The sequence below is a fragment of the Ensifer sp. Root1252 genome, from assembly GCF_001425885.1.
GTDB classification, from domain to species: Bacteria; Pseudomonadota; Alphaproteobacteria; order Rhizobiales; family Rhizobiaceae; genus Ensifer; species Ensifer canadensis.
The window spans coordinates 1-57,671 of sequence record NZ_LMDT01000011.1 but is presented as its reverse complement, the minus strand read 5'-3'; the positions used below and the strand labels follow the sequence as shown (position 1 = coordinate 57,671).

The 57,671-nt window shown below is 61.8% G+C and carries 51 protein-coding genes and 1 pseudogene (1 of these 52 running past the window's edge); 33 read left to right on the top strand and 19 right to left on the bottom strand.

The window, feature by feature from the left end; translation table 11 throughout:
* The 4 genes from ASD02_RS12285 to ASD02_RS12270 all read right to left on the bottom strand — a co-directional run.
* A protein-coding gene (locus ASD02_RS12285) for an amidohydrolase family protein (RefSeq protein WP_057213273.1) crosses the window boundary here: on the bottom strand, positions 1–280 show its start. The gene continues 602 nt to the left of window position 1, outside the view; only the first 280 of its 882 coding nucleotides appear in the window; it begins with the start codon at positions 278–280; its stop codon lies beyond the left edge, outside the window.
* A 1-nt stretch (position 281) separates the two neighbouring features.
* The gene (locus ASD02_RS12280; RefSeq protein ID WP_057213271.1) at positions 282–1,418 is read right to left on the bottom strand and encodes a mandelate racemase/muconate lactonizing enzyme family protein; all 1,137 of its coding nucleotides are present in this window, start codon (positions 1,416–1,418) and stop codon (positions 282–284) included.
* 1 nt (position 1,419) lies between these two features.
* Positions 1,420–2,325, bottom strand: a complete 906-nt coding sequence (gene kdgD, locus ASD02_RS12275; RefSeq protein ID WP_057213269.1) for a 5-dehydro-4-deoxyglucarate dehydratase — start codon at positions 2,323–2,325, stop codon at positions 1,420–1,422.
* Positions 2,326–2,394: 69 nt separating this feature from the next.
* Positions 2,395–3,147, bottom strand: coding sequence for a FadR/GntR family transcriptional regulator (locus tag ASD02_RS12270; protein WP_057213267.1), 753 nt, complete (start codon positions 3,145–3,147; stop codon positions 2,395–2,397).
* A 188-nt stretch (positions 3,148–3,335) separates the two neighbouring features.
* Here ASD02_RS12270 and ASD02_RS12265 point away from each other — a divergent pair, with 188 nt between their 5' ends.
* Positions 3,336–4,133 (top strand): NAD(P)-dependent oxidoreductase, encoded by a 798-nt coding sequence (locus ASD02_RS12265; protein ID WP_057213265.1) that lies wholly within the window; start codon positions 3,336–3,338, stop codon positions 4,131–4,133.
* Between the two features lie 175 nt (positions 4,134–4,308).
* Here ASD02_RS12265 and ASD02_RS12260 read toward each other — a convergent pair whose 3' ends face one another.
* From ASD02_RS12260 to ASD02_RS12250, 3 genes are all read right to left on the bottom strand, one after another.
* Positions 4,309–5,100: a LytTR family DNA-binding domain-containing protein gene (locus ASD02_RS12260; protein WP_051509268.1), complete on the bottom strand. Its 792-nt coding sequence runs from the start codon at positions 5,098–5,100 to the stop codon at positions 4,309–4,311.
* A complete protein-coding gene (locus ASD02_RS12255; RefSeq protein WP_057206062.1) occupies positions 5,097–6,191 on the bottom strand; it encodes a histidine kinase in 1,095 nt (364 codons plus the stop codon). The genes ASD02_RS12260 and ASD02_RS12255 overlap by 4 nt, the downstream gene beginning before the upstream one ends.
* 162 nt (positions 6,192–6,353) lie before the next feature.
* Positions 6,354–7,448, bottom strand: a complete 1,095-nt coding sequence (locus tag ASD02_RS12250; RefSeq protein WP_025429926.1) for a histidine kinase — start codon at positions 7,446–7,448, stop codon at positions 6,354–6,356.
* A 224-nt stretch (positions 7,449–7,672) separates the two neighbouring features.
* On the opposite strand from ASD02_RS12250, the gene ASD02_RS12245 reads away from it, so the two are divergent.
* Together ASD02_RS12245 and ASD02_RS12240 are read left to right on the top strand one after the other, a co-directional pair.
* Positions 7,673–10,804 (top strand): autotransporter domain-containing protein, encoded by a 3,132-nt coding sequence (locus ASD02_RS12245; protein WP_210178849.1) that lies wholly within the window; start codon positions 7,673–7,675, stop codon positions 10,802–10,804.
* Positions 10,804–11,340 carry an invasion associated locus B family protein gene (locus tag ASD02_RS12240; protein WP_057206068.1) on the top strand — a complete coding sequence of 179 codons (537 nt, stop codon included), beginning with the start codon at positions 10,804–10,806 and terminating at the stop codon, positions 11,338–11,340. Before ASD02_RS12245 ends, ASD02_RS12240 begins: the two co-directional genes overlap by 1 nt.
* 61 nt (positions 11,341–11,401) lie before the next feature.
* Here the strand turns inward: ASD02_RS12240 and ASD02_RS12235 are convergent, their stop codons facing one another.
* The 6 genes from ASD02_RS12235 to ytfQ all read right to left on the bottom strand — a co-directional run bounded on the left by ASD02_RS12235 (position 11,402) and on the right by ytfQ (position 18,251).
* Entirely contained in the window at positions 11,402–12,658 is a 1,257-nt protein-coding gene (locus tag ASD02_RS12235; protein WP_156408398.1) for a GGDEF domain-containing protein, read from the bottom strand.
* A 114-nt stretch (positions 12,659–12,772) separates the two neighbouring features.
* On the bottom strand, positions 12,773–13,516 hold the full coding sequence (locus tag ASD02_RS12230; protein ID WP_082555537.1) for a FadR/GntR family transcriptional regulator: 744 nt from the start codon (positions 13,514–13,516) through the stop codon (positions 12,773–12,775).
* A gap of 23 nt (positions 13,517–13,539) precedes the next feature.
* Positions 13,540–14,508, bottom strand: a complete 969-nt coding sequence (yjfF, locus tag ASD02_RS12225) for a galactofuranose ABC transporter, permease protein YjfF (protein ID WP_057220866.1) — start codon at positions 14,506–14,508, stop codon at positions 13,540–13,542.
* A complete protein-coding gene (locus tag ASD02_RS12220; protein ID WP_025429932.1) occupies positions 14,505–15,530 on the bottom strand; it encodes an ABC transporter permease in 1,026 nt (341 codons plus the stop codon). The genes yjfF and ASD02_RS12220 overlap by 4 nt, the downstream gene beginning before the upstream one ends.
* Positions 15,527–17,047 (bottom strand): galactofuranose ABC transporter, ATP-binding protein YtfR, encoded by a 1,521-nt coding sequence (ytfR, locus tag ASD02_RS12215; protein WP_025429933.1) that lies wholly within the window; start codon positions 17,045–17,047, stop codon positions 15,527–15,529. Before ytfR ends, ASD02_RS12220 begins: the two co-directional genes overlap by 4 nt.
* Positions 17,048–17,288: 241 nt before the next feature.
* A complete protein-coding gene (gene ytfQ, locus ASD02_RS12210; RefSeq protein ID WP_025429934.1) occupies positions 17,289–18,251 on the bottom strand; it encodes a galactofuranose ABC transporter, galactofuranose-binding protein YtfQ in 963 nt (320 codons plus the stop codon).
* Between the two features lie 349 nt (positions 18,252–18,600).
* Here ytfQ and ASD02_RS12200 point away from each other — a divergent pair, with 349 nt between their 5' ends.
* From ASD02_RS12200 to ASD02_RS12180, 5 genes are all read left to right on the top strand, one after another.
* Entirely contained in the window at positions 18,601–19,443 is an 843-nt protein-coding gene (locus ASD02_RS12200; protein ID WP_144239211.1) for an inositol monophosphatase, read from the top strand.
* An 80-nt stretch (positions 19,444–19,523) separates the two neighbouring features.
* Positions 19,524–20,135 carry a dual specificity protein phosphatase gene (locus ASD02_RS12195; protein ID WP_057206080.1) on the top strand — a complete coding sequence of 204 codons (612 nt, stop codon included), beginning with the start codon at positions 19,524–19,526 and terminating at the stop codon, positions 20,133–20,135.
* Positions 20,135–21,850, top strand: coding sequence for a metallophosphoesterase (locus ASD02_RS12190; RefSeq protein ID WP_057213250.1), 1,716 nt, complete (start codon positions 20,135–20,137; stop codon positions 21,848–21,850). Before ASD02_RS12195 ends, ASD02_RS12190 begins: the two co-directional genes overlap by 1 nt.
* Positions 21,851–21,852: 2 nt before the next feature.
* Entirely contained in the window at positions 21,853–22,149 is a 297-nt protein-coding gene (locus ASD02_RS12185; protein ID WP_057213248.1) for a MurR/RpiR family transcriptional regulator, read from the top strand.
* 53 nt (positions 22,150–22,202) lie between these two features.
* Entirely contained in the window at positions 22,203–23,846 is a 1,644-nt protein-coding gene (locus ASD02_RS12180; protein ID WP_057206084.1) for a Na/Pi cotransporter family protein, read from the top strand.
* Positions 23,847–23,873: 27 nt separating this feature from the next.
* Here the strand turns inward: ASD02_RS12180 and ASD02_RS12175 are convergent, their stop codons facing one another.
* Positions 23,874–24,860, bottom strand: a complete 987-nt coding sequence (locus ASD02_RS12175) for a LacI family DNA-binding transcriptional regulator (protein WP_057206086.1) — start codon at positions 24,858–24,860, stop codon at positions 23,874–23,876.
* A 622-nt stretch (positions 24,861–25,482) separates the two neighbouring features.
* On the opposite strand from ASD02_RS12175, the gene ASD02_RS12170 reads away from it, so the two are divergent.
* The 8 genes from ASD02_RS12170 to ASD02_RS12135 all read left to right on the top strand — a co-directional run bounded on the left by ASD02_RS12170 (position 25,483) and on the right by ASD02_RS12135 (position 34,330).
* On the top strand, positions 25,483–27,336 hold the full coding sequence (locus ASD02_RS12170; RefSeq protein ID WP_057213246.1) for an iron ABC transporter permease: 1,854 nt from the start codon (positions 25,483–25,485) through the stop codon (positions 27,334–27,336).
* Positions 27,336–28,469: an ABC transporter ATP-binding protein gene (locus tag ASD02_RS12165; protein ID WP_057213244.1), complete on the top strand. Its 1,134-nt coding sequence runs from the start codon at positions 27,336–27,338 to the stop codon at positions 28,467–28,469. The genes ASD02_RS12170 and ASD02_RS12165 overlap by 1 nt, the downstream gene beginning before the upstream one ends.
* A gap of 107 nt (positions 28,470–28,576) precedes the next feature.
* Positions 28,577–29,668, top strand: a complete 1,092-nt coding sequence (locus tag ASD02_RS12160) for an ABC transporter substrate-binding protein (RefSeq protein ID WP_244494210.1) — start codon at positions 28,577–28,579, stop codon at positions 29,666–29,668.
* Between the two features lie 96 nt (positions 29,669–29,764).
* Positions 29,765–30,835, top strand: a complete 1,071-nt coding sequence (locus tag ASD02_RS12155) for an ABC transporter substrate-binding protein (RefSeq protein WP_057213344.1) — start codon at positions 29,765–29,767, stop codon at positions 30,833–30,835.
* Positions 30,836–30,922: 87 nt separating this feature from the next.
* The gene (locus ASD02_RS12150; protein ID WP_057213341.1) at positions 30,923–32,017 is read left to right on the top strand and encodes an ABC transporter substrate-binding protein; all 1,095 of its coding nucleotides are present in this window, start codon (positions 30,923–30,925) and stop codon (positions 32,015–32,017) included.
* 66 nt (positions 32,018–32,083) lie between these two features.
* Positions 32,084–32,974 carry an inositol monophosphatase gene (locus ASD02_RS12145; protein WP_082555536.1) on the top strand — a complete coding sequence of 297 codons (891 nt, stop codon included), beginning with the start codon at positions 32,084–32,086 and terminating at the stop codon, positions 32,972–32,974.
* An 18-nt stretch (positions 32,975–32,992) separates the two neighbouring features.
* Positions 32,993–33,619, top strand: coding sequence for a dual specificity protein phosphatase (locus tag ASD02_RS12140; RefSeq protein WP_057220865.1), 627 nt, complete (start codon positions 32,993–32,995; stop codon positions 33,617–33,619).
* Positions 33,620–33,769: 150 nt separating this feature from the next.
* A complete protein-coding gene (locus ASD02_RS12135) occupies positions 33,770–34,330 on the top strand; it encodes a methylated-DNA--[protein]-cysteine S-methyltransferase (RefSeq protein ID WP_057206098.1) in 561 nt (186 codons plus the stop codon).
* 273 nt (positions 34,331–34,603) lie between these two features.
* On the opposite strand, the gene ASD02_RS12130 is transcribed toward ASD02_RS12135, so the two are convergent.
* On the bottom strand, positions 34,604–36,601 hold the full coding sequence (locus tag ASD02_RS12130) for an EAL domain-containing protein (RefSeq protein WP_057213238.1): 1,998 nt from the start codon (positions 36,599–36,601) through the stop codon (positions 34,604–34,606).
* Between the two features lie 314 nt (positions 36,602–36,915).
* Between ASD02_RS12130 and ASD02_RS12125 the strand changes: the two genes are divergently transcribed.
* From ASD02_RS12125 to ASD02_RS12050, 16 genes and pseudogenes are all read left to right on the top strand, one after another.
* Positions 36,916–37,959, top strand: a complete 1,044-nt coding sequence (locus ASD02_RS12125; RefSeq protein ID WP_025429949.1) for a class I SAM-dependent methyltransferase — start codon at positions 36,916–36,918, stop codon at positions 37,957–37,959.
* Between the two features lie 474 nt (positions 37,960–38,433).
* Positions 38,434–40,071: an amidohydrolase gene (locus ASD02_RS12120; protein ID WP_057213236.1), complete on the top strand. Its 1,638-nt coding sequence runs from the start codon at positions 38,434–38,436 to the stop codon at positions 40,069–40,071.
* Positions 40,072–40,192: 121 nt separating this feature from the next.
* Entirely contained in the window at positions 40,193–41,791 is a 1,599-nt protein-coding gene (locus tag ASD02_RS12115; RefSeq protein ID WP_082555535.1) for an ABC transporter substrate-binding protein, read from the top strand.
* A 203-nt stretch (positions 41,792–41,994) separates the two neighbouring features.
* Entirely contained in the window at positions 41,995–42,930 is a 936-nt protein-coding gene (locus ASD02_RS12110; RefSeq protein ID WP_057213231.1) for an ABC transporter permease, read from the top strand.
* A gap of 4 nt (positions 42,931–42,934) precedes the next feature.
* Complete coding sequence (locus ASD02_RS12105; protein ID WP_057213230.1) at positions 42,935–43,756, top strand: ABC transporter permease; 822 nt, start codon at positions 42,935–42,937, stop codon at positions 43,754–43,756.
* Positions 43,753–44,730: an ABC transporter ATP-binding protein gene (locus ASD02_RS12100; RefSeq protein WP_057213228.1), complete on the top strand. Its 978-nt coding sequence runs from the start codon at positions 43,753–43,755 to the stop codon at positions 44,728–44,730. The genes ASD02_RS12105 and ASD02_RS12100 overlap by 4 nt, the downstream gene beginning before the upstream one ends.
* A complete protein-coding gene (locus ASD02_RS12095; protein ID WP_057213226.1) occupies positions 44,723–45,694 on the top strand; it encodes an ATP-binding cassette domain-containing protein in 972 nt (323 codons plus the stop codon). Before ASD02_RS12100 ends, ASD02_RS12095 begins: the two co-directional genes overlap by 8 nt.
* A 139-nt stretch (positions 45,695–45,833) precedes the next feature.
* Positions 45,834–46,279 (top strand): annotated as a pseudogene (locus ASD02_RS12090) (ester cyclase).
* 168 nt (positions 46,280–46,447) lie between these two features.
* Positions 46,448–47,542, top strand: a complete 1,095-nt coding sequence (ada, locus tag ASD02_RS12085) for a bifunctional DNA-binding transcriptional regulator/O6-methylguanine-DNA methyltransferase Ada (RefSeq protein ID WP_057213335.1) — start codon at positions 46,448–46,450, stop codon at positions 47,540–47,542.
* A gap of 132 nt (positions 47,543–47,674) precedes the next feature.
* A complete protein-coding gene (locus ASD02_RS12080; protein WP_025429958.1) occupies positions 47,675–48,325 on the top strand; it encodes a hypothetical protein in 651 nt (216 codons plus the stop codon).
* Entirely contained in the window at positions 48,322–48,969 is a 648-nt protein-coding gene (alkB, locus tag ASD02_RS12075) for a DNA oxidative demethylase AlkB (RefSeq protein ID WP_025429959.1), read from the top strand. Before ASD02_RS12080 ends, alkB begins: the two co-directional genes overlap by 4 nt.
* 140 nt (positions 48,970–49,109) lie before the next feature.
* Entirely contained in the window at positions 49,110–49,673 is a 564-nt protein-coding gene (locus ASD02_RS12070) for a methylated-DNA--[protein]-cysteine S-methyltransferase (RefSeq protein WP_082555528.1), read from the top strand.
* Positions 49,670–50,419, top strand: coding sequence for a 2OG-Fe(II) oxygenase (locus ASD02_RS12065; RefSeq protein ID WP_200951687.1), 750 nt, complete (start codon positions 49,670–49,672; stop codon positions 50,417–50,419). The genes ASD02_RS12070 and ASD02_RS12065 overlap by 4 nt, the downstream gene beginning before the upstream one ends.
* Positions 50,420–50,540: 121 nt before the next feature.
* Entirely contained in the window at positions 50,541–51,452 is a 912-nt protein-coding gene (locus tag ASD02_RS12060; RefSeq protein ID WP_025429962.1) for an alpha/beta hydrolase-fold protein, read from the top strand.
* A 281-nt stretch (positions 51,453–51,733) separates the two neighbouring features.
* On the top strand, positions 51,734–52,030 hold the full coding sequence (locus ASD02_RS12055) for a hypothetical protein (RefSeq protein ID WP_057213224.1): 297 nt from the start codon (positions 51,734–51,736) through the stop codon (positions 52,028–52,030).
* The gene (locus tag ASD02_RS12050; RefSeq protein WP_156407927.1) at positions 52,027–52,572 is read left to right on the top strand and encodes a phosphotransferase; all 546 of its coding nucleotides are present in this window, start codon (positions 52,027–52,029) and stop codon (positions 52,570–52,572) included. Before ASD02_RS12055 ends, ASD02_RS12050 begins: the two co-directional genes overlap by 4 nt.
* On the opposite strand, the gene ASD02_RS12045 is transcribed toward ASD02_RS12050, so the two are convergent.
* Together ASD02_RS12045 and ASD02_RS12040 are read right to left on the bottom strand one after the other, a co-directional pair.
* Positions 52,569–53,513, bottom strand: a complete 945-nt coding sequence (locus ASD02_RS12045; RefSeq protein ID WP_057213219.1) for a glyoxylate/hydroxypyruvate reductase A — start codon at positions 53,511–53,513, stop codon at positions 52,569–52,571. The two genes, ASD02_RS12050 and ASD02_RS12045, sit on opposite strands and share 4 nt — an antisense overlap.
* A gap of 14 nt (positions 53,514–53,527) precedes the next feature.
* Positions 53,528–53,941 (bottom strand): VOC family protein, encoded by a 414-nt coding sequence (locus tag ASD02_RS12040; protein ID WP_025429966.1) that lies wholly within the window; start codon positions 53,939–53,941, stop codon positions 53,528–53,530.
* Between the two features lie 90 nt (positions 53,942–54,031).
* Between ASD02_RS12040 and ASD02_RS12035 the strand changes: the two genes are divergently transcribed.
* Positions 54,032–54,904 carry a LysR family transcriptional regulator gene (locus tag ASD02_RS12035; protein WP_198956875.1) on the top strand — a complete coding sequence of 291 codons (873 nt, stop codon included), beginning with the start codon at positions 54,032–54,034 and terminating at the stop codon, positions 54,902–54,904.
* Positions 54,905–54,968: 64 nt separating this feature from the next.
* Here the strand turns inward: ASD02_RS12035 and ASD02_RS12030 are convergent, their stop codons facing one another.
* Entirely contained in the window at positions 54,969–55,214 is a 246-nt protein-coding gene (locus tag ASD02_RS12030) for a helix-turn-helix domain-containing protein (RefSeq protein WP_025429968.1), read from the bottom strand.
* A gap of 291 nt (positions 55,215–55,505) precedes the next feature.
* The gene (locus ASD02_RS12025) at positions 55,506–57,143 is read right to left on the bottom strand and encodes an acetolactate synthase large subunit (protein WP_057213218.1); all 1,638 of its coding nucleotides are present in this window, start codon (positions 57,141–57,143) and stop codon (positions 55,506–55,508) included.
* Positions 57,144–57,671 lie beyond the last annotated feature (528 nt).

Sequence of the window (57,671 nt, the reverse complement as noted above, 5' to 3'; positions counted from 1 at the left end):
CGGCGACGCCGCGGGCCGAAGGCCCCATCGCGTTAAGGCAGGCAATCAGGTTTGTGTTGTCACGCTGATGGGCATTGCCCTGGGTGATGATGACCCTGTCTACACCGAGCCAGCGCATGAGCTTTCTGTATTGATCCGCATCCGGCAGGGCGCCGGCGGGAAGTGCGGGCCCGCCAGCAAGGGCGGGAAAGCCGGGCAGATACATATGCATCTGCGTGTCGACCGTGCCTTTTGGCAACGGGTTTTTGGGCGGGCGACCGGAGAGCGTTCTGACCAACATCTCAATCATCCCTCATCCGGAACTCGGCAAGCGCATCGCGGTCGATTTCGATGCCAAGTCCCGGACCACCGGGGATTTTGACGACCCCCTGGTCATGCTCGATCGGCGTCTTGATCACCGCCTGTCGGAACGGGTTTTCGGTGCGATCGAATTCGAGGATCGGCTCGATCGGGTTGACGCGCACCGGATTGGGCACCATCGCTGCCATGAACTGGAGGGCGGCGGCGATATGAACCGCCGTGCCCCAGACATGCGGGACGATGCGGACACCATGGAGCGCTGCCATATCGGCGACGCGCCGTGCCTCGGTGAACCCTCCGACGCCGGCAAGATCGGGCTGGAGAATGTCGACGGCGCGTGTCTCGACCGGTTCGCGCATCCCCCAGCGGCTATGCCAGGTTTCGCCGCCGGCGACCGGTATCGGCTGGCCGGCACGCACCTCGCGATAGGCACCGAGCTGTTCCGGCACCACCGGCTCCTCGAACCAGTCGATGTCCAACTCGGCAGCCTTGCGGCCAAACTCGAGCGCCTCAAGCACGTCGTAGCCGTGATTGGCATCGACCATCAGCCGCATGTCCGTGCCGACCGCTTCGCGCACGGCACGGACGACAGCAAGATCCTCGCGCACGCCAAACCCGATCTTGATCTTGCTGGCATGAAAGCCCTCAGCGCGATAGCGGGCGACTTCGGCGGCGTTGTCCTCGACCCGGTCGATGCCGTCGCGCTTGAAGCTTCCCGTCGCATAGGCCTTGACCGTTTCGCGGAAGCGGCCTCCGAGAAGCGTGGAAACCGGCACGCCGAAATGTTTGCCCTTGATGTCCCAAAGCGCGATGTCGATGCCTGACAGCGCGGTCAGCGCCAGGCCGCGCTGGCCCTGGTCGCGCAGCGCGTTGTAGAGCCGCGCCCAGATCTTTTCGGTTTCAAGTGGATCGGCGCCCGTAAGCCAAGGGGTATAGGCGGCGACCACGGCGGCGTTGGGTCTTGCTGGGCCAAGGCATTCGCCCCAGCCGGTGGTGCCGTCGTCGCAGACGATCTCCACCAGCACATGGGCCCGCCGGTCGAAGCGCATCGACGCGCTCTCGAACGGCACCGCAAGGCGGTGTTCCAGCAGATGCGTGCGGACGGCTGTGATTTTCATCCTAGCGTTTCCAGGGCGCAATAAGCGTTGCGAGCATGTCTTCTTCCTGCGCCGTCAGGTCGTCGAGCGGCGGCCGCACGCGGCCCGCATCAAAACCCTGCAGCCGGACGCCGGCCTTGATCGCGGCGACGGCATAGCCCTTGCGGCGGTTGCGGATGGCCATGAAGGGGTAGAAGAAATCACGCAGGATCTCTTCGCAGCGTGCCCGATTGCCAGCGCGCAACGCCTTGTAGAACTCGACGGCGAGCCCCGGCACGAAATTGAAGACGGCGGACGAGTAGGTGGTGAAACCCGCTCCGAGATAGGCTTCGGCGAAGAGTTCGGCCGTTGGCATGCCGCCGAGATAGGTGAGCCGGTCGCCCATCGTCGCGGTGATCTGGCGGATGAGGCCGATATCGCCCGTCCCATCCTTGAAGCCGATGAGGTTGGGGCATTCGTCGCACAGACGCTTCAGCGTATCGACTGTCAGCACCGAGTTGTCGCGGTTATAGACCATGACGCCGATGCCGACGGACTGGCAGATCTCTCTCACATGAACGAAGAGCCCCTCCTGCGGCGCGTCGATCAAGTAATGCGGCAGAAGCAGGATGCCATCAGCGCCGGATTTTTCGACGGCGCGCGCCAGCTCGACGCCGATCTCGGTGCCGAAGCCGCATCCCGAAACAATGGCGGTTTTGCCGGCAGCTTCTTTAGCGGCGGCGACGATGCCCGGTATTTCCTTAGGCGAAAGCGAAAAGAACTCGCCGGTCCCGCCGGCGGCAAACAGCACTGGGGCATCGAAGCCGGACAGCCATTCGACATGGCGACGGTAGCTCTCGGGATGGAACTTTCGCTCGGCATTAAAATGCGTCACGGGAAACGACAACAGACCGGCGCCGAGCGCGGCCTTGATCTCTTGCGGCGTCATACTCGATTTCCTCTGCCTGCCTCCTCCGGCAAAGTTGTCGTACATGTATGATGAGATTGTGTCAATGAGTTATCGTACAGGTGAGCGCTGTTCGCGAAGCAGTGTCCGGTAGCGGGCCTGGCTGCCGCGCAGATGGCGTCGCATCGCCTCGCGCGCGCCCTCTTCGTCGCCGTTGGATATGGCGACAACGATGTCGTTGTGTTCGTTGTCGAGCATGGCGATATAGGCTGATTGGTCCTGTTCGCTGTCGTCGTTGCGCAGTGCACCGCGCGGGATGACGTTTCTGCCGATCATCGCCAGGAACTCGCGGAAGCGCGGATTGTTGGTGGCCTCGGCTATGGCGAGATGCAGGGCGAAGTCGGCTTCGACGCTGGAGATGCCGGCGTTGAGGCAGGCGCGTACCGCATCGTGTCTTTCGATGATCACCTCTTCCTGAGCGGGCGACCGGCGAAGCGCTGCAAGCCCTGCGGCTTCTACCTCCACGGCGGTTCGCAACTCCAGCAGTTCGATCATGGAAGATACGCGCGCCGGGTCGATATGATGCAGGGAAAGCGGTATGGGTCCGGCGGCGGGTGGGGGCTCGAGAACGAAGACACCCGCGCCCTGACGCGCCTCGACCAGCCGGTCTGCCCGAAGTGCGGCGATCGCCTCGCGCACGACTGTGCGGCTGACGCCATGAGCCTCGGAGAGCTGCGCCTCGCTCGGCAACTTGCTGCCCGGCGGAAACTGACCCGCAGTGATCGCCCGCCGCAACGTGTCGCCGAGCCTCGACGTCAACGTGCCTGTTCCGGTGCCCGGCTCCAGCTTCGTTTGAACGCTCATCTCGTCTCCTTCTCGTGGTCGTTTGTCCGCCTGTCGGTACGTTTTGTCCAGCCTGTGTGCCACATCAATCGGCTTGTGGCATCACATGTCCGATTTATTGACGTGACAACATCAACCTGTATGATGAGTTGAGTTTAAATGCAATGCATGGATACCGGCTGCAGGGCGCCGGTTACGGAGGACGGGACTTGAAGCGACTGTTGATCACGGGTGCGGCGGGGGCACTGGGTCGCGCCATGCGGGGGCGCGTGGCTCACCTGGCCGAGATCGTGCGTCTCTCGGATATTGCCGATCTAGGCACGGCGGCACCGCATGAGGAGATCATGCCCTGCGATCTCGGCGATGCGGCCGCTGTGCATCGGCTGGTCGAGGGCTGCGACGCCATTCTTCATCTCGGTGGCATCTCGGTCGAGGACAAGTTCTCCAAGATCCTCAATGCCAACCTGCTGGGTCTCTACAATCTCTACGAGGCCGCACGGGCGCACGGTCAGCCGCGCATTCTTTTTGCCAGCTCCAACCACACAGTCGGCTTCTACCGGCAGGACGAGCACGTGGAGGCGGATGCGCCGATGCGCCCTGATGGCCTCTATGGCGTGTCGAAATGTTTCGGCGAGGCGTTGGCCCGGATGTATTTTGAGAAATTCGGCCAGGAGACGGCGCTTGTTCGGATCGGCAGCTGCATGGAAAAGCCGACCAACCACCGCATGCTGTCGACCTGGATGTCCTATGACGATTTTGCCGCGCTGATCGCTTGCGCGTTCCGGGCGCCGATGCTCGGATGCCCCATCCTCTGGGGCATCTCGGACAATGACAGCCGCTGGTGGGACAATTCGCACGCCGCCTATCTGGGCTGGCGGCCGCGGGATAATGCCGAGCGCTTCCGCGCCGAACTCGAAGTTTCGCCTGGCCGGCCGGAGGCCTCGTCGCCGCTTGCCGTCTATCAGGGCGGAATGTTCACGCAGGACCCGATTTTTACCGAAGACTAGCAGGTTGGGGATGTTAGCCTGACCTTTGCCATCGGCGACAGTGCGCCGTTGGATGCTGCGGCCGGCCGGCGTCCTAGAGCAATTCCAGGAAAAGTGTGAAACGGTTTTCCGTCCGGAATTGCGCTATTTCAACGAGCTAGATCATTTCACTGTTTCGATGAAACAGTGAAATGATCTAGCGCTCTGTGGAGAGGGGACGCACCTGCTTTACGTAGGTTCGCCCGACGCGGATTTCGCTTCCGTCCGACAGAAGCGCGATCAAGGCGGCGAAGGGCGCCTGCCGCAAGCCGACGATGCAATGGCGCCGAACGATCGAGCTTCGGTGGAGCCGGAGAAACTCAGCCGGGTCCAGCCGGCCTGCGAGTGAAGCCAGGCTCTCGTGGTGCAGGTAGGATTTGTTCTCGGTGTGGATGCGGACGTAGTCGCGCTCCGCCTGGAACCGCACCACGCGATCGAGCGCGATGCGAATGAACTCGCCTCTTGCCTTCACCCAGATATCGGCGACCTGCGCCTCCTGCTTGCGAAGCGCCTGCCGGAGCGCCCGCACGGTTTCGTTGAGTTCCAGCACGCGTTCGGCGCTTGTTCGTGCCGCAATCGCCATGCGGGCCCGATCAATCGCAGTTCGTAGACGATTGGGCTCGATCGGTTTGGTGACATAGTCGACCGCGGCGGCCTCGAAGGCGCGAAGGGCATAGTGATCGAAGGCGGTCACGAAAACGACGGCAGGTGCGTTGTTGCCCAACCGTTCCAAAATGTCGAAGCCGGTGCCGCCGGGCATCTGGATGTCGAGCAGGATCACGTCCGGCAAAAGTTCGGCGACGAGAACGCAGGCCTGCTGCACATTGCCGGCCGTCCCGACGATCTTGATCCCGGGCATGGCCCCGAGCAGGCGTATAAGCCGGCGACGCGCCAGGGGCTCGTCATCGATGACGAGGATCGACAGGGGCTCTATCTGGATTTCGTTCATGCGAGCCTCAGGGGCATTGTGATTGCTGCTCTGAAACGCTTGGGCGTTACAAGGCCGGATACACAGGCGCCGACGCCTGGAAAGCGCGCCTGCACCCGATCGGCGACATTCTTGAGACCGATCCCGGTGCCGGAAGACTGGCGTCGCCCGCCCCCGGTCTCCGGCGCGATATCGTTTTCGACGGCGATCTCGAGCGCATGGCCGACCTTGGCCGCGCTGATGACGATCTCAACCTGATCAGGAGAGCGGCCGACGCCGTGTTTCACGGCGTTCTCGATCAAGGGCTGCAGGATCAGACTTGGCACCAGAGCCTCTTCCAGGCCATTGGCGATGTCCATCCGCAGCTTCATCCGGTCGGAGTAACGCTCGCCTTCGATATGCAGATATCCGGTTTGCAGGGCGAGTTCATCCGCAAGCCGCACGTCGTGCAGCGGGTCGAGCTCCAACGTCGTGCGCAGAAAGTTCGAAAGCGACATCACCATGCGGGTCGCTGCAATGGTCTGCCCTTCCTCGATCAGGCCGGTGATGGAGTTCAGCGTATTGAACAGAAAGTGCGGATTGACCTGGTATCGGAGCGCACGCATTTGCGCGGCCAGTGCTTCCTCCCGCGAGATCGCCAGGCGCCGTTCGCGCTCACGCAGCTCGAAGCTGTAGAGCAGCGCGACGAAGAAGAACGACCACCCCACGAACGTCGCCATGCTGTAGACGAGCGTGTAACCGGTATTCGTCCAGTCGACCGTGATCGGGTCGGGACGCACGAATAAAACATAGAGCAGGAAGTCGATGCCGGTATTGGCAAAGGCGGCAATGAGAGAGGTGGAGAATCCAACGACGATCTTGGTGGCTATATGCCGGTGCCTGACCCGAAACATCGCCGCCGCGATACCGTAGGAAAGAACCATGCCACAGGACATCAGCAGCAATTTGCCGGGGGCAGACACGATCGGATCGGTTCCGAGTATGCCCCACAGGATACTGCTGATGAGAAATTCCACGAACCAATAGAGAAAACCGAGCCAGAGCGTCGTGCGCCGAACGCTGCCGATATAGGCGCTTTCGTCCGGCGATTTTGTTTCGTCCTTGGGTTTCATGCCATTTTTATCGTTCAACCGGCCGCCAATGTCGATTGCCGTTCGTCGGCGAAATCAAGCCGTTTGCAGAAAGTCCCGACCTTTCGGGCGCTGCTATTTGCCGCTTGCGGAATGCAAACCCCGTTGCTTTTGCCGGCCTGCCGCTCCGCGGAGGCCTTAGCGTCATGCCAGCCTCAAGGGCATGGTGATCGCCGCCCGAAAGCGGTGCGGTGCGACAAGACCGGAAATGAAGGCCCCCATCTCCGGAAATCGGGCCCTGATGCGGTCGGCGACATTCTTGAGGCCTGTACCCGTTCCCGGAGGCTTTTTGGTCGCGCATTGCGGTTCGATCGTCAGGTCGTTTTCGACGGAAAGCTCGAGGGTTTCACCGTGACGTGCCGCGCTGATCAGGATTTCGACCGCGCCGGCCGAACTGCCGACGCCGTGTTTCACCGCATTCTCGATCAGCGGCTGGAGAATGAGGCTCGGCACGAGCGCCTGCTCCAGGCCGGGTGCGATGTCGAGCTTCAGTCGCATGCGGTCCGAGAAGCGCTCGCCCTCGATGTTGAGATAGCCGATCTGCAGCGCCAGCTCGTCGGCGAGACAGACGTCCTGCATTGGGTCGAGTTCGAGCGTCGTGCGCAGGAAGGAGGAGAGCGAAAGCACCATGCGGCCCGCCGCCGTCGAAGCACCTTCCTCGATCAGCCCGGCGATCGAATTCAAGGTGTTGAACAGGAAGTGCGGGTTGACCTGGTAGCGCAGCGCCCGCATCTGCGCCGTTAACGCTTCTTCTCGCGTCAAGGCCAGGCGCCGTTCGCGTTCGCGCAACTCAAAATTGGAGAGAAGCGCAATGTAGAAGAAGGCCCATCCGTGGAACAGCGCCACGCAATAGATGACGGTATAGGCGACGTTGGTCCAGTTGACGTCGGCCGGATCGCCATGCGCGATAAGAAAGTGGCAAGCGAGGTCGACGCCGGCGTTGATCACTGCCGCGACGAGCGACAAGGCGGAGCCGACCAGGAGCTTGAAGAGAATGGAACGCTCCCTGCACCTGAAGAGCGTGGCTGCCATCGCATAGGACATCAGCGTGCCGTTCAACACCAGGATCAAGGTGATCGGCGCAACTTCTATTGGGTCATATCCGAGGACTGCCCATAGTACGCTGGTGATGACGCCCTGCATGAATTGATAGAGGAAGCCGTAGGAAAGGGTCGCACGGCGAACACCTGCGGTATACTGAGTCTCTTCCGGCGAAGCCGTGTCATCTCCTCGTGCCATGTGGGTTTATCCCTCAAGCCGAGATGGTTGTCGATTGCCGTTCGTCGGCGAAATCGAGCCGTTCGCAGAAAGCCCCAACCTTTGGGCGCTGCAATTTGCCGTTTGCAGAAAGCAGAATTCTCCCCTTTCCCTGGCTTGCTATAGCGCCCGATGACCCGCCGCCCCCTGGCTCGTATTCGCCTGAGGGTTGTGCGCTGACGAATGCAAATGAAAAGGGGCAGACATTGAATACCTGTGTGAAGGCGGACGTTTTGAGGATCAACCTTCTGAGCTCGACTGCGCTTGGACGCGCCGGTCTTGTCTCGATCATGCTGGCGGCCGTGCCGTTCGTCCCGTCGCCGGCGAAGGCGGCCGGATTGCTCGTTCCAAACGACACGACCTGGACCACCGACCATACGATCAACGGCAATCTCGTGATCCGCGGCGGTCCCAGTGGCGCTACTCTGACGATCAAGGACGGCGCCTCCGTCGAAAGCAAGGGCGGCTACATCGCTGACGGCAAGGGCTCGGTCGGAACGGTCGTCGTCTCCGGTCCCGGCTCGACCTGGGATATCGTCGATCCAGATCCGCGCGGCTACCGCGTGCTTTTCATCGGGGGTTTCGAGGGCGGCATCTACGGCGGAAAGGGCACGCTGATCGTCGAGGATGGCGGCAAAGTCTCGGCGAAGGAGACCTACATCGGCGCCTTGCAGGAAGGCGACGGAACGCTCGTGGTGCGCGGTGCCGGATCCATGCTCAGCACCGATTTTCTGGGGGTGGCCTTCGGCGCGCTGACGCTCAACACTGGCGCGGTCAGGATCGAGGACGGTGGCGTCATCAACTCCAACAAGGCCATTTTCGAGAACGGCACGGTTCTGGTGAGCGGCGAGAATTCGCGCTGGATCAACGCCGGCGACTTTACGATCGGCGACAGCTTCACGATCGAGAAGGGCGCCGTGGTCTCGACCAACACCGCGACCCTCCGGGAGGATGAGAGCGTCGACACCATTCAAGTGTCTGTCGACGGCGCTGGCAGCGAGTTCAAGGTCAATGACAAGCTGACGATTGGCGAGGCCGGAGACGTCAACCTTTCGGTCGCCAACGGCGCAAAGCTGTCAGCGGGCGGTGGTATCGTCCTTTCTGGCGTCGGTGGTGCGATCCGGGAAGGCATGGGCAGTCTTTCGATCGGCGGCAAGGTCGATATGGATCGTGTCGGCGGTCCGATCGCTCGGCAAGCGCAGGCGGCCGGCACGGTCGATCCCTCCTCGAAGATCGATTTCGGCCCAAGGAAGGGGCACGTCAATTTCAACCACACGAACACTGGCTATGAATTTGCCAACACGATCGGTGGCCAAGGGTCGATCAACAATTTCTCGGGCGAAACGGTCGTGAGCGGCGACCTGACGAAGTTCCACGGCAAGGTGAACGTCTCCGGCGGTAAGCTGGTTCTCAAGAGCAACCTCGACACAATCGATAACGACGCGGACACGGGCCCCTTGGACTACAGCACGACCCGGTTCGACGTGAAGGATGGAACCCTGATCGTCGATGGCGAAGCGGGAAGAGTGCAGACAACTTTTCTTGACGGAAAGACCTACACCAATTCCGTCGTCGTCTGGGGGGAAACGCTGAACCGCATTGGCAATCCGGCCTCGACGGCTTTCGGCCGCCTTGGCGGATCCGGCACTATTGGCACCACCGCGGTCGACAAGAGAGCGGTCATTGCACCGGGAAACAATTCGACCGGCACGCTGACGATCATGGGGCAACTGGAAATGAGCGACGGCTCGATCTACGAGGCCGACATCGCCGGCGACGGTCGCTCCGACAGGATCGCCGTCAAGGGCCTGCAGAACGGCGTGCGGGGCGATGGCGTCGCGACGATCGGCAATGGCGTCAATGTCGAGGTGACCGCGCTCGATGCCAATACCAGCTACCAGAACGGCCACACCTATACCATTCTGACCGCGGAAAACGGTGTCGACGGTCAGTTTGCCCAGGCGATTTCGAAGTCCGCCTTTCTCGATGTCACGCTGGAGCAGAAGGACAAGCAGGTCGATCTCAAGATCGCGATCAAGGATACGGGTACACCTAATCCTGGTAATCCCAATCCTGGCAACCCGAACCCCGGTAATCCAAATCCCGGCAACCCGAACCCTGGCAATCCCAACCCTGGAAACCCGAACCCGGGCACGCCGGGCACGTCGGCCAAGTTCGAACGCGTGGCCATCAGCGGCAATCAGAGGAACACGGCGCTCGCCCTCAACACGCTTGCGCAGAGCGGGCCATCGCTTGCGCTCTACAACATTCTCCTGAGGCTCGACGCCGCCAATGCGCGTGGTGCCTTCGACCGCCTGTCCGGCGAGGTTCATGCTTCGGCACAGACAGCGCTGATCAATGACAGCAGCTTGCTGCGCAACGCGGCGAACGACCGCATTCGCGACGCTTTCGGCGACGTTGCTGCTGCGAATGTCCCGGTTCTGGCCTACGGGCCGGAGGACAAGATCACGACCGGTGCAGTCGCCGCGATCGACGCGGTCGCCGTCCCGCCGCCGCCAATGGTCGGCTGGGGACAGGTTTTCGGCTCCTGGACCAACACCGATGGCAACGGCAATACCGGCCAACTCGATCAGTCGACGGGTGGCTTCATCACCGGCTTCGATGCGGCGGTCTCGGACAATGCGTTGGTTGGCATCATGGCCGGCTACAGCCGGACGAATTTCGACGTCGACAGCCGTGCTTCGAGCGGCGACAGCGACAACTACCATCTCGGCGTCTACGGTGGCGGCCGTTGGGGCGATGTCGCGTTGCGGTCCGGCCTTGCCTATACCTGGCATTCGATCGAGACGGAGAGAGCGGTCGTCTTCCCAGGTTTCCGGGACGCGTTGAAGGCCGACTATGATGCCGGCACATTCCAGGCGTTCGGCGAAGTCGGATACCGTATCGACCTGCCGAGCGTAGCGCTCGAGCCCTTCGCGAACCTCGCCTATGTCAGCCTTCACACCGACGGTTTCACTGAGAGTGGTGCTGCGGCGGCTCTGTCGAGCAGGAGCAACACGACCGATACGACCTTCACGACGCTCGGTCTTCGTGCGTCGGCCCCTCTCAGTCTGGGGGCCACCAATGCCAAGGTGCGCGGCATGCTTGGTTGGCAACACGCCTTTGGCGATACGACGCCTTTCTCGACGATGGCTTTCGGCACGGGCAGTGCCTTCTCGGTTGCCGGTACGCCGATCGCCGAGGATGCGGCGATCATCGAGGCCGGCATTGATTTCGCGCTGACCGACACTGCGAGCCTCGGCATCACCTACACCGGCCAGTTCGGCTCAGGCACGACGCAGAATGCCGTCGATGCCAAGCTTGATGTGCGCTTCTGATGCGGCTTTTACGCTGGATCACCGCAACGTTGATGGCGACGATCGTCGCCACCAACCCGCTCTATGCGCAGGAGGCGCCGAAGGACGCGACGGCCCCCTCTTCGCTCGCCGAGACCTACGACGACTGGAGCGTCGCCTGCGCGGTGACAGACGGCAATCGCAGGTGTGTTCTTTCGCAGCGCCAGGTTCACCAGAGCGGACAGCGCGTGCTGACGCTGGAACTTGAACCGGTCGACGGCGCTGGCCTCCAGGGACAGCTCGCGCTGCCTTTCGGTCTCTACCTGGACAAGGGCGTCTCTCTTGGGGTCGATGATGCCACGGGTAGCAAACCCTCGCGGTTTCGAACCTGCATGCCGGTCGGATGCATCGTCGCGCTGACGTTCAATGAGGAGACGATCAAGCTGCTGCGTGGCGGCAAGGTGCTGAAGCTCGTCGCCTTTGCCAGCGACACCGAGAAGGAGGTCAGTTTCTCGATCTCGCTCAAGGGGTTTGCAACCGCGCTCGACCGCACCATTGCCTTGATGCAGAAGGCTTGAGGCGAGGCGTGTTGCCGGCGGCTGCTTGCGCCTCAGTTGCCGGTACGACGATAGCGACGGCTCAGGCGCAGTTAGCCATCGGACCTCTCTCGGTCCTCCCCGGGGAAGGCGCTCTCTCGTTCGGTTGGGCCGCCAGCCCCGATGCGAACTGGGGAGCGCTGTCCTTGCCGGCGATCCAGACCGCGTTTCGCCCTGCCGCCTTTGCCGCATAGAGCGCTCGATCGGCGGAAGACAGAAGCTCGCTTGCCTCCTGTTGCCTTGCGACAAAGGCAACACCGACGCTGACGGTCGCCGAAAGCGTCGTGTTTCCGGCCCTGACCCGCGCCTGCTCGAAGGCACTGCGGATGTCCTCGGCGATGGCTGCGGCCTGCGATCGGTCGACCCCGGGGAAGCAGGCCGCAAACTCTTCGCCGCCCATGCGCGAGAGGAAGCCCTTGCCGCCAACGGCTTGCGAGATGACCGCCGCGCACTCGATGAGCACCTTGTCGCCGACAGCGTGTCCATGGCGATCGTTGATCGCCTTGAAGTGGTCGATGTCCATGTACATCAACGCTCCATCATCGGGTCTTGTCGCCAGATAGGCGTCGACGCTCGCCATGAAAGCGCGCCGGTTCTGCACACCGGTGAGGGCGTCGGTTTCCGACGCCAGCTTGTATCTGTACTGCGTTCTTTCTTTGATCAGCGCGAAGAACGAGAACCCGCCCGCAAGACTGTGGATGAAGAGTTCGAAGGTCAGCAGCTGATACCATATCGGCTGTTCGGCGCCCGACGCCGTGTTGCCGAAAAGCGGCCAGACGAAGATCAGCGGGATGCGCACGAGATAGAACAGGCCATGCGTGGCGAAGAGAAATGCGACGATGTAAGAGCTTGGAAGCCTGCGGAAATTGTCGGAGCGGAAAATCTCGACCGCGATCATCGCCGAATAGACGAAGATCAGCGCGGAAAACAGCACGATCCTGCTGGTGACATTGTTCTGGACATAATCGGAAAAACCGGTGACCAGCAACCACAACACCGGCCCGGCCAATGCGGACGCGATCTTCACCGGTTGATTGTCGAAGGCGCGCAGGCCGAGCCAGATGAGCGCCAAGCCCAGAACCGTCAGGGCGTTGCCCAGCGTCACCGGGACGAAGGAATAACCCGGACCTCGGAAGGCAAGCAGGGTAAATCCAAGTGCGGCGACCAGAAATGCGCAGGACCACAGCCTCAGTTCCAGGCTGTTGCGCTCCTGGCGTGACGCGAGCGCGAAGAAGACTGCAAAGACCACCAACGTCGCGAAGGAGCTGATCATGATCGTCGGGGTATGTAGCGCTTCCACCGTCAACTCCTGGATTCTGCGGGACGTTATGCGCCAGAATCTTAAAGGTTTCGCAAATGACGGGGGCGGCGATTAGCAGGGGTCGGGGACGCCGAACTCGGTATTTCCTGCGCGCTATGACGGCCTGGTTTGTCGCATCGTCAGGTCCGACATCAGCCGCTGTTGGCCGGCCCGGATCACGTCTTCCATTGCATGTCGGGCGCCTTTGGCATCACCGCGGCGGATTTCCTCGACGATGCGGATATGGGTCACGGCGACGCGGTCGATTTCGCTGCGGTCGGCGGAAGGATTGGTGAGTTTGAAGACGCCGATCAGTGCCGCCTCGATCAGGCTGCCCACCGTGCGCATGAACGGGTTGAGGGACGCTTCGAGGAGATGCAGGTGGAATTCGAGGTCGGCATGCGCCAGCGTTTCGGCGCTGTGGTCTTCATTGCCCATGGCAACGGCGAGCCGCATCATCTGGGCGATGTCGGCGTCGGTGGCGCGCTCAGCCGCAAGCGCTGCCGCAAAGGGTTCGAGCGCCAGCCTGATTTCGCTCAGGTGATTCAAAAACTCCTCGTCGACGCCAACGCTGAAATGCCAGGAAAGCACGTCGCTGTCGAACAGGTTCCAATGCGCGCGCGGCATGACCCGCGTCCCGATGCGCGCGCGCGGGAACACCAGACCTTTGGCCGCGAGCGTCTTCATTGCCTCGCGCAGCACGGTGCGCGACACCTTGAAGCGTGCCGCCAGCTCGACGTCACCAGGCAGAATATCGCCGGCTAAGAACTCTCCGCCGACCACCGCGCGTCCGAGCTCGTCCACGACATGGCCGTGGCTTGAGCGTTTCACAGGTTGCTTTGCGAAGGTTCCTGGCAGCATGAGGTGCACCCATGCCCTTCCTAGACGTGCCGCTGTTCGTTGCGGGACACGTATACGATGCCCTTCTGCATGAGGATGAAGACGAACAGCAACAGGCCGATCAGGATCTTCGTCCACCAGCTGGAAAGCGAGCCGTCGAAGGTGATGTAGGTCTGGATCAAGCCCTGGATGAGGATACCGATGAAGGTCCCGGCAACAAAGCCGGAGCCGCCGGTCAAAAGCGTGCCGCCGATCACCACCGCAGTGATCGCATCGAGTTCGACGCCGACGGCCGCAAGCGAGTAGCCGGCCGAGGTGTAAAGCGAGAACACGATGCCGGAAAGGCCTGCGAGCAAACCTGACAATGCGTAGATCATGATGGTGGTGCGTCCGACCGGTACGCCCATCAGCTTGGCGGTGGCGGTGCCGCCGCCGAGGGCATAGATGTCGGTGCCGAACCGGGTGCGGTGGGCAATGAGGATGCCGATGGCAAAGACGAGCAGCATCAGCCCACCGATGAGCGTGATCCTGCCGCCGCCGGGAAGCTTGTAATAAAAACCCTTCAACGTGCCGTAGAACGGATGCTTGATGGCGATGGAATCGATCGACAGCACGAAGGCCATGCCGCGCGCCAGAAACATGCCGGCGAGCGTGACGATGAAGGCCGGCATCTCCAGATAGTGGATGATGGCGCCCATTACCGCTCCGAAGAACGTCGTGATCAAGAGCACCATGGCGAAGACGGCGAGCGGATGGACGCCGGTGTTCTCCAGCACGACGGCCAGGAACACACCGGTGAAGGCGATCACCGAGCCGATCGAAAGGTCGATGCCGCCGGACAGGATCACGAAGGTCATGCCGACGGCGGCGATGCCGAGGAAGGCGTTGTCGGTCAGCAGATTGCCGATCACCCGCGTCGACAGGATGTTGGGATACTGCGCCACGCAAAGCGCATAGCTCAAGACGAAGATGACGATGGTTGCGGTCAGCGGCAGGTATTTGGGTTTCATCGCGCTTGCCGCTCCGTCGGTTTTCTGCTGGCGCGCAGGAGCGCGACAAAGGTGAAGGCGTTTCGAACCGGTGGCGACTGCAGCACGAGAATGAAGACGATGATCGCCGCCTTGATGATCAGGTTGAATTCCGGCGGAAAGCCGGAAAGCAGGATGCCGGTGTTGATCGACTGGATGATGATGGCGCCGAGCACGGAGGCGGCGATGCTGAAGCGGCCGCCGAGAAGCGAGGTGCCGCCGATGACCACGGCAAGGATGGCGTCGAGTTCGAGCCAGAGCCCGGCATTGTTGGCGTCGGCGCCCTTGATGTCGGCGGCGGCGATAATGCCGGCAATCGCGGCACAAAGGCCTGATAGCATATAGGCAGCGATCAGCAGAACCGGCGTCAGCACACCGGAAAGCGTGCTTGCCTGGCGGTTGACGCCGATCGCCTCGATCAGCATGCCAAGCGCCGTCTTTCGCACGATCAGCGCTACCAGGATGCCGAAGATCAGCCAGATGATCACGGGCAGGGGGAGCCAAGCGAACGAGCCGCTGCCAAGAAAAATCAGCCCCTCATCGTTGAAGGTGAGGATCGCGCCTTCGGTGACGAGCTGAGCGATGCCGCGCCCGGCGACCATCAGAACCAGCGTTGCGATGATCGGCTGGATATCGAGAATGGCGACGAGGATACCGTTCCAGAGGCCGCAGAGAATGCCGGTGCCAAGGGTGATCAGAAGCGTCATCGCCAGCGAGTGGCCCGACGTGATCGACGAGGCGGCGACTGCCCCGCAGATCGCCATCACGGCGCCGACAGAAAGATCGATGCCCTTGGTGGCGATGACGACGGTCATGCCGATCGCGAGCAGAACCACAGGGGCGCCGCGGTTGAGGATGTCGATGAGACTGCCATAGAGGCGGCCGTTCTGGATTTCGAGGCGGAAGAAGCCCGGGAACACGAAGGATACCATCAGGAGAATGACCGCCAGCGCTATCAGCTGCGGTAGGAGCCTGATCGCATAGCCCCTAAGTATTGCTGTCATGCCGCTCCCCGTTCATTCGCCGATGCGATGGCCTCGATGATCTGGTCCGCCGTGATCCGATCGCCTTCGAGCGAGGCGACGTGCTGGCGGTCGCGCAGCACCACGATGCGCGTGCTGTAGGCAACGAGTTCCTCGATCTCCGACGATATGACCATCAGCGACATGCCTTTCTCGCGCAGACCCTCGATGAGCCGGACGATCTCGGCATGCGCGCCAACGTCGATGCCGCGCGTCGGCTCGTCGAGGATCAGGAATTCGGGTTCCGTTGCTAGCCAACGGGCAAGAATGGCTTTCTGCTGGTTGCCGCCGGAAAGCAGTCGGATCGGCTTTTCGCGATCGGCCGTGCGGATGTCGAGCGCCCGGATATAGTGGTCCGCCAGGCGGTTCTGCTCGGTACGGGAGATCGGACGGGTCCAGCCGCGTCGCGCCTGAAGGGCGAGCACGATGTTTTCGCGCACCGAGAGATCTCCGACGATGCCCGCGGTCTTGCGGTCCTCGGGGCAGAAGCCGAACCGTCGCGCGATCGCCTGGCGCGGCGACGATAGCTGGACGGTCTTGCCGTCGACTTCAGCCGTGCCGCTGTCGGCGCGATGGGCACCAAAGAGGATCTCGGCCGTCTCCGTGCGGCCGGAGCCGAGAAGCCCGGCAATGCCGACAACTTCGCCCGCCCTCACATCGAGGTCGAAGGGGGAGACGTGGCCCTTGCGGCCAAAATTGCGGAAGCGATAGCGCACCGATCCGGTGAGATCCGCTCCTTCGCGCGCAGAGCGGATTTCCGCTGCAAGCTCGCGGCCGATCATCATCGAAATCAGGTCGCGCCGCTCGAGTGACGCCGTGTCTCGGGTGCCAACCAGCTGGCCGTTGCGAAGCACAGTGATGCGGTCGGAGATTTCGTACACCTGTTCGAGGAAATGGGTGATGAAGACAATGCCGAGGCCACGCGCCTTCAGTCGCCGGATGATGCGAAACAGCATCTCGACTTCGTGGGCGTCGAGACTTGCCGTCGGCTCGTCGAGGATCAGCACCTTGCCGGAGAGATCGACGGCGCGGGCGATCGCGACGACCTGCTGTATGGCGACGGAATAGCTGTCGAGCGCGCGGGTGACGTCGAGGTCGAGCTCGTAGTTTTCAAGCAGTGCGCGCGCCTGACGGTTCATGGCGCGGACATCGACGAAACCCAACCGGCGCGGCTGTCGGCCGAGGAAAAGGTTTTCCGCTACCGTCAGGTTTGGCAGCAGGTTGACCTCCTGATAGACGGTGCCGATGCCGAGCTTCTGCGCATTGAACGTATCGCGCGGATCGATCTCGACGCCGTCGAGCAGGATCATGCCCCCGTCGCGCCGGTACGCGCCGGTGAGGCATTTGACCAGCGTCGACTTGCCGGCGCCGTTCTCGCCGAGAAGCGCATGGACCTCGCCTCTGCGCAAATGAAAGTCAACCTTGTCCAGGGCTCTCGCACCGGGAAAGACCTTGTCGATCCGGGTCGCCGAAAGCAGGTTGTCGCCGATGGTCTGCATGATCCCTCCCTGACTGGAACGCGGCGCACTCAGTCGAGCACGCCGCATTACTTCAGTGTTCCGAAAATCAGCATGCTTCACCTCGATCCTCGTGCTCGAGCGAAGCATGCCGACCGGACATCGAGCCCGCGGCGACAACGAGGCGGGCGAGCCCGTTCCGTCGTCCAACTCCGCAGTATCGATCGTCTGGCTTGTGACAACAGGCGCCGACGGTTCGCGTCGACGCCGGTCGCGCCTGGGATCAGTAACCGAGACCCTTCTTCGCTTCGTAGATCTTCATCGGATCGTCGGCCTGGGTGTAGAGCTTCGATTCCGTCTGGATCCACTTCGGCGGCTTTGTTCCGTCCTTCTGGAACGCGGCGAGCGCGTCGAAAGCGGGGCCTGCCATGTTCGGGGTCAGTTCGACGGTGGCGTTGGCTTCGCCCGCGGCCATCGCCTGGAAGATATCCGGCACGGCATCGATCGAAACGACGAGGATGTCGCTGCCCGGCTTCAGGCCGGCTTCCTTGATCGCCTGGATGGCGCCGACCGCCATGTCGTCGTTGTGGGCGTAGAGCGCGCAGATATTCTTGCCGCCGTCTTCGGCCTTGAGGAAGCTTTCCATGACTTCCTTGCCCTTGGTGCGGGTGAAGTCGCCGGTCTGGCTGCGGACGATCTTCAGGTTGTCGTGGCCGGAAAGCGCCTGCTCGAAGCCCTTCTTGCGATCGATCGCCGGTGAAGACCCTGTCGTGCCCTGGAGTTCGACGATGTTGCACGGCTTGCCGGCAACCGTGTCGGCAAGCCATTTGCCGGCGACATTGCCTTCATGCACGAGGTCAGACGTGACGGCGGTCATGTACAGCTCGTCGGACGCATCGACGGTTCGGTCGAGCAGGATGACGGGGATTTCCGCGTCCTTGGCTTCCTCGAGAACCTCGTCCCAACCGGTGGCGACGACGGGAGCAAGCAGGATGGCGTTGACACCCTGGGCGATGAACGAGCGTAGCGCCTTGATCTGGTTTTCCTGTTTCTGCTGGGCATCGGCGAATTTCAGGTCGATGCCGCGCTCTTCAGCCTGCTGCTTCGTCAGCGTCGTCTCTGCAGCGCGCCAGCCGGACTCCGAGCCGATCTGCGAAAAACCGACAACGAGATCTGCGGCAGATGCGCTGCCAAACGTGCAGGCAGCAAGGATCGTTGCACTCGCGAGTGCTTTGGCGAATTTCATGATTTCCTCCCAAAGAAAGCTGCTCTCCTCGCAGCAGTTTCAAAAAATCATATAATAATACTTTTGTAAACTCACCTTTGAGGACAAGCGCCGAGGGCGCGCATCGGATGCGCCTCGCCGGCATCGTTCCGGGCCGTGCGACGCGGCGGCTCGCTTCCGGCTCGCATTCGCCGCACGGTCAAGAGGATCGAAGACAGCCGCCGATATCGCCTGCATCCCGCCTGCATTGTTCGAAACCGTTCGTTGGCGGCGAGCAGGGCATTCGTCGCACGAGCTGGTCCAGAATGAGGCTTGTCACCATTGAACGCGTGTGCAAAGATGCTCGCGTGTGCAAAGGAGTCGTGCCCGAATGAACCTGGAAAGACCATTCTATTCGAACGATCTTGAGGGTCGGGCGAGCCTTTGCCGAGACATTATCCTGTCGGCCGGAGCGCTTGTGCTCCGTGGCTTTGAAGACAGCGCGACGCGCGCCTTCTCGATGAAGGGGCCGCAGGACTTTCTGACCGAGACGGATGCCGCCTCCGAGGCGCATATCCGCAAGGCGATCGCCGAGCACTTTCATGACGACGCCTTCTTCGGCGAGGAGGGCGGCGGATCGATCAGTAATCGTCTCTGGGTGGTCGATCCGGTCGACGGCACCGCCAATTTTGCCCGCAGCATCCCGCATTTCTGCATCTCGATCGCCTATATCGAGGATGGTCGGGCGGAGATCGGCGCCATCTACAATCCCGCACTGGATGAGCTCTACTTCGCCCGGCGCGGTTCAGGCGCGACCCGCAACGGTCAGCCGATCGCCGTCGCCGCCACCACGGCGTTTGAGACGGCGTCGGTGGAAATGGGCTGGTCCGGCCGCGTGTCGAACGAGATTTATCTCGAAACGATCCGCGATCTGCTGGCGCTCGGCACCAATGTCCGCAGGGCAGGCTCGGGCGCGCTGGCGCTTGCCTATGTCGCTGACGGTCGTTCGGATGCCTATATCGAACTGCACATGAACTCCTGGGACTGCGTGGCGGGATTGCTGCTTGTCGCCGAGGCCGGCGGTGATGTCTGTCCCTTCATGGAGATCGGTAGCCTTCGCGGCGGCGGGCCGGTTCTGGCATCCGCGCCAGGCATCGCCGGTGGGATAAGCCGGGCATCGCGGATACCGATCGCCTCGGCAGGCGACGTCGTTGCCGAACTGCAGCTCGCCTGAGCGGCTCTGCCAAGGGCGCCGACAATGCGAATTCTGGGTGGCATGCCTTTCGGCGTCGCCCGATCTGGAAAGGAAACGGCATGGATGCACCTGTTTATGCGCGCCCGGCGATCAGTCTGATCGCAAGCGGGATCGGTCCGCACAAATCCGATCTCTATATCGGCGGCAGCGACGGCGCACGCGATCTCGAATTGCTGAAGCACCACGGCATTTCGGTGGTGGTCAACTGCGCGATCAATCTCGATATCAACTGGGTGCGCGAGAGGGAGGCTGACGATGGTGGCGATCTGCGGCCGAGCGGCTATGCCGACATTCGCTACTACAAGCTCGGCCTGATCGACGGCGAAGGCAGTCCGGATACGATGATGCTCGGCGCCTACTACATCCTGGACGGAGCACTGCGCCAGGCGATGCCGAAGCGCGAAACCTATCCCTTCGCCGATGGCGGCAATGTGCTGGTCAACTGCCGCGGCGGACGCAGCCGATCCGTCTCGCTCGTGGCCCTGTTCCTGCACAAACAGCAGCCGGAGCTTTTCCCGACGCTTGACGCCGCGGTCGCCCACATTCGTGAATACCGCGAACTGCGTCCCGACGAGTGGTTCGAGACACCGAAGCCGATGCTTTACGAGGCGGCACGCCGGGCGTCTGAATGGATCGACATGATCGCCGGCAAGACATCCGGGCGGGACTGATGTTGAAGCGCAGCCAAGCCAGCATCGCCGTCATCGCCGACGCGCATTTCCACGATCTCGAAGGCGATTTCGATTTCCCCGGCATGAGCATCGACGGGCAGCGGATGATGGTTCGCAGCTGGGCCGAAACGCGGCAGTCGACCCGTGTTTTTAACGAGAGCGCCAAGGCACTTTCAGTGGCATTGGACGAGGTGCGGGATCGGGGCATCCGGCACGTCGTCCTGCTCGGTGATTACACCGATGACGGTCAGCGGCAGACGACCGCAAGCCTGCGCCGGATCCTCGACCGGCACGCCAACGCATACGGCACCGCCTTCTATGCCCTTCCCGGCAATCACGACATTTTCGGTCCGACGGGGCGCCACCACACCAAGGAGTTCCTCGACCAGGATGGCGCCAGCGTCTGGGTGACCAGCGATCCTGCATCGACCGCGGCGGGCGCGATCGTCACTCCGCGCATGTATTGCGAGGGATATCCCACCGGCCTCGGCCCGATGGCTGCCTGCGGCTATTTCCGCAAGCCGGAATATCTCCATTGGGAGACGCCGTTCGGCCTGTCCGACGATATCGAAAGTCGGCGTTACGAGGTGGTTTCACCGGATGGAAGCAACCGATATTCGTTGATGGATGCCTCCTATCTGGTCGAGCCGGAACCGGGAATCTGGCTGTTGATGATCGACGCCAATGTGTTCGAGCCACGGGATGGCACGTTCGTAGGCGGCGAGGAAGCAGCCTTTGTCGACAGCACCGCCGCCGGCTGGAACGCCATGCTGCGCCTGAAACCCTTCATCGTCTCGTGGATCACAGACGTCTGCGCGCGGGCAGAGGCGCTGGGCAAGACCGTGCTCGCCTTCTCGCATTACCCGGCGCTCGATCCATTCGACGGCGCGACCGGTGCCGAGCGTGTGCTCTTCGGGGAAACCAACATCGCCCGGCGCACGCCCCGCCAAGCTGTCACCGATGCCTTGCTGGGCGCCGGGCTCGCCGTGCATTTCAGCGGCCACCTTCATGTCGAGGGCGTGACGCGACGCACGCACGACGAGCGCCAGTTGACCAATGTGGCAGTGCCCTCGCTGGTCGCCTATCCTCCAGCCTTCAAGATCATTCAGCCGGTGAACGGCGGTATTGTTGTCGATACCGTCGAGCTGTCGGCGAAGACGGTGGATCCGCGTCTGGCGCAGGCCTATCGCCGCGAGACGGAGCGGCTAGGGGAGACGGACGATGCCGCCTTCAATGCCGAGGATTACGGCGCTTTCCTGCGGGCTCATAAGTTGGCCTTGGTTCACCACCGCTATTTTCCCAAGGAGTGGCCGCAGGATGTGGTGAGCCGCGTCTCGGGCGCCACGCTCTCAGGTATCTGCGCGGAACTTCTTGATGCCGACGTGGTGGTGCAAGCATTGCACGCGCTTGCAAAAAAGTCCGGATTTTCGGCCGAACAAGTTGCTGCCTGCCGCATGATCGATGTCATCGCCGACTGGTACTGCCTGCGCCAGGCGGGTCACTTGGCGCTGCCTGCGATATCGCCAGAGCGGCTGCGTCTTTACCGCGCCCTTTCCGAGCGCTTCGGCCGAGAGCCGGATGAGGGGTGGGACCGCTCTGTCGCCGGTTTCCTGTCGATCTTCCTGGGCGCGTTTGCCGCCTTTCTCGACCGAGCGGAAGTGGGTGCGCGGCAGATCGAGATCACCTTGCAGCGAGAAGCGAAGGAGGTTGTTTGACCATGGACCAGCAGTCTTTTGTATTACCCGGTCGAGGGGTGAAACCGCCGGCAAGCGTCCCGGAGTTGAAGGAGGCGTTTCGCCTCGGTGCCCGCGGGCTCAAGGGCGGGCGGCTCGAAGTCGCGAAGTTCGCGCTATCCCATCCCTATGACATCGCCTTTGCGAGCGCACGGGAAGTGGCTGAGCGGGCCGGCGTTTCGACCACCACGGTCATGCGGCTGATCAGCGATCTGGGCTTTGAGAAATACGCCGCATTCCAACAGTTGTTCCGCGAGGAACTGCGCCGCGGCAGACAATGAAACTGGGCTTCGAGCAGTAACGAACCGAAGGACCGTCCGACCGGAGTGCACCCATGGAATCGGCCATCGTCAGCATCAATCTCGTTGGCGCCGTGGCGCTGCTGCTGTTCGGGCTTTCGCAGGTCAAGGATGGCGTGCAGCGCGCCTTCGGCGCCCGGCTGAAGGCCGGCTTGGCCGCCGGCACGCGCGACGGTTTGCGATCCTTCCTCGCCGGACTGGTTGCGACGATCGCACTGCAAAGCTCGACTGCGACGGCACTGATGATCGCATCCTTCGCCGAACGCAATCTCGTTGCGCCGCGCATGGCGCAGATCGTGCTTCTGGGCGCCAATGTCGGAACGGCGATGACGGCGTGGATCGTGTCGATTGGCATCGGCTGGCTCTCACCGCTGCTGATCCTCGTCGGCGTCATCCTTTCACGGGGAACGTCGAATGGGCGAAAAGGCGGTGGCGCCGCCCTTGTCGGCGTCGGGCTCATGCTGTTGTCGCTGCATCTGATCGGTCTTGCGACGGAACCGGTGCGCGCATCTGCGGCGCTCTCGGCCTTTTTGGCGATGCTCGACAATGCCTGGCCGGTCGCACTCATTTTCTCGGCCATGCTGGCGATCCTGGCATCCTCGAGCCTCGCCATCGTCGTCCTCATCCTGTCGCTCGCGGCAACGGGCGGCATTTCGACCGGGCTGATCATCGTCCTGGTCCTCGGTGCCAATCTCGGCGGCGCCGTCCCGCCGGTCCTGGCGACGCTGCATGCGCCGATCAGCGCGAGACGCGTGACGATCGGTAATCTCATCGTGCGCGCCATCGGCTGCTTGGTGGCGCTGCCGCTTGCCGGCTATTCGGCACAGTTGCTCGATATCCTGCCGCTGTCGCATGACAAGCTGCCTGTGGATGCGCATCTCGTCTTCAATCTGGCGCTGGCGGTGCTTGCATGGCCGCTGTCGCGACCGCTCGCCCGGATGACCGCGCGGCTGTTGCCGGAGCCGAAGCAGACGCCGGACGCGCCGAGCTATCTCGACGAGGACAAGCTTTCGATGCCGGTGGCAGCCCTTGCCGGCGCCAGCCGCGAAGTCCTAAGCGTCGGAGATCTGATCGAAAGCATGCTGGCGCAGGCAAGCGATGCGCTGCAGCATGCGGATCCTGCGAAGCTCGCGGGCATCAGCACGCTCGAAGGCCGGGTCGATCGGCTGCAGCATCAGATCAAGGTCTATGTCTCGCGCCTTGGTCAGGCGGATATCGGCGAAGACAACCGCCGGCGAGCAATGGATGTCGTCGACTACGCTATCAATCTCGAACATATCGGCGATATCATCGAGAAGGGCCTGCTGGCCGAACTCGCAAAGAAGATTGCGTTGGGCCTGACCTTTTCGAGGGATGGCCACGAGGAGCTGACACGGCTGTTTGCGATCACGCTCGACAACCTGCGCATGGCGCAGACGGTGTTTGCCACCCGCGATGCGGCTTTGGCGCGGCGGCTGGTGGAGGTCAAGGAAGACGTCCGTCGCCTTGAGCGCCAATCGGCCGAGCGGCACCTGCAGCGCCTGCGCGAGGGGCGGGCGGAAAGCATCGAAACCAGTTCGCTGCACCTCGATATGCTGCGCGACCTCAAACGCATCAACGCCCATATCGCATCGGTCGCGCACCCGATCCTCGACGACAGCGGCCTGTTGATCGAAAGCCGCATCCGACAGGCCGGCTGATTTCGAGAGGCGCGCCTGGAGGAGGGACTAACGCACCGTCTTGCGCTCGATCATCGACACGGGCACCACCTGCAGCCGGGTCGCGGGCTCATCGGTTTCGAGCGCCGTCAGGACGTTCGCGGTCAATGTCGATAGAGACTGCTCGATGGTGGTCAGCTCATAGCTCTTCCAGCTCGCCTGGGGAATATCGTCGAAGCCAACGACAGACACATCCTGCGGCACACGGCGATGCATTTCGATGCGAGCGGCATCGAGGAAACCCAGCGCCAGCAGATCAGTGACGCAAAATGCTCCGTCAATCCGCTTGTCGCGCAAGAGGTCACAACCGGCCTGATAGCCGCTTTCGTAGCTCGTCGGCCCGTCCGACCAGGCGACCACCTCGATCCCGGCGGTCTGCATCCGCTGCGTAAACGCAGTCGCTCGCCGAACCTGTGCCGGCGTCTGGCTGGCACTGGAGACGACCGCAACCTTCTTGCATTTGGCCGCGATCAACCGGAGTGCGGCTAGGTCCGCCCCGTGCGAATCGTCACTCAGCACCATGTTGGTATCGGTGCGATCGAGCCGTTGATTGACCAGAATCAGCCGGACGCCATTGGCGATACACTCATCGACGATCGAGGACGGCGGCTCGCCCGAAAGCACGACGATCGCCTGGGCGCGGAATTCAAACAGCAGCTCGATCAGCGGCGCGATATCCTTGCGCGCATCGGCGGCGTTCAACAGCAGGCACTGGAGCCCGCGCCGGAGCAGGCCGATGCTCAAGAGATCGAGCTGCTTGGAAATGAAGGGCGCACTGAGGTTGGTGCCCACGACGCCGATCAGGTTCGAGCGGTCGTTGTTCAGCCCCTGGGCCAGCCGATTTACTCGATAGCCGAGTTCGCGCGCCGCCTTCAGTACCTTGCGCCGGACAGGCTGCGAGACGCTGGCACCCGGCGTGAACGTGCGCGAGACGGCCGAGCGTGAAACACCCGCGCGTTTTGCGACCTCCTCGGCCGTGACGAACCCTCGTGCCATGGTTTCCCCCAAAGAATCAGCTCGCGGCTATCTGGGCCACAAATGCCGGTTCATTCCAACGAAAAAGTATCCTTTGGCTCTGCAGGTGATGTCGCCTGAGTGCTGCGCGCCCGCCGGAAATCCGGCTGTTTTAGTTCGCCATTCCCTATGCGGCCGGAGCGTCTTCGCTGGCCAGTCGCGAGGCAATGACCACGTGTTCGAAAAAAGCGGATCCATCTGAGAAAAATATGCAATAAAATCAAAGCGATAAATCGTTGCGCACGTGTGCATTTTTTTGTTGACAAGCGCGACCTCTCAATGGATCATGCATTCCATAGGCGGTGACGAAATGGAATTTTTGTTCCGTCTATGTTCGTGACGATGGCGCCGGCTTCTGAGGAGTGGCCGGATGCCGTCGGACCCGATCCGGACAGGATCGTTGATCGGGGTCGGTCGCGAACAGGGAGGATTGGATCGATGACGAGACATCGCGTTCTCGCGGCGGGTTGCCTTGCTCGACATGGAGCAGGGGCGGCTGCCTGCGCGGCTTTCCCTGATCTCCCCGTTCGCATGTTTGCTCGTCCGCAAGGCGCCGGCGCATAGCCGGATCGTGTTGCGAGGCGAGGTCTCAAGGGGAAAGAGCATGGCTTTTCTAAGTGATTCAGCGAAGGCGTCGCGGGCAGCGGGCGATGAAGCCGCTGTGCCCTCGTCCTGGCAAGTCTGGCGATATCGGTTGAAGGTCGCCTCCCGGGAGCCGACGACATTGATCGGGGTGCTGACGGCGCTGCTCTTCACCTACCTGATCGTCGTGCCGATCATCTCCATCGTGCTCGATTCCGTGCGCGTGCAATTCGGACATGAGCGCCGGCTCGGCAAGGATTTTGGCGACCTGACGCTGTACTATCTCGACAGGACATTTACCTCGCCTGTCTCCGTCGATCTCTTCTGGCGGCCACTGTTCAACACGCTGTCGGTTGCAGTCGGCGCGATCCTTTTGTCCCTGCTGATCGGAACCATTCTCGCCTGGTTGATCAGCCGCACCGATATGTTCGGGCGGCGCTGGTTCGCGACCGCCCTGATCGTGCCCTACATGCTGCCTGCCTGGACCTTCGCGCTCGCCTGGACCACGCTGTTCAAGAACCGCACGGTCGGTGGCCAGCCCGGCTGGTTCGAGGCTCTCGGCTGGACGCCACCGGACTGGGTTGCCTATGGCCGGTTTCCGATCACCATCATTCTCGCCCTGCACTATACGCCTTTCGTCATTCTGCTGTTCGGCTCGGCGCTTAGGCGCTTCGATTCCCAGCTGGAAGATTCCGCCCGCATCCTCGGCGCCAAGCGCTACCAGGTGGCAATGCAGATCATCCTGCCGCTGATGCGGCCGGCGCTTATGTCGTCGATGATCCTGATCTTTGCAAAATGTCTCGGCGAGTTCGGCGTGCCCTACGTTCTCGGCCTGCCGGTCAAATTCGAGGTGCTTTCCACCTCGCTCTTCCGCAGCATTGCTTCCCGACAGACCGGTGTTGCCGGTGTCGTTGCCGCCTCCATCATGCTGATCGGCATCATCACTCTGATGATCGATGCGCGGCTGGTGCGTGAAGCGCGGCGCTTCGTCACCATCGGTTCCAAGGGCTCGATGAACCGGCAAAGCCGGCTCGGCAAGCTCAGGCTTCCGGCAACGGGTTTCGCCGCGACGATCTTCATGCTGAGCGTCGGCCTGCCGCTGCTGACCCTGTTCCTGTCGACGGTCATGAAGCTGCCGGCACAGTTCACCCTCGACAACTTCACGCTCGACTACTGGATCGGCCAGGATCTGCATACTGTAGCACTGCAGACCGGCGTGCTCTTGAGCCCCGATCTCTGGGCGGCGGCCAAGAACACGCTGATGATCGTCGGCCTCGCCTCGATCGCCTCGGGCATTCTCGGCCTGCTCGTCGGTTACGTCGTCATCCGCACGCCGGTCAGAGCTCTGTCGGTCTATCTGCGGCAGGTAACGTTCCTGCCCTATCTGGTGCCGGGCATTGCCTTTGCTGCCGCCTATCTCTCGCTCTTTGCGGTTCCGAGAGGCCCGATGCCGGCACTTTACGGCACCGTCACCATCCTGGTGCTGGCGCTGATGGCAGACCAGATGCCATACGCCTCGCGGGCAGGGATCTCGGCCATGACCCAGCTCGGCAAGGATCCGGAAGAGGCGGCCCAGATCGCCGGTGCCGGCTGGTTCCGCCGCATGATGTCGATCGTCATCCCGATCCAGAAGGGCTCGCTCGTCACCGGTGTGCTGCTGCCGTTCATCTCCGGCATCAAGGGCCTCAGCCTGTTCGTCATCCTCGCCGTGCCCAGCACCGACGTTCTCACGACCTATTCGCTGCGGCTCGTCGACTACCACTACACCCAGGCGGCAAACGCGGTCGTGCTGATCATCGCCGCCATCGCCTATCTCGGAACTCTGGCAGCCCAGAAGCTGACCAAGACCAATCTTGCAGAAGGACTCGGAAGCTGATGCCCACTATCAATCTGCGCGGCGCCCAGAAGAATTATGGCGTCAATTCCGCCAATGCCGTCTCCAACCTCGATCTGGAAATCCGCGACGGCGAGTTCATGTGCCTGCTCGGCCCATCGGGTTGCGGCAAGACGACGACATTGCGGATGATCGCGGGGCTGGAAAACCTGTCGGGCGGCGAGATCCGCATCGGTGACCGGGTGGTCGATTCGATCTTTGACGGCGTCTTCGTGCCACCGGAAAAGCGCGAAATGGGCCTGGTGTTTCAGAGCTACGCGCTCTGGCCGCATCTGACCATAGAGCGCAACACCGACTTTGGTCTGCGGCTGCGCAAGCTGCCGAAGGCGGAACGCGAGGCCCGTGTCGAAAAGGTCATGCAGGCGCTCGACATCGCCAAGTACCGCGACCGCTATCCGTCGCAGCTTTCGGGTGGCCAGCAGCAGCGCGTGGCACTTGCCCGCATGCTCGCGGTCAATCCCGGCGTGCTGCTTCTCGACGAGCCGCTGTCGAACCTTGATGCGCGGCTGCGGCTTGAAATGCGCGCCGAACTCAAGCGCCTGCACAAGGAATTCAAGACGACGATCGTCTTCGTCACCCACGACCAGTGGGAAGCGATGACGCTGGCAACGACGATCGCCGTCATGAACGAAGGCACGCTGCAGCAGATGGGCACGCCGAACGACATCTATGACCGCCCGGCCAACCGCTTTGTCGCCGAATTCGTCGGCAGCCCGCCGATCAACATCCTGTCCTTCGACAAGAAAGGTACGTCCGACGTCGCCAAGGAGGCGGAAGCTTACCTGGCGAGCCGTTATCCGAGCCTGCGCGGCATCGGCTCCGTCGGCATCCGCCCGGAAGCGCTGAGCTATGCCACGAAGAAGGAGGACATTCCGCAGGGCAGCTTCAGCGGCAAGATGGTGGTCACCGGCATCCTGCCGACCGGCGGCAGCTGGATCCTGGAGCTGAAGAGCGACAGCCACACGCTGTTCCTGACGACGCACGCGCTGCCGCGACTGGAGCTGGGCGAAAAGGTCCGCTTCTTTGCGCCGCCGGAGGCGCTGCACGTTTTCGACAAGGACGGCCAGCGCATTGCCGAAGCCGACAAGCTGCTGCGCAACGCGAAGCTCAACTGACGAGATCACTGATCGCATCAACCGAAAGACGAACACCGCTTACTGAGGAGGAGCAGTCGATGCATTTTCGGAAAAATGGAAGGGCAGACTATAAAAGGCGCTGCCTGTTGTGGACCACGGGATTTGCCTGGCTTTTGACCGGTCAGGCGATGGCTGAGGACGCCTTCGACCTCAACGCCCTCATCGAGGCGGCCAAGAAGGAAGCGCCGATTACAGTCTATGACAGCACCGGCAAGATCGTCGAGATGGCCAAGGCCTTTTCGACCAAGTACGGCGTCGCCGCCGAAGGCTCCAAGGTCAAGGCGACGGCGCAGTTGGAAATGATCATCCGCGAGGCGCGCGCCAACAATATCCAGGGCGACGTCTCGATCATCAGCGATGCACCGGCAGCGATGGCGCAGCTGATCCCGCAGGGCTTTGCCGAGAGCTGGCTGCCGCCGGACATGGCGTCGAAGATCCCGCAGCAGTACCAGAGCCCGCTGACGGTCGTGACCAGCGCGAACGTCTGGGCCTACAACACCGAGCTTTACGACAAGTGCCCGGTGACCAACATCTGGCAGCTGACCGGCCCGGAGTGGAAGGGCAAGGTCGCCATGCAGGACCCGCTCGGCAAGGCGTCCTATGTCGACTGGTTCAACCAGATGGCAAAGCACGGCGACGACAAGGTCGCCGCCGCCTACAAGGAGCTCTACGGCAAGGACCTGGAACTCGACGATGGCAGCGCGACGGCGGCCTGGGTGAAGGCGCTTGCCGCCAACGCGCCGCTGCTGACCGATGCCGACGCCGCGGCAGCCGATGCCGTCGGAGCGCCGGGCCAGTCGCAGCCGTTCATGGGCCTGATGAGTTCGGCAAAGTTCCGCGACAATGCGGAGAAGGGCATGAAGCTCGGGCTCTGCACGGATCTGAAGCCATGGCTCGGGTGGATGTATCCGGGCGTCGGCCTGATCACCAAGGGCACCAACAGCCCGAACGCCGCCAAGCTCTTCATCCACTACGTCATGACGGAGGAAGGCATCGCGCCGCAGGCGGTCGATGGCAAGATGTCGACCAATACCGATGTGGCACTTCCGGCTGACGAACCCTCGGGCATCGGCAAGGTTCTCGACCAGGTTCTGCCCTACCAGATGGACACGAGCCTCGACGACTGGGATGCGCGCGAAACCTGGCAGGATTTCTGGCGGGTGAACTACCAGAAGTGATGGCTCAGCCGGGAGAGTGACGACATGATGGAAATGAAACGCAGCGCGTTGCGCGACCGCCCATTAGCCTGGGCGGTCGCAGGTAGCCTTGCTGCCATGACACTGACCTGTGGGCCGGCGAAGGCTGAAGAAGCCTTCAACCTCGGCGCCCTGATCGAGGCGGCAAAGAAGGAGCCGCCGATCACCGTCTATGCCGTCACCGGTAAGATCGTCGATACGGCCAAGGAGTTCTCGGAAAAATACGGCGTGCAGGCGACGGGCAAGAAGGTCAACGAAGCCACGCAGGTGGAGCTGATGATCCGCGAGCACCAGGCCGGCAATATCCTCGGCGACGTGAGCGTCGCGACTGACGTGGCATCGGCAATCGGACAGCTGTTGCCGGAAGGTATCGCCACCAGCTGGACGCCTCCGGATCTCGCCAAGGATATTCCGCAAGCGCAGCGCAATCCTCTTGTTGTTGTCTCGGACCCTCACGTCTTTACCTACAACACCGAGAAATACGACAAGTGCCCCGTGACCAACATCTGGCAGCTGACCGAGCCGCAGTGGCGCGGCAAGCTGGCGATGCTCGATCTCTTCGACAAGCCGCTATATGCCGACTGGTTCAATCAGATCGAGACGCATCGCGACGCCGATGTCGCGCGGGCCTATGAAAGCCTTTACGGCAAGAAGCTGGAGACGAACGGCCAAAGTGCCACAGCTGCCTGGGTCAAGGCCTTTGCAGAAAACGGGCCGCTTCTGGCGGATTCGATAACGGTCGCCAACGCCGCCGGCGCCCCGGGACAAGCCGAGCCGTTCTTCGTCATCACCTCGACGGCCAAGTATCGCGACAACCTCACGAAGGGCCTTAAACTCGGTATCTGCGCCGGCGTCGAGCCGTTTTCCGGATTTCTCTATCCGGGCTTCGGCCTGATCGCGGGCCAGACCAAGAGCCCGAATGCCGCCAAGCTGTTTGTCCGTTACCTGATGACGGCAGAGGGCATTGCACCCCAGATCGAAGACGGAAAGATCTCCGGCAATTCGACGATCGGCCTGCCGGCCGATGAACCCTCGGGCGTCGCGAAGTATCTCGATCAATTGATGGCCTTCGATGCCGCGACCGCCGGCGACGACCTCGACAAGCGCGAGGCCTGGCAGGACCTTTGGAGAATAAACCACCGAAAATGACGCGACGGGCGGTGCCGATCACCGAGTGCTGTTTCCTTGGGAGGGGAAGCGATGAAAACGGAAAAAAAGAGAGTGCGTGACATGACGATGGCAGCGGTCGCAGTTGCGGCCGGCCTGCTTTCGGCGCAAGCCCATGCCGCCGACGGCCTCGATCTCGACGCGCTGATTGCCGCGGCCAAGACGGAAAAGCCGATCAACGTCTATGACAGCACCGGCAAGATCGTCGAGATGGCCGAAGGCTTTACGGCCAAATACGGTATCAAGGCGACGGGCGTCAAAGTGTCGGCGAACAGCCAGTTGGAAATGATCATCCGCGAGAGCCAGGCGGGCAACGTTCAGGGCGATGTCGCCTTGATCACTGACGCGCCGGCAGCACTCGCGCAGTTGTTGCCGCAGGAGTTCGTCGAAAGCTACCTGCCGGCCGACATGATCGCGAAAATCCCGGCGGAGTTCCAGAATCCGCTGGCGATTTCGACCAACGCCAACGTCTGGGCCTATAACACCGAAGCCTACGACAAATGCCCGGTCGCCAATATCTGGGAGCTGACGGAACCGAAGTGGAAAGGCAAGGTTGCTCTCGTCGATCCGCTGACCAAGGGCACCTATACCGACTGGTTCAACCAGATGGAGAAACACGCCGACGACAAGGTTGCCGGTGCCTACAAGAGCCATTTCGGCAAGGACCTTGCGACCGAGGAGAAGAGCGCGTCGGCCGCCTGGATCAAGGCACTGGCGCAGAACGCGCCGCTCGTCACCGATGGCGATGATCCAGTGGCCGAAGCCGTTGGTGCTGCCGGCCAGAAGGAGCCCTTCTTCGGCCTGCTCTCGTCGGCAAAATTCCGCGACAACGAGGGCAAGGGGTACAAGCTCGGCATCTGCAAGGATCTCAATCCCTGGGTCGGCTGGAGCTACGTCAAGCTTGGCCTGATTGCGACGAAGACGCAGAGCCCGAACGCGGCAAAGCTGTTCATCCACTACATCCTGACGGAAGAAGGCATCGCGCCGCAGATGAAGGACGGCAAGCTGCCGACCAACATCGACATCAAGATGCCGGCCGACGAGCCGTCCGGCCTGATGACGGTCGCCGACCGCCTGTTCGGCTACAATTCCTCGACCGGTCTTGAGGACTTTGACCGACGCGAGGAGTGGCAGGATTTCTGGCGCGTCAACTACAGCAAGTAAACCGAAGCCGGCGCGCCATGTAGCGGCGCGCCGGCGCTTTCTCGATAAGGAATGGATCAGTACGACATGGAAAAGCGCTTTCCCGCGGCGACCTCGCCGGCGGCTGTTACCGAACAACGGCTGGAGCGGTCGAAGCGTCTCGTCGAGATTGCCCGCGGCGCGGCCAATGCCGTGCGCGATCCACTGTTGAAAGCGTTCCGGTCCGACATGGTCGTCGACTACAAGCGAGACCTGCACGATGTCGTGACGATCCACGACAAGCGTGCGGAAGCCACCATTCGCGATTTCATTTTTGCGGAGGAGCCGAATTCGTCGCTGCTTGGCGAAGAGGGCGGGCAGGTCGGCGACGGCGACATCCAGTGGTATGTCGACCCGATCGACGGCACCTCGAATTTTGCCAGCGGGCTGGCGTTCTGGTGCGTTTCGATCGCCGCGGTCGAACGCGGAGAGGTCGTTGCCGGCGTGGTCTATGATCCGGTCGCCGACCTGATGTTTTCCGCCGATCTCGAACACGCCTATCTCGATGGCGAGGTTATTGCCTCGAAGGCGGTCGAGAACGAGAACCGGGCAACGCTGATTACTGGCTATCCGGTGTCGCGGGACTTTCGCCTCGACGGCAGGGAGGCGGCGCTCGCCAATCTCGGCGAACTGGTCGAGACTTTCTCCACACTTAGAAGGCCAGGCAGTGCCGCTCTCAGCATCGCCCATGTGGCGGCTGGCTGGGCGGATGCGGCGACCGGCTTCGGCGTCAATTCCTGGGATGTGGCGGCTGCGACGCTGATCCTCAAGAATGCAGGCGGTCGATACGAGCCGCTGACCCTGGGCAAGGTGCCCGCAGATGCGCCCGATTTCATGTGCCCCGGCTACATCGCCACCGGCGCCGGCGGAAACTATCCGACGTTGCAGCGCGTCGCGCGGGCGATATCGGACAAACGCATTGCCTCAGCGGCAATCTGAAAAGACAGCGGAGACAGCATGTTGAACATCAGCCAGGAACCCGAGACGAAGGCGCAACCGTCTGCCGAACTTGCCAAGCTCAGCCTCGTCTACCAACAGCACCCGCTTTATGGCGTCGATATCTACATCGCCGGCAAGGAGGGCACGAGCGATCTCAATCTGCTCCGACAGAACGGCATCACCACCGTCGTCAACTGTGCCGTCAATCTCGATTTCAACTTCGTCCGGCAGGCGCAGCTGGTGTCCGATCACGAGGGCAGCGTCTATGGCCCAGGCGAGATCCGTTATTACAAAATCGGATTGATCGATGGTGGCGGTAATCCCGACACGCTGATGCTGGCCGCTCACTATATCCTGCGTGCGGCACTGGAGCAGGTGCTGCCGGAAAAGCCGTCCTATCCGCGCCGGGAGATGGGCAACATTCTCATCAACTGCCGCGGCGGACGCTCGCGTTCGGTCATTGTCGTGTCGCTGTTTTTGCACCTGACCTTGCCGACCGAGTTTCCGACGCTGGATGCGGCGATCGCCTTCGTGCGCAACCGGCGCGGTCTGCCGGAGAACGAATGGTATAAAGCGCCGAAAGCGGTGCTGATCGAGTCCGCCGAGCGCGCTGCAAGCTGGGCGAAGATGATAGAAGCCAAATAGCGCTGCTGCCCTTGGCCATCTGCGGGAGGATTATCCGGCGCCGGCATGGCGCGCAATCTGTTGGCGACCACGGCTGCGCGCAGGAAACGGGTTGAATTCGACCGCCTTCCGCACGATTTTCATCGAGTATGAAAATGCGAGGACGGTGAGATGGCGCAGACAGTTCACAACTATCTTATCTTCGAAACCGCTGCCGGCTTCTGCGGCATCGCCTGGAACGGCGTCGGCATCACCCGTTTCCAACTGCCGACCAAGAAGGCTGAGGATACCGAGCGCTTGCTTCTGCGCCGGCTTGCTGCCGGCGAACCGGGCACGCCGACGCCGGAAGTTGCCGAAGCGGTTGCCGCGGTTCGACGCTATTTCAACGGTGAACAGGTCGATTTCTCCGATATCCAGCTCGACCTCGAAGGGCAGGACCCATTCTTCAAGCAGATTTATGCTGCCGCGCGCAGGCTCGGCTGGGGACAGACCACCACCTATGGTGCCCTGGCAAAGGAACTCGGCGTCGGCCCTGAAGCCGCGCGCGATGTCGGCCAGGCGATGGCAAAGAACCCGGTGGCACTGATCATTCCCTGCCACCGGGTGCTGGCCGCCGGCGGCAAGGTTGGCGGTTTCTCGGCTCCGGGCGGCTCGACATCGAAGATCCGCATGCTGGAGCTCGAAGGCGTGCGCCTCGGTCCGCCGGAGCCTGCTCAGCAATCGCTGTTTTGAGCGTGGTGCCTGCGGCTTCGACGAGGAGGCAAACGGTTTTTGGTCAGCCGAGCGAAGCGATCGCTATAGCGCCGCGCGTCTTTTAGACGCGGTAAGGTCGCTGTAGCACTTTGAATGGCTGCATGTTTTTATCCTTAAATCGAATGCGATTTAAGGATAAAAACATGCAGCAAAGCGCGTCGCGATCCTTAGGGTTCGCTTTCTGCACTTTACGTTCTTGTTCTTTTGCGTGTCGTTGTCCCGAAACCGCTGCGCACTTTCGGGCGACATGCTTTATCCCGGTCTGACGAGGCTCGCCGGGCGCGATCCGGTATCCGCCGCCGTGCGATAGCTCGCGGCGGAAGCCGGGCGGCCGACATGGAAACCCTGAACATGGTCGATGCGGAACTCTCGCACCAGCGCCATTTGCTCCTCGGTTTCGACACCTTCCACCAGGATCTTGTGGCCACGGTTCCGGACCAGGCCGATGATATCCTTCAGCATCGCCTTGCCCCTTGGCGTGCCGCAGTCATGAAGGAACGAGCGGTCGATCTTGACCGTATCGAAATCGATCAGCCGGAGCCAGGAAAGGCCGGCAAAGCCGGTGCCGAAATCATCGAGCCAGATCCGGATGCCCAGCGTTTCGAGGTCGCTGATGCAGCGCAGCACGTCCGAGTGCATCTCCATCTCGAGGCCCTCGGTAATTTCGAAAGCGAGCCGGCCGCCGGCCACTCCCGTTTCACCAAGGATGGCGGCAACCGATGTGGCGAAGCCCGGCGTCTTCAGCTGGATCGGCGAGACATTGACGCTGACGACAGGCACATGATCGTTGGCGAGAAGCTCGCGGCAGACCGTGCGGATCGCCCAGCGTCCGAGGTCGATGATGGCGCCGGTACGCTCGGCAACGGGAATGAAAAGGCTGGGCGGAACTGCGGTCCCATCGAGCATTCTCAGCCGCATCAGCGCTTCGACGGCCTCGACGCGGCCTGTCGCAACATTCTTGATCGGCTGATAGACGAGGGAGACGAGATCCTGGTCGGTCGCTATCTTCAACAGCGCCGCGATGTTCTCGCTCTCGTCGCTGGTTTGCGGGTCGTTCGGATCAAACAGCTTGGCGCAGTTGCGTCCGCTTGCCTTTGCTGCGTAAAGCGCCCGGTCCGCCTCGTGGATGATCCGTTCGAGCTTCGAGCCCGTCTGATGCCTGGTGAACGCGGCACCGACGCTGACCGTGACGATGGACGTGCCATCCCGTCGTTGCCCGTGCACCAGCGCAAGGTCTTGCACTGTGCGGCAGATGGCGTCGGCCAGATCGGCGGCCTCTTCGCGCGTGTCCATGCGCGCAAGAATGATGAACTCCTCGCCGCCGTATCGGCCGATGGACGCGTCGAACTGCTCGATCGATTCCCTCAACGTGTTGGCCACGAGAATGAGGCAGCGGTCACCTTCCTGGTGGCCATAGCAGTCGTTGTATTTCTTGAAGAAGTCGACGTCGATCAGGATCGCGGCGAAACGGTCGCCGAACTTCTGCCAGTCGCTCCAGTATTCCCGCAGCTTCTGGTCTACCGCCCGACGATTGTCGAGACCGGTTAGGGAATCGGTGTTGGAGAGCCTGAGCAGCGCCTTGCCGCGCTCGGTCGCCTCCCGCTGCTGGACCCTCGCCTCGAACGCATTGAGGAAGACCTTGTAGCGTTCGCGGTTGAGCTTCCAGTTTACGTAGGAGGTGAACACGAAACAGGAGACGTAGAACGTGCCGAACGCCAGCTGGTAGGACGGGTTCTGCGGCGAGAAATAGAGGAGATCGAGGAAAAATGCGCCAAGGATGATGCTCGATGAGATCACCGAAAGGCGGAACTGGAAGATGAAGAACAGGTTGGCGCCCATCATGAAGATCGCACCGAAGATCATGTAGTAGGACATGTCCTGCGTGTATGCGGTCATCATTGCCGGAATGAGCCAGCCGAGATAACCGAAAACAAGCGCGCCCGAACAGGTCCTGTCCAGCCAGTCCGTCTTGACGTTGAAGTGGACCTGGATTTCCAGAACGGCAAGCGCAACTGCGCCGACGACAAAGCGCGAGGCAATCGTGTAGCGGGCGACATCCGAGATCAGCAGCAGGTCGGTAATCGAAAACAGCAGATAGACCGCGACGGCGATCCAGAGCCCTTTTCTCGTCGCTTCCCTGCGGGTCGTTTCACCTTCCTGGCGATAGAGCAAGCGCAGCTCCGCCGGCAGCGGCCTGAGTGGCTGCTTGTGCAGATCTATCTCAACGACGTCGGCCAAGGTTTGCTTCATGCACCGGTCCGGGGAATTGCGTCGCGCTCAACGGAAATCTGGTCTCGTCTTTCCATCTCTGGACGTTGCTTCAGACGCTCCACGCTTGCCATTCACTGGATACCACAACAAGCACAAGCGGCCTCAACGACATAGTAGAAGACGCCCATTAAATTTTGATAAATTAGCCGAGACTGACGGCCGGTGCAGGGGTGTATCCAAATGGGTACTGTCCGCCAGTATTTACCATATACTCTACAAAAACTTGCAATTCGAGACGCAGTTCGCGCATTCTTGCCCACATTGTTAACAAAGCATTAACGGATGGGTTTTGCGTGAGCCAGCTTCAAATCGTATTCGATGGCGAAAGTCTTATTACTCCCCAATCAATCGCAACCGAGTTCACTTCGTCAAGAAGTGAGTTTTATGATGAGCAGTTTGCAACAGGAAAAGCCGAACTCGCCCTGATTCTCCAAATTGCACAGCAGCAATTTGCCCAGGAACTGGACCCCAGGAAGATAATACATCGCTTGGCGGCCGCACTTCACGAGACGCGCGCGAAGTTTCATCCGAGCGTATGGCAGGAACTGATTCCGATCGCACAAAAGCATCCGGTGTCGGAGTTTTTCCTGCAGGACCCTTTTACCCGCTGGTCCAGCGAAAAGCCGCGGGGTTATTCCGGCGACGCCCAACTGCTCGACTTCATCTACGGCCATCCAAGCGTTGCCGGCGAGATCGCCAAGGCGTCGCCGGTGGGCAAGGCGCTTTACGACTATACCAAGGACGCTTCGTCGTCGGTTGCTGTGCGCGAACGGCGGGACCTGCTGACCCAACATGTCGATGAGATCGCGGCGACACGCGACGGGGAGGCAGAGATCCTGACGATTGCCGCCGGGCATCTGCGCGAGGCAAACCGGTCGGTTGCGCTGCAGGAAGGGCGGATAAAGCGCTGGGTCGCGCTCGACCAGGACCCGCTCAGTGTCGGATCGATCACCAGGGATTTTCGAGGAACCAGCGTTGAAGCGATCGACGGTTCCGTCCGTGGCATTCTCACCCGGGCCCACAAACTCGGCAAGTTCGACTTCGTCTATGCGGCGGGGCTTTACGACTACCTGCCTCACAACGTGGCAGTGAAGCTCACCCGCCGATGCCTGCAGATGCTGAAACCCAACGGCGTCTTCCTCTTCGCCAATTTCGCGACCGACATCGGCGTCGACGGCTATATGGAGACGTTCATGAACTGGGCGCTGCTGTTGCGCTCGCAATCGGACATGTGGCGCATCGTCAACGAAAGCGTCGACGGCACCAACTTCGAGTCGCACGTGACGTTCGGGGAGAACCGCAACGTTGTCTATGCGACGCTGCAAAAGCGCTCGTAACCACGACTGAAGCACATTACAGCGGCGCGCGTCATCTTTGACGCGCGCCGCTGTCGTTCGGCAAAGGCGTGATGCCGCCTTGGCATGCAAAACGACACGCTGGACACTTTCCCGTCTCAGCATCGACGTTCGCGCGCAACGAACCGTTCTCAAGGTCCCCACAGCGAAGTGTTTCGCCGGTGCGGCCGAGGGGCGCAGGTCCTTCAGGCTTGAGGACGTTCAACGGATCTACCCAGGGCTGTTATGCAATTATTTCATAGCGCCTGAAATTCTATGCATTGGCGGGCCGCTTTCCTTTTCTCTAGCATCCCCGACTGCACGACTTGTGGCCCATCGGAACGCCGCACCGGAATGGATAACGATCCAGCTTCGGCACGCAACCGATGCGGGCGGGAGACATGGGTCGTGCCGAGAGCCGGTTTGTCATCAAACCTGACTCTAAGTTGCAGTGACGGCGGAGGGGAGGAGCCTTAGATGCCAGCGGGACAGAGTTTTCACGCCGACATGATCGTGCACAATGGTGTGATCTGGTGCGGTATGGCCGAGGGCGTCGTCGATGCCCTGGCAATCTGGCAGGGCAAGGTCCTGGCGACGGGCACCAGGCAGGAAATGGAAACCTATCGCGGCGCTGGCACGCAGCTACTCGACCTTCAAGGGCAATTCGCGACCCCCGGTCTCAACGATGCGCATCTGCACCTGATCTCCGTCGGCCTGACGTTGAATTGGGTCGACGCGACGCCGCAGGCTGCCCCCACTCTCGAAAGCCTGCTCGGCGCGATCAAACATCAGGCCGAAAGCACGCCGGCCGGTACCTGGATCCGGGCGCGGGGTTATGACCAGACCAAGCTCGACACCGGTCGCCATCCGCTTCGCGCGGAACTCGATGCGGTTGCGCCGCACCATCCCGTCATGGTGGTGCGCGCCTGCGGGCATGTGTCGATCTTCAATTCGGAAGCATTCCGCCTTGCCGGCGTCGACGAGAAGACTACCGTGCCGGAAGGCGGCCTGATCGAACAGGTCGCAGGCGTCCTGACGGGCCTGGTCGCGGAAAATGCGCAAGGGCTGGTTCGTGCGGCGATCCCGAAAGCCTCGACCGACGACATGATCGATGCGATCGAAAGCGCCGGAAATCTGCTTCTATCCTACGGCATTACCAGCATCATGGACGCGGCCGTCGGTCAGGTCGCAGGCTTCGACGAGATCAGGGCCTATAATCTGGCGAAGCTGAACAACAGGCTGCCAGTGCGCACCTGGCTCGTTCTTCTCGGCGATCCCAACGTTTCGATCGTGCCGCAGAGTTACGAGGCCGGTCTCGTTTCGGGTGTCGGCGACGACATGCTGAAAGTCGGCGCCGTCAAGATCTTCCTCGATGGCTCGGCCGGTGGCCGCACCGCCTGGATGAGCAGCCCCTATCTCGGCGATGACAACAATACCGGCGTCCAGATCCTTTCGGATGTGGAACTTGAGGCGCTCGTACTCGACGCGCATACCAAGGGATATCAACTGGCCTGCCATGCGATCGGCGATGCTGCGATCGGTCAGCTGATCACCGCCTACGAGAAGGCACTTGAGGCGATCCCGGATGCGGATCGCCGTCACCGGATCGAGCATTGTGGCTTCTCCAGCGACGCGCAGCACCAGCGCATGGTGAAGGCCGGGATATATCCGTGTCCGCAACAGGTGTTCATCTACGATTTCGGCGACGCTTACGTCTCGGTGCTCGGCGAGGAGCGGGCGCTGTCGAGCTATCCATTGAAGACCTGGAAGGACCTGGGGCTGAAGCCTGCGACCGGCAGCGATGCGCCGGTCTGTCATCCCAACCCGTTCCCCAATATCTACAGCATGCTGACGCGCAAGACCGCCAAGGGCACGGTGATGGACGCTGACGAGCGGGTCTCCATCGAAGAGGCGCTGCAGGTCTACACCGAATACGGCGCGTTCTCGCAGAAGCTCGAAACCGTCAAGGGACGACTGGTCCCGGGACAGCTTGCCGATATCGCGGTGTTCTCCAGGAACATGCTGACGGCGAGCCCCGAAGACATCCTCAACGACACGCGCTGCACCCTGGCAATCCGGGGCGGCGAGGTGGTCTTCGAGCGACAGAACGCCTGACGAAGGGCGAGAGGGAGCCGCAAGAGCGACTCAATGCATCTCAACCGATCCGGGAGGTCGGATGAGATCGCGGTTTTGTTCATCCATACGCAGAACAACAAGTGGGGAGGATATGGGAATGATGAAGAAAATAGCATTGCTTTCGACATTGACCGCAGCGTTGCTGGCGGGGGTGGCGTCGGTGCAGGCGGCCGACACGCCGCGGGCCGGCGGAACGGTCAACTTCGTGGCGCCCTATGGGGACAGCTTCTCGACGCTCGACATCCAGGCGTCGCCGCAGACGCAGGACGAGTTCTACGCCAAGGCGATCCATCGCACCCTTTATGATTGGGACGCGGACAAGAACGTTCCGGTGCTGGCGCTTGCGACCGACGTCGACGTCTCCGCCGACAAGCTGGTCTATACCTACAAGCTGCGGCAGGACGCCTATTTCCACAACGGCAAGCAGATGACGGCCGACGACATCATCTCGAGCTTCACCCGCATGGCCGATCCGGCCAAGGCCTATCCGCCCTCGCGCTACATCGCCAACATCAAGGGCGGCGCCGACTACATGGCCGGCAAGGCCGAGGCGATTTCGGGCCTGAAGAAGGTCGATGATTTCACGCTGGAAGTGACGCTGACGGATCCGGTCGATCCGGCGTTCCTGTTCATGCGCAACAACACGGCGATCTACCCCGCCGGCGAAGCCGACAAGGAAGGTTTCGCAAGCCACCCGATCGGCCTCGGGCCCTACAAGTTTGCCGAATATGTGCCCGGCTCGCGCCTGACGGTCGAGAAGTGGGAAAAGTACTATGACAAGGACAAGACCTACGCCGACAAGATCAATATCCTGATCATGGGGGATGCTTCGGCGCGCGATGTCGCCTTCCGCAACAAGGAGATCGACGTCTCCGTCCTCGGGCCATCGCAATACGTCGCCTATCAGGCCGATCCGGAACTGTCCAAGGGCCTTCTCGAAGTCGCAGAAGTCTATACGCGCTATGTCGGCTTCAACCTCGATTTCGAACCGTTCAAGGACAAGCGCGTTCGTCAGGCTTTCAACTACGCCATCAACGCCGACCTGATCATCAAGCGGCTGGCGAAAGACAAGGCCTACCGGGCGAGCGGCTGGCTGCCGACATCGTCGCCGGCCTATGACAAGGATGCCCAGCCCTACGCCTACGACCCGGAAAAGGCAAAGGCGCTGCTGGCTGAGGCCGGTTATGCCGATGGCTTCGATGTCGAACTGACGGCGACGCAGAACGAAAGCTGGGGCCTGACGATCGTCGAGGCGATCATCCCGATGCTGGAAAAAGTCGGTATCCGGGTGAAGGCAAAACCGGTCGAGGCTTCGGTGCTTTCCGAAGTCGTGCCATCAGGCGATTTCCAGTCCTTCATGTGGTCGTCGGAAAGCGGCCCGGACGCCCTGACGGCGATGCAGTGCTTCTACTCCAAGACTTCGCAGGCTGCGTGCAACTATCAGAAGTTCGCAAATGCGGACTTCGACAAGCTGTTCGAAGCCGCCAAGGTTGCCAAGACTGACGAGGAAAAGAACGAGCTGCTGCGCAAGGCCAACAACCTCGTTCAGGAAGAAGCGCCGGTCTGGTTCTTCAACTACAACAAGGCTGTGATGGCCTACCAGCCATGGCTGCATGGGCTGCAGCCAAACTCCGCTGAGCTGGCGATCCAGTCCTATGAAAAGCTCTGGGTGGACGAAACCGTCCCAGCCGGACGTTGATGGAGGCGCCCCGATATCGTCGTCGCGGTATCGGGGGCCTTTCCACTGGTATCTGGCACCTATGCTGCCGATAACGTAAGTCAATGCTTACGATGCGGCAACCCGCCGGAATGATCTGCTCCGAGTGGCCTATCGCTCGGTGGCATGTGCCGGAGGACTATCGCCCGCGCATCCGTTGATGGGCGCCGCGAGGGAGGAAATGAATGCTTCAGTTCGTCGTGCGCCGCATCTTGCAGGTGATCCCGACAGTCATCGCGATATCGCTGTTGATCTTCGTGATCTTCAGCGTGGTGCCGGGCAGCATCGCCACCAGCCTGACAGCCAATGGCAAGGGCGGCGGCGATCCGAAGATCGTCGAAAAGATGACGCGCGAGTTCGGTCTCGACCAACCGCTCTATGTGCGGTTCGGCGCCTATCTCTCCGATCTCGCAAGGTTCGATCTCGGAACATCGTTCCGCAGCCGCCAGCCGGTGGCCCATCTGATCGGCGAGCGCATGGGGCCGACCTTGAAGCTCGCATTCGCGGCGATGGCAATCGCGATGTTCGTCGGGGTGCCGCTCGGTTTCATCGCCGCCTTGAAGCCCGGCAGCATCATCGACACGCTGACGATGATCGGGGCGGTCTCCGGCCTGTCCCTGCCGCAGTTCTGGCTCGGGCTGCTCGGCATGTATCTGTTCGCGCTGACGCTCGGCTGGTTGCCGAGCTTCGGCTACGGTGACGGCGGGCCGATGAACCTGATCCTGCCGGCATTGACGCTCGGCGTGGCGCCGATGGCACTCCTGGCGCGAACGACGCGCGCCGCCGTCCTCGACGTGATGAACGCCGATTTCATCCGCACCGCCCGTGCCAAAGGCATGAACGGCTTTCGCCTCGTCACCTGGCATGTCGTTCGCAACGTGCTTGTGCTGATCATCACCACCATCGGCCTGCAGTTCGGTTCGATGATGGGTCAGGCGGTGGTGGTCGAAAAACTGTTCTCCTGGCCGGGGCTGGGCTCTCTGCTGGTCGACAGCGTCAGCCTGCGCGACATCCCGGTGGTTCAGGGTGCGATCCTCGTCATCGTTCTCTGGTTCCTACTCATCAACACCATCGTCGATATTCTTTACGCGGTCATCGATCCGCGCATCAGCCACGGATAGATCCATGAGAATACGGCTCAATCTCCTCATCGGGGGCGTCCTCTGTCTCGTCATCATCTCAGCGGCGCTGCTCGCGCCCTGGTTGGCACCGACCGATCCCGTGCTCGACGCCGACCTGATGAACGCGGAACTGCCGCCGGACGCGCAGTTCTGGTTCGGCACCGACGCGCAAGGGCGTGACGTTCTCAGCCGCATTCTCTATGGCGCCCGCATTTCGCTTGCCGTCGGCATCGGCTCGCAGGTCATCAACACGCTAATCGGCCTGGCGCTCGGCATTTCGGCCGGCTATTTCGGCGGCTGGTGGGACGATTTCGTCACCGGGCTCACCAACCTGATGCTGGCAATCCCGAGCCTGATCTTCGCGCTCGCCATCATGGCGATCCTTGGGCCTGGCCTTTCCAGCCTGCTGATCGCGCTGGGGCTCACCAACTGGTCATGGACCTGTCGCATCGCGCGAAGCTCGGCGCTGTCACTGAAGAAGCAGGGCTATGTCCAGGCGGCCAAGACGCTCGGCTATGGCGACATCCGCATCATGATCACGCAGATCCTGCCCAACATGATCGGCCCGATCCTGGTGATCGGAACGCTGGGCATGGGCGATGCGATCCTTGCGGAAGCGGCACTCTCCTATCTCGGGTTGGGCATCAAGCCGCCGTTCCCGAGCTGGGGCAACATGCTGACGGATGCGCGCGAACTCATCGTCATCGCACCCTGGGCGGCGATCTTTCCGGGGCTGGCGATCTTCGTCACGGTTCTCGGTCTCAATCTTTTCGGCGACGGTCTACGCGATTGGCTGGACCCGCATATGAGGGCGCGGCAGCTATGACCGAGAACTTGCTGGAGGTCAGCGACCTTCGCCTCGATATTGTATCGGGCAGGGTCAGTCACAACGTCGTCGACAACGTATCCTTTTCGATTGGGCGCGGAGAAGCGTATGGCCTCGTGGGTGAATCGGGCTGCGGCAAGAGCATTACCGCGCTTTCGATCATCGGCCTGCTGCGCGCGCCGCTCGCCGTCACCGGCGGTTCGCTGAAATTCAATGGCCGGGACTTGAGGGAGCTTTCGAAACGCGAGCTTCGGCGGCTTCGGGGCGAGCGCATCGCCATGATTTTCCAGGAACCGATGACCGCGCTCAACCCGTTGTCTCCGGTCGGCCGGCAGATCGCCGAGATGTTTGTCCTGCACAAGGGTGCGACCTGGAAGGAAGCCGAGAAGCTGGCGATCGAGGCACTCGGCAACGTGCAGGTTCCGGCGCCGGAGGAGCGGGTGAAGAACTATCCGCACCAGATGTCCGGCGGCATGCGGCAGCGGGTGATGATCGCCATCGCGCTCGCCTGCAATCCGGACCTGCTGATCGCCGACGAGCCGACGACGGCGCTCGACGTGACGGTGCAGGCGGAGATCCTCAAACTCGTGAAGGAGCTTTGCGCTGCACGCGGCACATCAGTGCTGATGATCAGCCACGATCTGGGCGTGATTGCCAATATGTGCAACCGGGTCGGCATCATGTATGCCGGGCGCCTGGTCGAGGAGAGGCCGGTCGCCGACCTGTTCCTCCATCCGGCCCATCCTTATACCGACGGCCTGTTGCGATCGCTGCCGCATCTGGGCTCGCGCCGGCTGGAAGGGCGCAAGCGCCTTCAGGAGATCGAAGGCACGGTTCCCTCCATCGCCAGTTTTCCGCCGGGCTGTCGCTTTCAGCCGCGTTGCCACAGGGCGACGTCCATCTGCAGCGCCGAAATTCCACCGCCAACCGGCCTCAGCCATGATGGCTTCGTGAAGTGTTTCAACCATGAGTGATAACAACGAACCACTGGTCAGAGTCGACGGCCTGAGCGTGCATTTCCCGGTGCGCAACGGCGTCTTCGGCCGCTCGAAGCGCACTCTGCGCGCGGTCAACGACCTGAGCCTGACGTTGAACCGGAGCGAATGCCTGTCGATCGTCGGCGAATCCGGTTGCGGAAAGTCGACGCTTGCGCTTTCGATCCTCGGACTTCAGGAGCCGACCGCGGGCGAGATCTATTTCGAAGGCCGATCGATCACCGGCAAGGCGCGGCCCTCCCGGCTCGAGCGTGCCGGCATGGCGCAGATGGTGTTTCAGGACCCGTACGCGTCGCTCAACCCCCGTCAGACGATCTACACGTCGCTGGCAGCACCGCTCAGATTGCACGGGATTTCCGACCGCAAGGAGATCGCGCGACGCATCGAAGAGATGATGCAGTTGGTCGGATTGAAACCGGAGCAGGCGGGGCGTTTCCCGCACGAATTTTCCGGCGGCCAGCGCCAGCGCATCGGCATTGCACGCGCTTTGATCCTCAACCCTAAGGTCGTGGTGCTGGACGAGCCGGTGTCGGCGCTCGACGTCTCGATCCGCGCCCAGATCATCAACCTGCTGCTGGAACTCAAGGAGCGGCTGGATCTGTCCTACATCATGATCAGCCATGACCTGAGCGTGGTCGAACATATGAGCGACCGCGTGGCGGTGATGTATTTCGGCCAGATCGTCGAGACCGGCAGCTGGGACCGGGTCTTCAGCGAACCACAGCATCCCTATACCCGCCGCCTGATCGGGGCGATCCTCGATCCGGTCACCGAGCTGACGGGCCAAAGCCCGGTGGATCCTCGTGAAACACCGGAACCGCCGCCGGGCTATGACTACTACCCCAGAGAATTCGGAAAGCATGACGTCTACAGCCTGCCGCCGTCTTCGCAATTGATTGCGCTTCGGGACGACCACAGCGTTCGTCTGATCGCGCGGGGCTGAGCCGGCGCTCGGAATTGCGAACTGGTTTCGATTGGAGGGTAAGAACCGGAGTTTTGGGCGCCGTAGCTCAGGCTACCTTTATGCGCAGGCAACCGGCGTTATCGACGGTCGAGCCTGTGTCAGTTCGAGGAGAAAGCCAATGAGCAAGGAAGAAGACAACAAGGCGGTGGTCAGCAGATGGTTCACAGAGTTTTGGGGTCGCGACGTAGATCTTTCCATCGTCAACGAGATCGCGTCTGCAGACATGCTGTTGAAATATTCCCTGCATGAACCGCGCCGCGGCCATGATGATATCAAAGCCTTCATGACCGATTTCCGTGCCGCGTTCCCGGATCTGAACTTCTGGGGCACGGCCGACCTCATCGCCGAAGGCGACTATGTCGTCGGCCAATGGGAAGGCGGCGGCACCCATACCGGCGCTGCCTTCGACGACTTCCTGGCCGGCAGTCTGCCGGCAGGAAGTGGCCGCAAGATGCGCTTCACGGGGACGACGGTTCTGAAGGTCATCAACGGCAAGATCGTCGAGGCGGTCTCGACGACGGGGTTGCGGCCCTGACGCAACTCGGATTGATGAAAGCGGCCTGATCGATCGGGTGCCACGCCACGCACAGGAAACGGGTGGCGTGGCCCAGCCTTTTTGGCGAAGCTTCTTGGAGCAGCAGATCGCCCGAGTGGTGGTCAATCTTGAGCTTGAAGGCCGCGACCCGGATACCTCCCAGGCGCGACCGGAATGAGGAGCGTCCGACGATGAATATGGCGACGACATTCCCAACCGCAGCTGCCGCGACCAGGGTCCCAGTCGCGCGCGACCCGCGCTGGGTCGCCATCGTCAGCCGCGACAAGGCTTCCGACGGGCATTTCTGGTATTCGGTCACGACCACCGGCGTCTATTGCCGCCCCTCATGCCCTTCACGCATCGCCAATCCCAAGAATGTCCAATTGCACGACACGCTTGAAGGCGCGAAGGCGACGGGCTTTCGCCCGTGTCGGCGGTGCAACCCGGACGGCCCATCCAGCGATGAGGCAAACGCTGCCATCGTCGTTAGGGCTTGCCGGCTGATCGAAGACAGCGATGAAGAGCTGGCCTTGGGCGATCTGGCCGCTGCCGTCGGCAAGAGCCAGAGCTATTTCCATCGGCTGTTCAAGGCAGCGATCGGCTTGACGCCAAAGGACTATGCGGCTGCTCATCGAGCTGCCAAGGTTCGTCGTGGGCTGGAAGCGGGCAACAGCCTAACGGAGGCGATCTATGAAGCGGGCTTCAACTCGAGCGGTCGTTTCTACGAGAACTCGACTGATATTCTCGGCATGACGCCGGCACGCTACCGCGCAGGCGGCGCGGATGAGGAAATCCGATTTGCCGTCGGCCAGACGTCGCTCGGCGCGATCCTCGTCGCATCAAGCCGGAAAGGTGTCGCGTCCATCCTGCTCGGAGACGATCCGGAGGCGCTTGTGCGCGACCTTCAGGACCGTTTTCCGAAGGCGGAGCTGATTGGCGCCGATGCCGACTACGAGGCGCTTGTCGCACAGGTGGTCGGCTTCGTCGAAGCCCCGGGCATCGGCCTCGACCTACCGTTCGATGTTCGCGGGACAGCATTCCAGCAGCGGGTCTGGCAGGCCCTGCAGGAAATTCCGGTCGGCAGGACGGTGTCCTACGCGGAAATTGCCCGTCGCATCGGGCAGCCGAAGGCGGTTCGTGCCGTCGCTGGCGCATGCGCGGCGAATAGCCTCGCCGTTGTCATCCCGTGCCATCGGGTGGTGCGGAATGATGGAGCGCTGTCGGGTTATGCCTGGGGCGTCGAACGCAAGCGCGCCTTGCTCGACCGCGAGGCGGCCCGTGGAGCCGCTTAATGGGTGCCGCCGCGCGGTGTCGCGCCCAAATGGTTATCTTCACGGCGACGAAGCGGTGCGTCGGGCTGCATATCGCCCGCCCGTTCGATGATATCATTTCCGACGTAATGCGGCCCGGGGAGATCCGCCTGTATGAATAGCGTTCGCCAGCCCCTCCAGAATCGCGTGACGCCATTCGGCGACATTATCGCTATCGCGCAGCGCGGCCTGTTCACCGGCAACCGCGGCATCATCCACGACCCCGAGACGAAAACCCTATTGCGGCGGCGGTGGACGTCCAAGGCGTGGCTGATCTGCACCTGCGAATACGGGGATCGCCGGCGCGACGTCATGGCCGGCCGAAGCTGGACCGAGCTTTTCTTCCTCGACGAGGCCGTGGCGCTGGCGGCGGGGCACCGCCCGTGCTTCTTCTGCAGACGGGAGGCCGCTCTAGTCTTCAGAGTCGCCTGGACTGGCGGCTTGATGGCGTCGCCTTCGGCGGGCGAACTCGATGCGGTGCTCCATAGCGAACGAGTTCTACGCGGACAGAAGCGCATCCATCCGTTGCCGTCGCCAGTCAGGGATCTACCAGACGGGACGATGGTGGTGGCATCCGGCTTTGCCTTCACGCTCGCATCCGGGCGCTGTTTCCGCTGGACCGAGGCGGGTTACCTGAGCCCGGAAATGGGCATCATCGCTGAGGGAATTCTGACGCCGCCTTCGACCGTCAGGGTTCTTCGGGCCGGTTACCGCCCTGTCCTTCATCCCGACATCACCAATTTTCTCTCCGGAAAGACGCCATGACTGACCTATTCGCCAAGCTTGCCGTCGAACCGTCACGCGAGAGCATGGCCGAAGGCGCGACGCTGCTTCGCGGCTTTGCGCTGTCGCTTGAGGGGCAAATCCTGCCGGGACTGCGTTCGGTCATTGCTGAGGCACCGTTCCGGCACATGGTGACACCGGGCGGCTACACGATGTCGGTTGCGATGACCAATTGCGGGGCGGCCGGATGGGTCACGGACCGGAGCGGGTACCGCTACGACCGGCTGGACCCGGAGAGCGGCAAGCCGTGGCCGCCGCTGCCATCGTCCTTCCTCGACCTTGCCATCGCGGCGGCGACCGAAGCAGGCTATCCGGATTTCAGACCCGATGCCTGCCTGATCAACCGGTACGAACCGGGCGCACGGCTTTCGCTTCATCAGGACAAGGACGAGCGCGATTTCTCGCACCCCATCGTTTCGGTTTCGCTCGGGCTCCCCGCCACATTCCAGTTTGGCGGACCAAACCGCACCGACCCGATCCGCAAATACGCGCTGCGTCATGGCGATGTCGTCATCTGGGGTGGGCGGTCGCGCCTATTCTATCACGGGGTCACAGAGTTGAAGGACGGCGAACACGAGACCCTTGGCCGCATGCGCATCAACCTGACCTTCCGGCGTGCACGTTAAGGGACCATCGATGTGATGCGGGCGGCGCTGCAGGAGACAAGTCTTTTCGATTTGAAAGCAAGGAGCGGAGTTCGGCCAAGGCGACGCATCTCTAGGGTCGGTGAAGAGAACGGAACGGAACGGAACAAGGAGTTAGTCTCATGAACCTCATCGACAACCGGACGCACACCCCGCGACCGCGGCAAGCCGTCGACGTCGCTAACCGCACAACCGTGGAGTATGGCGTTGCACAAGCAGAGTTGGGCTGTGTTCTGATCGCGCGCAGCGTCGGCGGTGTTTGTGCGATCCTGATCGGTGCTGACGCGGAGCAACTGGAGCGAGATCTTGCGGATCGTTTTCCTGGCCGTGCATTGAACCGGAACGAAGCCGGACTTCGCACCGAGCTGGCGAAGGTCCTTCGCTTCATCGATAACCCTGGCGAGGGAATGGATCTCCCGCTTGCCCTTCGCGGGACAACACTCCAGCGCCGTGTCTGGCAGGCGCTTCGCGCGATCCCGGCGGGGACGACGATCACTTACGCCGAGCTGGCGGTCCGCGTTGGCGCACCGACATCCGCGCGCGCCGTTGCCAACGCCTGCGCCGCCAATGTCATCGCTTTGGCCATTCCATGCCACCGTGTCGTGCGCAGCAGCGGTGAACTCGCCGGCTACCGTTGGGGCATAGAGCGCAAGCGCACGCTGATCGCCAAGGAGGCGATGCTATGAATCCGCGCATTTCAATGGCTATTGCAGATCGGACCGAACAGGCTGTGGAGACGCATGTCGCAGCTTACGATTGGCAGGCGATTTCGGACGCGTTGAACGGCTATGGCTGCGCGGTCATGGAAAAGCTTCTGTCGGCGGACGACTGCCGACGGATTTCGGCGCTCTACAAGGACGAGCAGCATTTCCGCAGCCATATCCACATGGCCAGGCACGGTTTCGGCAAGGGGGAATATCGCTACTTCAAGTATCCGTTGCCGGATCTGCTTGGCGGTCTTCGCACTGCGCTCTATCCGCGCCTCGCCGACGTTGCCAACCAATGGAACGGTCGCATGGGGATCGAGACGAGATATCCGGCGGAGCACCGGGAATTCCTGAGGCAGTGCCACGATGCGGGCCAGACACGGCCAACACCGCTGCTGCTGCAATATGTGCCCGGCGATTTCAATTGCCTGCACCAGGACCTCTATGGTGATCTTGCCTTTCCGATACAGGTCGCGATCCTTCTTTCCGAACCGGGAAAGGATTTCACGGGCGGTGAATTCGTGCTGACGGAGCAGCGTCCGCGCATGCAAAGCCGGGTCGAGGTCGTTCCCCTCCGCCAAGGTGATGCCGTGGCTTTTGCCGTTCACAACCGGCCGGTTCAAGGCACGAAGGGCAATTATCGCGTCAACCTGCGCCATGGCGTCAGCCGTGTCAGGTCAGGCCTGCGCCACACTGTCGGCATCATCTTTCACGACTCAAGATAGCGCGGCTCGCACCGCCGCTTTCATGGCTTGCGGTCAATGTCCCTCGCTTTCGGGTGAGGGGCTTTGTTTGACAACGACTTCCTTCCGCCTATTTGCCAAGCCTGCAGACAGGAGGAACTCGATGTTCAAAACGACCGTTCTTGCCGGCTTTCTCGCGCTCGTTTCCTTGGCCAATTCCTGGGCGGCGAACGCGGGCACGGTGCTCGAAGGGCAAAAGATGCCCAGCAGGATTCTCGGCAAGGATGTCGAATATACCGTCTATCTCCCGCCGAAATACGAGGCCGGGAACCGCTCCTACCCCGTCATCTATCTCATGCATGGCGGGGGCAAAGGCAAAAATACCGACTGGTATCGTTTCGGCGGAGCCGACCGGGTGTTCGACCGGATGATCGAAAGCGGGGAGGTGCCGGCCTTCATCGCAGTCACGCCGGAAGGGCGCCGGGACAAGGAGAACAGATTCAACACCTACTACATGAACGACGCTGACGGCGGTTACCGCTGGCAGGACATGTTCCTTCAGGAGTTCGTAACCTACATCGACCACACCTACCGGACGGTGCCGGAGAAGGAAGGGCGCGGGATTCTCGGCCTTTCCATGGGCGGCTATGCGGCCATCGCCTTCTCATTCAAACGGCCTGAGATGTTCTCCGCCGCTGCGGCGCTGAGCGCGGCCTTTCGAACAGACGGTCAGGTCGTCGAGATGGACCAGTCGGGATACGATCGTCGCTATGGCAAAGCCTGGGGGCTGGGGCTTGCCGGCAAGGGCCGTTTGAATGCCGCCTATCACGACAACAGCGTGCTCGATCTGGTCGAGACGATCCCTGCCGAGCAAATCGGCAAGACAGCGCTCTATATGGATTGCGGTTCGAGTGACGATTTCTTCGCTGGCAACTCCGAGCTCCATTTGAAGCTTCAAAAGCTTGGCGTGGAGCACCGCTTCATCGCACGGGAGGGCGGCCATGACTGGGCCTATTGGCGCAGCGGTTTGCCCGAAGCGCTGAGCTTCGTCGGCGCCAGCTTCCGAAACGGCTAGGGCATCGGGCGCACAACCCCCTGCGGCTTGGCACTGTGACACGCCTATGCGTCGGATGGGATGTGTTTTCGCAGGAACACGCTTGCCGCGTGATAAACTTGATTATAGAAGACAAGTATTGGCGCACGACACCCGACCGACCCGTTGGCACTCCACGAAGTTATGCAGTATGTCCCTGAAAACGCGTGGCCACAGCCGCCGCATTGCAGTTCGCTGACGAGGGCGGAATGGTGGCGTTTGGCAGAACCTTTGAGGACGCTGTTGCTTGGAGAGGGCGGACGATGCGTCCGAGCATAGATGAAATAGTATCGGTCCTCGGGCGGCTGGAAATCCTGTCGGCGGAAGTCATCGACACCGGGCAGAACAATCATGTGCTCGACACCGGGCAATTGATCATTCGGGTTCCACGGCATGACGGCGCGTGTCGTGATCTCCTGCGGGAAACGAAGGTCCTTGCGGCTCTTGCCGGGCGGCTGCCGCTGCCCGTTCCGGCCGCAAGCGTTGTGACCCTTGCCTCGGACATTGTCGCGACGCACACGAAATTGCCGGCACGCCTTTGCTGGATCTCGCCGGCATGAGCGACACCCGGCGACAACAGCTGGCGTCGGCACTCGCCGGCTTCCTCCGGGCTCTGCATGCGCTGCCGCTCGATACTCTCGGCGTGCGGAACGAAGCGCATGATCCCCTGACGGAATGGCGCGACCTTTTTTCTGATGTTGTCGAAAAGGTTCTGCCGCTCGTGCCGGCCGACATTGCCATCGCAATTCGAGGTAATTTCGAACGGTTTCTTTCGGCTGACAGCGAACAACTCGCCACGGCGATCATTCATGGTGACATTGGCACGGGAAACATTCTCGTCGACGACGGCCAGGTCTCCGGCGTTATCGACTTTGCGGGATGCTCGATCGGCGACCCTGCTCATGACCTCGCCAGCCTTTCCGCCGGCCTGGGCGACGATTTCCTCGCGCTCATGCACCCATACTATCCCGGGATAGATGCGATGCAGGACCAGATCCGCTTCTATCGCAGCACCTTCCCGCTGCTGGACGTCCTCTTCGGCCTCGAGCATGGTGACGATGTGGCGCTGAACGCGGGGCTCGAGGCACTAAGACGCGGCTAGTACCCGCGCTTGATATCGATGGCTGCGGGCAGTGCGCCGGTCGCATAATACCGATTGATATTATCAGCGACGATCACGGCGGCCGTGTTCCTGTCGGTCGGCGCGGAAATGTGCGGCAATACCGTCACGCTGTCATGCCGCCAATAGGGCGACGTGGGTGGCAAAGGCTCGGCGTCGAAAACATCGAGCACCGCATGCGCGATATGCCCAGCGTCCAACGCCGCGATCAGGTCGACGTCGACGATGATCGGCCCGCGGGAAAAATTGATGAGGCGCGCGCCGGTTTTCATGGATGAGAGGCGACGGGCATCGAGCAGGCCGCGGGTCTCTGATGTCAGCGGTAACAGGCTGACGACTATGTCGCTTGTCCGCAAGAGCCGATCGAGGCCGCTCTCGGCGCTGACCATATCGACGCCGTCTATCTGCTGCGGCGACCGTGCCCAGCCCGTAACCCGGAAGCCGGCTGCCGTCAGTTTTCCTGCCGCTGCTTTTCCGAGAAGCCCCATGCCCAGGATCCCGACCGTGAGATCGCCTGGCCGGCGGTACGGATGCTGCCGCCAGATTGCCGCCGCCTGCTGCCTGCGGTAGGCGGGCATGTCGCGGTGAAGATAATAGGTCCAGGCAAGGATCGCTTCCGCCATGACCCGAGCCAGCTCGGGGTCTTCAAGCCTGACGATCGGGGGCGCTGCCTGGCCGAGCTCGGCGACCAGTCGCTCTACCCCTGCCCAAAGACTGTGTATCCACTTGAGATTGGGTAGGGCCGCCACGTGCCCAGGATCGGGATTGGCAACGATGGCGATTTCGGCGGCGTCGCGCTGCGCATCGTCCATCTCGTGGAAGTGCACGATTTCGCTCTCCGGCAACAGCCTGGCCAGGATGGCCACCCAGGCCTGTTCGTCGGCGCGGTCGATGCGCGTCACCAAGGCGATAGGCTTCTTCACATCCGCCTCCGGTGTCAGCGTGCAAACAGGCTGTCGAAATCGGCAAACCCCTTGACCTCGATGGGATTGCCGCTCGGATCGAGGAAGAACATCGTCCGCTGCTCGCCGGGCTCGCCTTCGAAACGCACGACCGGCGGAATGTCGAAGCGCACGCCCTTTTGTTCCAGGCGCTCGGCCAGCACGAACCAATCCGCCAAGCGCAGCACCACGCCCATATGCGGCATCAGTACGAGGTGGTTGCCGACCTTGCCGGTCCGCGTGACTTCGAACGGCTTGCCCAGATGCAGCGACAGTTGATGCCCAAAGAAATCGAAATCGACCCAGGTATCCGTGCTGCGCCCTTCCTCGCAACCAAGCACGTCGCCGTAGAACCTGCGGGCCTCATCGAGATCGGTGACGTGAAAGGCGAGATGGAAAAGCGACTTCATCTGGAACTCCTGTGTCTCCGGTTGACACAGGGATAGCGTCTTGAGAGGCTAAGAAAAACTAGGTAATTCTTTCTCTGAGAATAAGGATTCATGGTGGATATTCGCTTCCTGCAAAGCCTAGTCGCCACGGTGGAAACGGGGTCCATCGCAGCCGCTGCACGCCGGGAAAAGTTGACGCCGGCCGCCGTCAGCCAGCGCATTCAATCGCTCGAACGGGCCCTTGGGTGCATTTTGCTTGCCCGCGGCGCCCATTCGGCCCAGCCGACGGAGGCCTGTCTTTCGCTGTTGCCGCGGGCGCGTCTCTTAATCCGGGAAGTCGAAAACCTCAGATACGACGTTGCAGGCGGCGGTCTTGCCGCCGAGTTGAAAATCGGGGCGATCTCGACGGCGCTGACAGGCATCTTCCCTGAGGTTCTGGACGAACTCTCCCGTCGGGCGCCGAGCCTGAAGCTGATACTGCGCCCCGGTTCGTCGCTGCAGCTCTACGAACAGTTGCTTGCAGGCGAGCTCGATGCCGCGGTTCTGGTTGAACCGCCATTCTTGCTGCCAAAGGGATTGGCGGCATATGTCATTCGCCGCGAACCGCTTGTGTTCATCAGCAGGGATGCGACGGAACCTGACGATATCGCTGAGCAAATCCGGCAGGCGCCGTTCATCCGCTACGATCCGGGATCCTGGGGCGGGCGGCTGTCGTCACAATATCTCGCCGATGCCGGGCTTGATCCGGACATTCGTTGCGACATGGACGCGCTCGAAACCATAGCCATGCTCGTGGCCAACGGGATGGGAAACTCCGTCGTTCCGGCCTGGCAGGGCCTGGGACGGGACGGATTTTGCCTGGTCGAGGTACCCGATGCCGCCTCGTACGAGCGCAGGATTGTTTTCCTGCATCAGCGCGTGCCAAGTCGCCCCACGCCGCTTGCGCTACTGAAGGAGATTCTATCGCAGGGTTTTACAGGTTGATTGGCATCGCTCCAAGAACGCCGGGTGGGTGTCGCGTCTCGTGTGGACGCGACGCCCATTGGGCCTAGCTGAGCAGGAAGGTGGTTAGGGGCAACTGAAGTGCGGCGGCGATCCGACGGAGCTTGGCCGGATCGGTGTCGACACCAAGCTCGATGTTGGTGATTTCGATGTCGGTCAGCCCGCAGGTGAGCGCAAGTTCGTCAACGCTGTAGCCGATCGCTTGACGGGAACGTCTGACGGTATCGCCGATATCGACATGGGCCAAAGCGCCCGTGGTGGAGGCATCAAGATTGTTTATCGAAACAGTCATGAAGTGGTCCTTCGGTTGTGCGCGAAGAGCGAGGCTTTTCGCGTGAAGGCGGCATGCAGCCAAGAAAAACTCGGCCAAAAACAGGCGCCGAGTGCAGTGCAATATAAGTCCAAAAGATGGCAGCGCAAGGCTTGTTGCCAATCACGGCCATGGGGCCGCCTTGATTGGCAACATTAGGATCCATGGTGAGACGAAGGCCGGGGTGTCCTTTGGATACGGGCCCGTCAGGCCGGTCGCCCGATTAAGGCAACGGCTGGCGGGCCTATGTTACTCGCCTGGAGAAAGCAGGTTTTAAGAGCGGGTGCGCAGCTCATCGACCAGCACGCGCATGTTTTCGGAATAGTCGATCGGCACATCGACGAGATGCACGCCGCCGCCGGTAAAGGCAGCCTCGAGCGTCGGCACCAGCATGTCCGCGCTCGAGACCCGCGAGCCCGTCGCACCATAGGCTTCCGCGTAGCGCACGAAGTCCGGATTGCCGAATGTCAGGCCGAAATCCGGGAAATCGTCAACGGCCTGCTTCCAGCGGATCATGCCATAGGCACTGTCGTTGAGGATGACGACCACCAGATTGAGGCCGAGGCGAACGGCGGTCTCCATCTCCTGGGAGTTCATCATGAAGCCGCCGTCGCCGCACACCGCCATGACGCGGCGCTCGGGATAGAGCATCGCCGCCATCATTGCAGAAGGCAGGCCGGCGCCCATGGTGGCGAGCGCATTGTCGAGCAACAGCGTGTTGGCGACATGGGTGCGGTAGTGCCGGGCAAACCAGATCTTGTACATGCCGTTGTCGAGGCAGACGACACCGTCTTCCGGCATCACCTTGCGCACGTCATGGACGATACGTTGCGGCGTCACCGGGAACCGGTCTTCGTCTGCGCCTTCGTTGAGCTTGTCGAGAATGGTCTGGCGCAGGCTGAGCAGCAGCGGTTCCGGATCGAGCTTGCCACCGAGCCGATCGGCGATCGCGGTCACCGTCGTGCCGATGTCGCCGATCACTTCTGCGTCGGGATGATAGACCTGCTCGACATTGGCCGAGCTGTAGCCGATGTGGAGAACCTTCGGCCCGCCTTCGCTGCGCATCAGGAAGGGTGGCTTTTCCACTGTGTCGTGACCGACGGAAATGATCAGGTCCGCCTGATCGATGGCATCATGCACATAGTCGCGCTCGGAAAGAGCGGCCGTGCCGACATAGAGGTTGGAGCCGCCGTTGACCGCGCCCTTGCCCATCTGGGTGTTGAAGAAGGGGATGCGCATCCGGCGGACAAAGGCGGAGAGCGCATCCACGAGCCGCGGGCGGCTGCTGGCCGCGCCGATCATGATCAGCGGCCGCTTGGCCGCAAGGATGATCTCAACCGCCCGGTCGATGGCAGCAGACGGCGCCACCGGCCGGTCGAGCGGGTGAACCGGAATGATCGGCGCCTCACCGATGGTTTCGCCGGCGACATCCTCCGGCAATTCAAGGTGCACCGCACCGGGCCGCTCTTCCATGGCCACGCGAAAAGCGTCGCGAACGGCGGCCGGAATGCTGCCGACGCTGACGATCTGTCGCGTCATCTTGGTCAAGGGCCGCATCGAGGCAACGACATCGACGATCTGGAAGCGGGCCTGGCGGGCCGTCTTGATCGGCTTTTGCCCCGTGATCAGGATCATCGGCATGGCGCCGAGATTGGCATAGGCGGCGCCGGTCGAAAAATTGAGGGCGCCGGGGCCGAGCGTCGCCATGCAGACACCCGGCCTGCCGGTCAGGCGCCCATGCGTCGCGGCCATGAAGGCTGCGGCCTGTTCGTGCCGGGTCAAAACCAGCTTGATGCGGGATTTACGCAGCGACTCCACCACATGCAGGTTTTCCTCTCCGGGCACGCCGAAGATGCAGTCGACCCCTTCGTTCTCCAATGCAGCAATCAGAACGTCGGAACCTTTCATCATCTTTCGAACCCTTTCAGCGAGTGTCGCAATGTGTATCGTTCGTGGAGCGTTGGCCCGGCGATTGCCTGGGGCGGCGGACCGGGATCGCCGCTCTCGAACAGTATCGTCCTCGATTGCAGACGCAACCGCATTTCGCGTCGTGTTTGAGCCTCGGCGGCCACCGATCTGCCCGCTGCAAACCGGGGGACTGGTCGTCCTGATGCCCCTGGCTTTGCATCAGCGGGTGACGATTTGGCTCCGGTTGCCGCAGGAAGCCCGGAAATCCGGTATTTTCGCCCAGGCGATACCGCCCATCTCGCCCTGTTGATAACTCTCGCTTCCAATTCGTGTGTATTTTCAATGTGTTGTTCGATCTTGTCGATTTTTTGCGATTGCCTGTTGACGTGTTCGGTGAGTGGGGTCTATAAGCCCGATCACTGAACGAGGGCGGCGGCGCTGCTGGCGACGATGTCCTTCGTTTTAAGGTTTCCTTGATTGGCGGATGCTGATTGGTCGGGACGCGAGTTTCGGCGGGAAGTTTTGACGGTT

Excerpts from the sequence above, each read along its gene's own strand:
- ASD02_RS12260 (WP_051509268.1), bottom strand. The coding sequence starts at position 5,100 with ATGAACGAAATCCAGATAGAGCCCCTGTCGATCCTCGTCATCGATGAC.
- ASD02_RS12105 (WP_057213230.1), top strand. The coding sequence starts at position 42,935 with ATGAGAATACGGCTCAATCTCCTCATCGGGGGCGTCCTCTGTCTCGTC.
- ASD02_RS12165 (WP_057213244.1), top strand. The coding sequence starts at position 27,336 with ATGCCCACTATCAATCTGCGCGGCGCCCAGAAGAATTATGGCGTCAAT.
- ASD02_RS12120 (WP_057213236.1), top strand. The coding sequence starts at position 38,434 with ATGCCAGCGGGACAGAGTTTTCACGCCGACATGATCGTGCACAATGGT.
- ASD02_RS12170 (WP_057213246.1), top strand. The coding sequence starts at position 25,483 with ATGGCTTTTCTAAGTGATTCAGCGAAGGCGTCGCGGGCAGCGGGCGAT.
- ASD02_RS12070 (WP_082555528.1), top strand. The coding sequence starts at position 49,110 with ATGAACCTCATCGACAACCGGACGCACACCCCGCGACCGCGGCAAGCC.
- kdgD (WP_057213269.1), bottom strand. The coding sequence starts at position 2,325 with ATGACGCCGCAAGAGATCAAGGCCGCGCTCGGCGCCGGTCTGTTGTCG.
- ASD02_RS12055 (WP_057213224.1), top strand. The coding sequence starts at position 51,734 with ATGCGTCCGAGCATAGATGAAATAGTATCGGTCCTCGGGCGGCTGGAA.
- ASD02_RS12130 (WP_057213238.1), bottom strand. The coding sequence starts at position 36,601 with ATGAAGCAAACCTTGGCCGACGTCGTTGAGATAGATCTGCACAAGCAG.
- ASD02_RS12110 (WP_057213231.1), top strand. The coding sequence starts at position 41,995 with ATGCTTCAGTTCGTCGTGCGCCGCATCTTGCAGGTGATCCCGACAGTC.
- ASD02_RS12040 (WP_025429966.1), bottom strand. The coding sequence starts at position 53,941 with ATGAAGTCGCTTTTCCATCTCGCCTTTCACGTCACCGATCTCGATGAG.
- ASD02_RS12200 (WP_144239211.1), top strand. The coding sequence starts at position 18,601 with ATGAACCTGGAAAGACCATTCTATTCGAACGATCTTGAGGGTCGGGCG.
- yjfF (WP_057220866.1), bottom strand. The coding sequence starts at position 14,508 with ATGAAACCCAAATACCTGCCGCTGACCGCAACCATCGTCATCTTCGTC.
- alkB (WP_025429959.1), top strand. The coding sequence starts at position 48,322 with ATGACTGACCTATTCGCCAAGCTTGCCGTCGAACCGTCACGCGAGAGC.
- ada (WP_057213335.1), top strand. The coding sequence starts at position 46,448 with ATGGCGACGACATTCCCAACCGCAGCTGCCGCGACCAGGGTCCCAGTC.
- ASD02_RS12155 (WP_057213344.1), top strand. The coding sequence starts at position 29,765 with ATGACACTGACCTGTGGGCCGGCGAAGGCTGAAGAAGCCTTCAACCTC.
- ASD02_RS12080 (WP_025429958.1), top strand. The coding sequence starts at position 47,675 with ATGAATAGCGTTCGCCAGCCCCTCCAGAATCGCGTGACGCCATTCGGC.
- ASD02_RS12095 (WP_057213226.1), top strand. The coding sequence starts at position 44,723 with ATGAGTGATAACAACGAACCACTGGTCAGAGTCGACGGCCTGAGCGTG.
- ASD02_RS12250 (WP_025429926.1), bottom strand. The coding sequence starts at position 7,448 with ATGGCACGAGGAGATGACACGGCTTCGCCGGAAGAGACTCAGTATACC.
- ASD02_RS12135 (WP_057206098.1), top strand. The coding sequence starts at position 33,770 with ATGGCGCAGACAGTTCACAACTATCTTATCTTCGAAACCGCTGCCGGC.
- ASD02_RS12050 (WP_156407927.1), top strand. The coding sequence starts at position 52,027 with ATGAGCGACACCCGGCGACAACAGCTGGCGTCGGCACTCGCCGGCTTC.
- ASD02_RS12060 (WP_025429962.1), top strand. The coding sequence starts at position 50,541 with ATGTTCAAAACGACCGTTCTTGCCGGCTTTCTCGCGCTCGTTTCCTTG.
- ASD02_RS12100 (WP_057213228.1), top strand. The coding sequence starts at position 43,753 with ATGACCGAGAACTTGCTGGAGGTCAGCGACCTTCGCCTCGATATTGTA.
- ASD02_RS12145 (WP_082555536.1), top strand. The coding sequence starts at position 32,084 with ATGGAAAAGCGCTTTCCCGCGGCGACCTCGCCGGCGGCTGTTACCGAA.
- ASD02_RS12175 (WP_057206086.1), bottom strand. The coding sequence starts at position 24,860 with ATGGCACGAGGGTTCGTCACGGCCGAGGAGGTCGCAAAACGCGCGGGT.
- ASD02_RS12180 (WP_057206084.1), top strand. The coding sequence starts at position 22,203 with ATGGAATCGGCCATCGTCAGCATCAATCTCGTTGGCGCCGTGGCGCTG.
- ytfR (WP_025429933.1), bottom strand. The coding sequence starts at position 17,047 with ATGCAGACCATCGGCGACAACCTGCTTTCGGCGACCCGGATCGACAAG.
- ASD02_RS12190 (WP_057213250.1), top strand. The coding sequence starts at position 20,135 with ATGTTGAAGCGCAGCCAAGCCAGCATCGCCGTCATCGCCGACGCGCAT.
- ASD02_RS12140 (WP_057220865.1), top strand. The coding sequence starts at position 32,993 with ATGTTGAACATCAGCCAGGAACCCGAGACGAAGGCGCAACCGTCTGCC.
- ASD02_RS12255 (WP_057206062.1), bottom strand. The coding sequence starts at position 6,191 with ATGAAACCCAAGGACGAAACAAAATCGCCGGACGAAAGCGCCTATATC.
- ASD02_RS12280 (WP_057213271.1), bottom strand. The coding sequence starts at position 1,418 with ATGAAAATCACAGCCGTCCGCACGCATCTGCTGGAACACCGCCTTGCG.
- ASD02_RS12195 (WP_057206080.1), top strand. The coding sequence starts at position 19,524 with ATGGATGCACCTGTTTATGCGCGCCCGGCGATCAGTCTGATCGCAAGC.
- ASD02_RS12065 (WP_200951687.1), top strand. The coding sequence starts at position 49,670 with ATGAATCCGCGCATTTCAATGGCTATTGCAGATCGGACCGAACAGGCT.
- ASD02_RS12185 (WP_057213248.1), top strand. The coding sequence starts at position 21,853 with ATGGACCAGCAGTCTTTTGTATTACCCGGTCGAGGGGTGAAACCGCCG.
- ASD02_RS12240 (WP_057206068.1), top strand. The coding sequence starts at position 10,804 with ATGCGGCTTTTACGCTGGATCACCGCAACGTTGATGGCGACGATCGTC.
- ytfQ (WP_025429934.1), bottom strand. The coding sequence starts at position 18,251 with ATGAAATTCGCCAAAGCACTCGCGAGTGCAACGATCCTTGCTGCCTGC.
- ASD02_RS12025 (WP_057213218.1), bottom strand. The coding sequence starts at position 57,143 with ATGATGAAAGGTTCCGACGTTCTGATTGCTGCATTGGAGAACGAAGGG.
- ASD02_RS12030 (WP_025429968.1), bottom strand. The coding sequence starts at position 55,214 with ATGACTGTTTCGATAAACAATCTTGATGCCTCCACCACGGGCGCTTTG.
- ASD02_RS12220 (WP_025429932.1), bottom strand. The coding sequence starts at position 15,530 with ATGACAGCAATACTTAGGGGCTATGCGATCAGGCTCCTACCGCAGCTG.
- ASD02_RS12150 (WP_057213341.1), top strand. The coding sequence starts at position 30,923 with ATGGCAGCGGTCGCAGTTGCGGCCGGCCTGCTTTCGGCGCAAGCCCAT.
- ASD02_RS12270 (WP_057213267.1), bottom strand. The coding sequence starts at position 3,147 with ATGAGCGTTCAAACGAAGCTGGAGCCGGGCACCGGAACAGGCACGTTG.
- ASD02_RS12115 (WP_082555535.1), top strand. The coding sequence starts at position 40,193 with ATGAAGAAAATAGCATTGCTTTCGACATTGACCGCAGCGTTGCTGGCG.
- ASD02_RS12035 (WP_198956875.1), top strand. The coding sequence starts at position 54,032 with ATGGTGGATATTCGCTTCCTGCAAAGCCTAGTCGCCACGGTGGAAACG.